This is a genomic window from Cupriavidus yeoncheonensis (assembly GCF_905397275.1).
In the GTDB taxonomy this organism is placed as follows: domain Bacteria; phylum Pseudomonadota; class Gammaproteobacteria; order Burkholderiales; family Burkholderiaceae; genus Cupriavidus; species Cupriavidus yeoncheonensis.
Map to the genome: position 1 here is coordinate 1 of NZ_CAJPUY010000032.1, position 55,074 is coordinate 55,074.

A 55,074-nucleotide genomic window follows, 5' to 3' on the forward strand; every position below is an offset into this window, starting at 1 on the left:
ACCACCCATTCTTTGTATTCCGCCGGATAAGGTTTCATCTTCCAACCGTTACCGCCCCCATTGTCCTTCATCGAAAGGCGGCGAGGCGACAACTATCCTGACATGGAGGGCTTGGACAGAAGGTAACTCGCCGGCTACCCCGGCGAAACAGCAGCGCATGCCAAGCACAACCCCCTCGCTTTACCCATTGAACACCGGCAGCTTTCCAATCTCTTCCTTCAGGAACGCGATCAGCGCGCGCGTCGCCATGGTCGGGTGCCGGCTCGGCGTGGTGATGACATAGAGGCTGCTGCCGAGCCCTTCGGGCTTCCAGTCGGTCAGCACGGGCACCAGATGGCCCTGGCGCACTTCATCCCAGCTCATGTAGCGCGGCAGCAGGCCAATGCCATGGCCTGCGCGCACGGCCTGCAGCAGGAAGCGGAAATGCTCGGATTGCAGGTGGGGCGCGAGTTCGACTTCTTCGCGCTGGCCCTCGCGATTGAGGGCTAGCACGAAGCGCGTGCCGTACGGAGGGCAAAGGAAGTGGCAGCGCGTCAGGTCGGCCGGCACGCGCGGCGGCGCGACGCGTTCCAGGTATGCGGGCGACGCGCAGAGCTCCCAGTCGATCGGGCAGATCTCGCGCGCCACGTGGTCCAGCGGCGGCGACGAGGTCACGCGCAGTGCCACGTCGATTTCCGAAGCGATCAGGTCGACCACGCGGTTCGCAAAGAACACGCGCAGCGTGATGCCCGGGTAGCGCTGCGCAAACTGCAGCAGCAGCGGCGCGACGAACGCATCGCCCAGGCCCGTGGGCATGCTGACGCGCACATGGCCGCGCAGCGTCTTGCCCAGGCTGTCGATCTCGGCCTGCGCCGATGCCACCTCCTGCAGGATGCGCAGCCCGTGCTGATAGAGCGCCTGGCCCGGCTCGGTCATCTCCAGCCGGCGCGTGGTCCGGCGCAAAAGCTGGGCGCCCGCCTGCTGTTCCAGCTCGCGCAACTGGCGGCTCACTTGCGAGCGCGTCACGCCGCGCCGCCGGCCGGCTTCGGCGAGATTGCCGGCATCGACGATGTCGACAAAGGCCTCGATCAGGTTCAGGTCCATCGGGGATTGCCTGCAGGATTGTCACGTCTAGCGCAACATTGTGATTCCGGCGCGGCGAATTGTCGATGCCACGCTGCGCGGCTACAGTGGAACGCTGCCAAACAGGACAAAGCACAGGAGACAAGCGATGGCCACAGACCTCTGGTTCGAAGACCTGCACCGCGACGGCGCCGAACTGCTCGACCGTGGCGCCCGCCTTGCCGGCGGCCTGCGCGCCGCCGGCCTGCAGGAGGGCGACGTGGTGGCGGTGCTGCTGCGCAACGACCCGGTCTATGTCGATGTCGTCCAGGCCTGCCGCATCGGCGGCACCTATTACTGCCCGATCAACTGGCACTTCACCACCGAGGAAGTGCGCTTCCTGCTGGCCGATAGCGGTGCCCGCGCGCTCATCGTGCATGCTGGCCTGCTGGCCGCGGTGCGCGAGGCCGTGCCGGCGGGCATGACCGTGCTGGTGGTGGCCGACGACGCGCAGGCGCCGGATGGCACCGGCTACGAAGCCTGGCTCGCACGGCAGGCCCCGTACGACGGCCCGCGCGTGTCCCCGCGCGGCCATATGGCCTACACCTCGGGCACCACCGGCCGTCCCAAGGGCGTGCTGCGGGAGCCGGTGCCGCTGGAACAGCTCGAAGACCAGCTCGCGCGCGCGCGCTCGCTGGTGCGGCAGGTCTACGGCATCGTCCCCGGCTGCCGCGCGCTGATGTCGGCGCCGCTGTACCACAGCGCGCCCGGTTCGTTTATCCAGAATGCGCTGCAGATGGCCGAGCGCCTCGTGCTCACGCCGCGCTTCGATCCGGAGCAGGTGCTGGCGCTGGTGGAGAAGCACCGCATCGACGTGCTCTACCTCGTGCCGATCATGTACGTGCGCCTGCTCAAGCTGGCGCCCGAGGTGCGCGCGCGCTACGACCTGTCGTCGATCCGCTTCGTCGCCTCGACCGGCTCGCCGTGCGCGCCGGAGGTCAAGCGCGCGATGCTCGAATGGCTGGGCCCGGTGATCCACGAAACCTACGCGTCCAGCGAGGCCGGCATGATCACGGTCGCCACGCCGGCCGATGCCGCCGCCCGCCCGGGCACTGCCGGCAAGCCGGTGGACGACGCGCAGCTGCGCATCCTCGATGAGGACGGCAGGCCATGCGCGCCGGGGGAGGTCGGCATGGTGTATGTGCGCCAGCCAGCCTACCCCGACTTCACTTACCGCAACAACGATGCCGCGCGCCGCGCCATCGACCGCGACGGCCTGGTGACGCTCGGCGACATGGGCTACGTCGATGCCGACGGCTACCTGTTCATCTGCGACCGCGCCTCGGACATGGTGATCTCGGGCGGCGTGAACATCTATCCGGCCGAGATCGAGCACGAGCTGGTGCGTTACCCCGGCGTGGCCGATTGCGTGGTGTTCGGCGTCCCCGACGATGAATATGGCGAGCGGCTGCTGGCCATGGTGCAGCCGATGCCGCAAGCAACGATCCGCGAGGAAGAGGTGATCGACTGGCTGCGCGCGCGCCTTTCGGGCTTCAAGGTCCCGCGCAGCATCGTGATCGAGCCGCAGTTGCCGCGCGATGAAACCGGCAAGCTGGCCAAGCGCCGGCTGCGCGACCGGTACTGGGAAGGGCGCCAGCGGCGCGTCTGAGCGAAGCGCGGCAGGGCCGCATCCATCAAGACCAGAAGCATGGCGCCCACGATGGCGCCGCCAGACAGGAGACACTATGCAAGGCAGTAAATTCGGCCGCCGGGCCTGGCTCGCCGCCACGGCAGCCGCCGTCTGTGCGCTGGCAGGCGGCGCACAGACGGCGCTGGCCGCCTATCCGGACCATCCGATCAAGCTCGTGGTGCCGTACACGCCGGGCGGCTCGACCGACCAGTTCGGCCGCGCGCTTGCCGACGGCATGTCGCGCCAGCTTGGCCAGACCGTGGTGGTGGAAAACCGCCCGGGCGCGGCCACCATGGTCGGCACCGGCAGCGTGGCGCGCGCGCCGGCCGACGGCTACACCATGGTGCTGGCCACCAACGGCAGCATGGTGCTCAACCCCTTGCTGTACAGGAAGATCGCCTACGACCCGCCGCGCGACTTCAGGATCTTCAGCATCGGCACCGAGGTGCCGCTGGTGGTGGTGACCAACAACAAGGTGCCGGCCGGCAACGTCCGCGACTTCGCCAGCTATGCCAGGGCCAGCGGCGGCAAGCTCAACTATTCGTCGGTGGGGCTGGGCAACGCGCTGCAGCTTGCCACCGAGATGCTGAAGACCGAACTGGGCATCGAGGTCACGCACGTGCCCTACAACGGCAGCGCGCCGGCGCTGTCGGCGCTGCTCGCCAATGACACGCAGCTGATGGTGGACGTGGTCAGCACCTCGCTGCCGCACATCAAGGCGGGCAAGCTCAAGGCGCTGGCCGTCACCGGCCGCCAGCGGCTGGCCGTCCTGCCCAATGTGCCGACCGTCGCCGAAGGCGGCTACCCCGACTTCCAGGCCGCCACTTGGTTCGGCCTGGCTGTGCCGGCGCAGACCCCGCCCGAGGCCGTGGCAAAGCTGCGCGCCGCGGCCGACGGCGTGCTGAAGGACCCGAAGTTCCGCGCCACCTTCAGCGACCTGGGCCTGGTGGTGCAGCCGCCGCGCACGCAGGCCGAGATCGACCGCTATGTCGAAGCCGACCGCGAGCACTGGGGCAAGGTGATCCGCGCCAACAACATCACGCTGGATTGACGGCGGCACGCGCGGCGGGCCACGAACCGCGCATCGGCGGCATTCGGCCGATTACCTGGGACGCGCGGCGTGGCCCGCGCTGACGGGCGTATAGTGCGGGGACATCCAGGCACAGGCGCCCGCAACGGCCGGGCGCGCAAGATGCCGCCATGCCCCGCTTGTCATGACAGATCGCGCCCCGTCCGAACCACCCGGCCCGTCCGCTGCCGCTGACCAACCCGTCAGCGCCGCCGCATCGGACAAGCATCCTGATCGTCCGGCTGGCCCGGACGACCCGGCCAATAGTCGCCTGGCTGACACGATCAGCCGCCGCGCCCGCCTTGCCGCTTGGCGCAAGTCGCGCCAGGTCGGGCGCATCTCGCGCACCACGCTGCGCTATGCGGTCTTCATGTGTGGCGCCGGCTGCGTAGCGCTGTTCTCCATGGTGTTCGCATGGATCGCCGAACTGGCGCTGCGCTGGAACCACCAGCTGACACAGGCCACGCCGTGGATCGCCTTCGTGATGCTGCCGTTCGGGCTGGCCGCGCTGCGCTGGCTGACCATCCGGTTCGCGCCGCAGGCGCGCGGCAGCGGCATTCCGCAGGTGATCGCGGCAGTCACGCTGCCGCCGTCGGGGCCCGCGCAGACGTTGCTGGTGTCGTTCCGCCAGTCGATGTGGAAGGTCGTGCTGACCGCCGCCGGGCTGCTCGCGGGCGCTTCGGTCGGGCGGGAGGGGCCGTCGGTGCAGGTCGGCGCCGCGGCCATGCTGGCCTGGGGCCACTGGTGCCATGAAAGGCTGCGCTTTCGCATCGGCTTCCACCCGAACGCGCTGATCGCGGCGGGTGCCGCCGGCGGTCTGGCGGCGGCGTTCAACACGCCGCTGGCCGGCGTGGTGTTCGCCATCGAGGAACTCGGCCGCGGCACGGCCGTGCGCTGGGACCGGCTGGTGCTGTCCGGTGTGCTGACCGCCGGTTTCCTGTCGCTGGCGTTGCTGGGCAACAACCCGTACTTCGTCGTCAAGGTGCCCATGCTGGTGCTGCATGACGCCTGGGGGCCGGTGATCCTGTGCGCGGTGGTGTGCGGTGTGCTCGGCGGCGTGTTTGCCAAGGCGCTGATCGGCGGCGTGCCGGGACTGTTGCCGGCGCGCTGGCGCGACTGGCCGTCCGCGCATCCGGTGCAGGTGGCCTTCGGCTGCGGGCTGGTGGTGGCCGCGCTGGGCTGGGCGACGGGCGGGGCGACGTTCGGTACGGGCTATGAGCAGGCTTCGGCGCTGATCAATGGCGAATCGCACGCCACGTTGTGGTTCGGCCTGGCCAAGTTCGCGGCCACGGTGGTGTCGTATTTCGCGGGCATTCCCGGCGGCATCTTCACGCCGGCGCTGGCCATCGGCGCCGGCATCGGCGAGAACGTGGCGCATTTCATCCCCGGCATGCTCGAGCCGCGCCTGCTGGCGCTGGTGGCCATGGCCGCATTCCTGGCCGGCGCCACGCAGGCACCGATCACGGCCAGCGTGATCGTCATGGAGATGACGCGCACGCAGGACCTGACCCTTTTTCTGCTGGCGGCTTCGCTGCTGGCATCATTCATTTCGCGGCAGTTTTCGCCGCACCCGTTCTATCACCACGTGGGCCATGCCTTCCGGCGCGAGGCGCAGGCCCTGGTACGCAAGGCCCCCGCAGGCTGACTGCCGGGCCATGCTCACCGTGCTTGCCAGCGCAAGGCCGCGGATGACAGGATGAGCGCACTTTGCGGCGTATGAAGTGCCCAATGCGCCATGCTGGCGGTGCGAGATGCAGCCCGCCGGAACATCCCGCCCGCCGCAGGCTCCAACAGGGGCCTTTTCTGAGGAGTCTGGATTTTGAAATTTCCCGTTGCCGGGCTGGCTGCCGCCGGTCTGATCTGCGCCGCAACCAGCGCCTTTGCCGCCCCGGCCGCTTCTGCCGCCGCTCCTGCCGCCCCTTCCGCCGTCCCTCCGGCTGCAGCACCAAAGCCTGCCCAGAAGGCTGCGCCCGCCGGTGACAGCGCGCTGTCACCCATGCTGAAACTGCTGGAAATCGGCAATCCGCTGCCCGCGCTGCCTGACTGTGCCGACAAGCGCACGCCGGATGGCCGCGACGTCACCGCCTTCTGCGTCGAGGTGAAGGGCGACGGCATCATGCGCCAGGTCGGGATTCCGCGCGACAAGCGCCCGGCCTTTATGGACGGCGTGCATGTGGTGGCCTTTGTCGACCGCAACGCGCTGGTCGGCGTGATCGTGCCGACCGCCGGCGCCAATTCGCAGCAGGCCGCGCTGGACAGCCTGAATGCCCTGTACGGCAAGCCGTTCCGCCAGGAGCAGGAGGACATGCGCGACAAGGCCGGCAACCCGGTCAAGACCATCCACGCGGGCTGGATGGAGAAGCCGCTCACGGTCGAGTTGTACTCCATGCCGGAAGACCCGGGCACCGGCACCATCGAAATGCTGCTGCCCCGGGCCCGCGCGCTGATGGCGGACAAGGACGCGCAGGTCGCGCAGCAGCTTGCGCCCGCATCGGCGCCCGCCGCCGCGCCAAAGGAAAAGAAGCCGGCGCCCAAGCCCGTCAAGCCGGGCAGTTGGTAACGCCTGGCCTGATCCCGCCTGACGCCCCGACGCCGGACGGCGGGCCGCTCAGATGCCGTCCATCACCTTGTCCAGTCCGCGCACCACGCCGCGCACGGTGTGAACCTGGCGGATGGCCAGCAACGCGCCCGAGACATAGGGCTTGGAGCCGTCGCCGGCCTCATGCTTGAGGTGCAGGCGCTGGCCGTCGGCGCCGAAGATCACTTCCACGCCGAGCTGGTAGCCGGGCAGCCGCACGGCATGCACCTGCGTGCCGGACATGGTCGCGCCGCGCGTCTCGCGCGGGCCGTTGACCTGGTCCACGGGTACCGCCTGCTGCGCGGCCTTGACCTCGCCGAGACGGAACGCCAGCTCGCGCACCGTGCCGGACGGCACATCGACCTTGCCGGCCTTGGCGTAGTCGATGATCTCCCAGTGATCCAGGTGGCGCGCCGCCATTTCCGCGAACTTCTGCAGCAGCACGACGGTGATGGCGAAGTTGCCGCACGCCAGCACGCCGCGCTCGGCCTTGCGCGCGGCGGCGTCGATCTCGGCATAGTCGTCGTCGGTCAGGCCCGACGTGCCGACCACCACGTGCGCGCCGTGTGCCAGCGCCTGCAGGATGTTGTGCTTGGCAATGGCCGGCTTGGTGTATTCCACGTAGACGTCATAGGGCGTGCTGCCCAGCGCCTCGATGCTGGCCGCCGCCACGCCCGGGGTATCGGCGTGGCCCGTAAGCTGCGCCAGCGGCTGCCCGGCGGCGCCGCGCGACAGGCCGGCCACCAGCGTCATGTCGGCCGCGTGCGCCACGCCGCGTGCCAGTTCGCCGCCGGCCCAGCCGGTTACGCCGCCTACGGCGACACGGATCGGATTGCTCATCGTCTTTTCTCTCCCGTTGCGGTGATGTGGGTCGCAGGAGCATACCGCGCTAGCCGGTTGCGCGCCGGCGGTCGATTTTTCTTGCCAGCACGATCGACGTGGTGGTGTGGTTCACGCCGTCGAGCATGCCGATCTCGTCGAGCAGCTGGTCGAGCCGCGCGTGGGTGTCGCAGCGGATGACCGCCATGTAGTCCACCGGGCCGCTGACCGAACTCAGTTCCTCGATCTCCGGCAGGCGCTGCAGCGCCCGCACGATGGCCGGACCTGCCTTGGGCTGCACCGACAACCCGCAGAAGGCCTGGATGGCGTTGTCGCCCATCTCGCGCCCGAGCCGCACGCCGTAGCCGGCGATCACGCCGAGACGTTCCAGCCGCGCGATCCGCGCGACCACCGTCGTGCGCGCGATACCGAGATGGCGGGCCAGGTTGGCGGCACTTTCGCGCGCATTGGCCTGCAGCAGCGACAGCAGGTGCCGGTCGGTCTGGTCGAGCTTGTCGGAATCTGCCATATCGTCGAAATCTGTCGTCGTTTCGTTCGATTATGGAGGGCATTCGTCGAACTTGTGCCTTCTTTCTGTTGTGCGCGCTGACCATACTTCAGTCAGGAATGCACAAGACAGGCTTGGACAGAGGAGGACACCATGCAGCCATCCACCCTGGGCCGCGGCGCGCCGCGGGACCTGACGCGGGCCAAGGGCCCCTTGCAAGTCGTGGTGCTGGGCGCCGGCAAGATCGGCCGCACCATTGCCGCCATGCTCCATGACAGCGGCGACTACCGCGTGAGCCTGGTCGACAATGATGCGCGCCGGCTCGACGGAATGCCGCGCGCCATCACCGTACGCGCCGGCGACCCGACCGAACCCGGCACCTGCGCCGCGCTGCTGGCGGGTGCCGATGCCGTGCTCAACGCGCTGCCGTTCCACGCCGCGGTGAGTGTGGCCACGGTGGCGGCGCGACTTGGCGTGCACTACTTCGACCTGACCGAGGACGTGGCCGCGACGCAGGCGATCCGCCAGCTCGCGCAGAACGCGCGTTCGGTGCTGATGCCGCAGTGCGGCCTGGCGCCGGGCTTCATCGGCGTGGTCGGCAACGACCTCGCGCAGCGCTTCGTGCGCGGCGGCGGCGAACTGCTGGATCTGCAGATGCGCGTAGGCGCGCTGCCGCGCTACCCGAGCAATGCCCTCAAGTACAACCTGACCTGGAGCACCGAAGGGTTGATCAACGAGTACTGCAATCCGTGCGAAGCGATCGTCGACGGCCGCCGCGTCGAACTGCCGGCGCTCGAAGGGCTCGAGACCTTCGCGCTGGACGGCATCGAGTACGAGGCCTTTAATACATCAGGCGGTCTCGGTACGCTGCCGGAAACGCTGGCGGGCCGCGCACGCAATGTCGACTACAAGTCCATCCGCTACCCGGGCCACTGCGCGCTGATGAAGCTGCTGCTCAACGACCTGCGCCTGCGCGAACGGCGCGGCTGGCTGCGCGAAATCTTCGACCGCGCGATTCCGGTCACGGATCAGGACGTGGTCATCATCTTCGCCACCGCGACCGGCTATCCGGCCGGTGGCGAGCGCGGACGCGGGCCGCTGACGCAGGCCTCGTTCTCGGCGCGCATCGGCGGCGTGGATGGGCCGGCCGGGCACGTCAATGCCATCCAGCTCACGACGGCCGCGGCCATCTGCACGGCGCTGGACATGGTGGCGAGCGGCGGGCTGCCGCAGTCGGGCTTCGTGCGGCAGGAAGCCGTGCCGCTCGCGGCCTTCCTGGCCAACCGCTTTGGCTGCCACTACACGCAGCACCCACTGCAGGAGATGACGGTATGAAAGCGCAAGAGATCGCGGCGTGCTGGCAGTCAATGGGATTGCGCCGGCCATGGAGCGACGGCACTCCCGCGGGCACGGTCATCGTGCGTTCGCCGGTCGATGGCGAGGCCTTCGGCCACGTTCCGGCCTGCACGCCGGCCGGTGCCGACGCGCTGATCGCGCGCGCGCACGAGGCGCAGAGCGGCTGGGCGCTGGTGCCGGCCCCGGTGCGCGGCGAAATCGTGCGGCGCTTCGGCGAGGTGCTCCGTGAACACAAGATGTCGCTGGGCCGGCTGGTGTCGCTGGAGTCGGGCAAGATTCTGCAGGAAGGGCTGGGCGAAGTGCAGGAGATGATCGACATCTGCGACTTCGCGGTCGGGCTGTCGCGGCAGCTGCATGGGCTGACGATTGCGTCGGAGCGCCCGCAGCACGCGATGCGCGAGACCTGGCATCCGTATGGCCTGTGCGGCGTGATCTCGGCCTTCAATTTTCCCGTGGCGGTGTGGGCCTGGAATGCGGCGCTGGCGCTGGTGTGCGGCAACGCGGTGCTATGGAAGCCGTCGGAAAAGACCACGCTGTGCGCGCTGGCCGCGCATGGCCTGTTCGAACGCGTGCTGGCCGCCACGGCGCCGCAGTACGAGGGCATCTCGGCAGTGCTGCCGGGCGGGCGCATGATCGGTACGCACCTGGTCGGGCACCCGGCGGTACGCCTGGTCAGCGCGACCGGCTCCACGCGCATGGGCCGCGACGTAGGCCTGGCCTGTGCCCAGCACTTCAAGCGCAGCATCCTCGAACTGGGCGGCAACAACGCGGCCATCGTGACGCGCTCGGCCGATATTGAACTGGCCGTGCGGGCCATCACGTTCGCGGCGGCCGGCACGGCCGGGCAGCGCTGCACCACGCTGCGCCGCTGCTTTGTCCATGCCGACCTGATGGATACCATGGCCAGCCGGCTCGTCACGGTGTTCGACCGCCTGCCTGTGGGCGATCCGCTCGAAGACGGTACGCTGCTCGGCCCGCTGATCGATACCGCCGCGGCCGATGCCATGGCCAACGCGCTGGCCAGTTGCCGCGCGCAGGGCAATATCGTCACGGGCGGCGAACGCCTGCTGGCCGACCGCTTCCCGCATGCAAGCTACGTGCGCCCGGCCCTGGTGATGACCGACGAGCAGCACGACACCATGCTGACCGAGACCTTCGCGCCCATCCTGTACCTGATGCCATACACGTCGCTCGATGAAGCCATCGCGCTGAACAATGCGGCGGCACACGGGCTGTCGTCGTGCATCTTCACCGAGTCGCTGCGCGAGGCGGAGCGCTTCCTGTCATCGGCGGGCAGCGACTGCGGCATCGCCAACGTGAATATCGGCACCAGCGGGGCGGAGATCGGCGGCGCGTTCGGCGGCGAGAAGGCGACCGGCGGCGGCCGCGAGTCGGGCTCGGATGCGTGGAAGGGCTATATGCGGCGTGCCACCAATACCATCAACTACGGCGATACCTTGCCGCTGGCGCAGGGCATCCGGTTCGAGATATGAGCGGCATCCGGGCGCCGGCAATCGAGCGCCTTTACGTTCACCAAACCGTTGCGAATCGTAACAAGGGTTACAGCGCCTTGACGCTGTATTACGGAAGCGCCCCGTATAACGTTAAAGGGGAGGCACATGCCCGGAAGCGACCCCTAGGAACAATACGATGAGAACGGTAACGATTGGACTGGCCGCAGCGGCCGCCGCCACAGCCTTGCTGGGTGGTTGCGCGGTGTATCCGTATCCGGCCGGCCCCGGCCCCGCTGTCGCGGTGGCACCGGCGCCGGTCTATGTCGGCCCGCCGGCGGTGGTGGTGTCGCCGCGGCCGTACTACTACGGCGGCTATGGCGGCTATGGCTACTACGGCCGGCGCCATTACTGGTAAGCCGACGCAGGGGAGGGCGGCTTAGTTGCCGCTGTCTCCGGTCTTGCCGTAGATGCCGTTCAGGCCCGGCCAGCTCGGCGCCAGCGTCCGGCCAATGTCCGGCAAGTCGACCAGGTCGAGCACGCGGCCCACGGTGTGGTCGACCAGGTCGGCAATGCTCTGCGGCTTCTGGTAGAAGCCGGGCACGGGCGGGAAGACAATGCCGCCCATTTCCGTCACTGCCGTCATATTGCGCAGATGCGCGAGGTTCAGCGGCGTTTCGCGCACCATCAGCACCAGCCGGCGGCGCTCCTTGAGCGTGACGTCGGCCGCGCGCGTGATGAGGTTGTCGGACAGGCCATGGGCAATGGCGGCCAGTGTGCGCATCGAGCACGGGGCCACCACCATCGCATGCGCGCGGAACGAGCCGCTCGCGATGGTGGCGCCGATATCGCGTACGTTGTGCACGACATCGGCCATGGCTTCCACGTCGGCGCGGCCGATCTCCAGCTCGTGCTGGAGGTTCATCACGCCCGCCGGGGAAATCAGCAGGTGGGTTTCCACCGTCGGCACGTCGCGCAGCACCTGCAGCAGGCGCACGCCATAGATGGCGCCGGTGGCGCCCGTGATGGCGACGATCAGCCGTTGCGGCACGGCGCCGCCGGTCACGGGCATGGCGGTGCTCAGCCCTTGAGCAGGGTCTGGAGTTCGCCGTTCTGGTACATCTCCATCATGATGTCCGAACCGCCGACGAACTCGCCGTTCACGTAGAGCTGCGGGATGGTCGGCCAGTTGGCGTATTCCTTGATGCCCTGGCGGATACCTTCGTCTTCCAGCACATTGACCGTGGCCGGCGCATCCACGCCGCAGGCCTTCAGGATCTGGATGGCGCGGCCCGAGAAGCCGCACATCGGGAACTGCGCGGTGCCCTTCATGAACAGGACCACCGGGTTGCCCTTGACGATCTGGTCGATCTTTTGTTGCACGTCACTCATGGTTGCTTTGTCGGTTGAGGTGGCGCCCGCGCTGCGGGTGCCACCGGGTGTCGAAGGCCGCACGGCGGTTGCCGCGCGACGGTGATCTGGCTGCAAATTTTACCGGATTCGCCGCCAGGCTTCAGGCGGCCCCTCAGGCGACCCCTCAGGGGGCCCGCATCACGCGGCGCCGGGACGCCGTCCGCCGGTGCAGCGTTCCTGCCCCGCCAGGTCGCGCGCGGTGAAGACTTCGGTGAAGCCGGCGCGTTCCAGCAGCGCCTGCGTGGCCGCGGCCTGGTCGTAGCCATGCTCCATCAGGAGCCAGCCGCCCGGCAGCAGCCGCCCGTGCGCCCCGGCAACGATCGCGGCCAGGTCCGACATGCCGTCCTTGTGGTCGGTCAGCGCGTCGATGGGCTCGAAGCGCAGGTCGCCCTCGGCCAGATGCGGGTCACCTTCGGCGATGTACGGCGGGTTGCTGACGATCAGGTGGAAGCGCAGGTCGGCCGGCAGGGCGGCGTACCAGTCCGAAACGAGGAACTGGATGCGGTCCGCACCGAGTGCGCTGGCGTTGTCCTGCGCCACCATCAGGGCGCCCGGTGAAATGTCGGTCGCCCACACCTCCGCGTCGGTGCGTTCGCGCGCGATGGTCACGGCCAGGATGCCAGAGCCCGTGCCCAGGTCCAGCACGCGCGGGTGTTGCACGCCGGCCAGCCGCGCCAGCGACGATTCCGCGGCGATTTCCGTGTCAGGACGCGGGATCAGCACATCGGGGGTCACGCGGAACTTGCGGCCGAAGAATTCGCGCTCGCCGATCAGGTAGGCCACCGGCTCGCCTGCCAGGCGGCGCGCCAGCAGCGTGGCAAAGGCGTCGCGCTGGGGCAGGCTCAGGGTATCGCCGTCACGGGTAATCAGTTGCGTGCGGGTCAGCCCGGTGACGTGCGTCAGCAGCATCCGCGCTTCCAGCGTGGGCAGGCCAGCCATGGCGGCGAGCGTCTGCGCTTCGCGCACGGTGGGGGTAGCCGGCAAGGCGCCGGACATGGCAGGGGACATCGGCAATGCGGGAGCAGAAGCGCCGGCGGCGACACGCCGGCCGGAAACAAAAAACCCCGCCGGGCGTTGGCCTGGCGGGGCTTTCGGCGGGTCTACCAGCTAGGGAAGCAGTGTAGCGCTGAACCCTGGCGGCTGGTGGGAATCCCCCGTAGCGGTCATTACTTATTGACGGTGTCCTTGGCCTTGTCGGCGCCGGCGTTGACGGCATCCTTGGCGGCCTGCTTGGCATTTTCCATGGCGTTGCCGGCATCGGTCTTGGCCTTGTCGGCAGCGACCGAGACATCAGCGGCGGCGTTGCTGGCCGCGGCCTTGGCGGCATCGGCGGCGTTGCCGGCGGCTGCCGCGGCATCGCTGGCGGCGGCCTTGGCCGATTCCGCCGCTTTTTGCATGGCGGTGTCGGCGCTCGGCGTGGCCGGCGCTTCTTCCTTCTTGCTGCAGGCGGCCATGGCCGCGGTGATCATCAACAGCGCGAGCAGTTTCTTCATGATTTCGTCCTTATGTCCGTGCTTCAGGAGAGACAATTGCCGGCAGCTTCTTCTGTCGCCGGTCGAAAACGATTATAGACAGCGGACCTTCGCCCGCCAGTGCTGTTTCAAGCATTTACAACAGATACAAAGGTTTCGACGCCGTTGAGCGCTGATCGTGCTGAGTATCGTCTGGGGCACTTGGACAGCGGCTCTCAGGCGTCGTCGCCGAGCGCCGCCAGCTGGTCGGCCTGATGCTCCGCCGCGAGCGCGGACACCAGTTCGTCCAGGTCGCCGTCCATGATCATGTCGATCTTGTAGAGCGTGAGGTTGATGCGGTGGTCGGTCACGCGCCCCTGCGGGAAGTTGTAGGTGCGGATGCGGTCGCTGCGGTCGCCCGAGCCGATCAGGTTGCGGCGCGTGCTGGCTTCCTTGGCCTGCGCGGCGCGCATCTGCTGGTCCTTGATGCGCGCGGCCAGCACCTTCATGGCCTTGTCCTTGTTGCGGTGCTGGCTGCGGTCGTCCTGGCACTCCACCACGATGCCGGTCGGGATGTGCGTGAGGCGCACGGCCGAGTCGGTCTTGTTGACGTGCTGGCCGCCGGCGCCGGACGCGCGGAAGGTATCGATGCGCAGGTCGGACGGGTTGATTTCCACTTCGCCCACTTCGTCGGCTTCCGGCATCACCGCCACCGTGCAGGCCGAGGTATGGATGCGGCCCTGCGCCTCGGTGGCCGGTACGCGCTGCACGCGGTGGCCGCCGGATTCGAACTTCAGGCGCGAGAACGCGGCATCGCCGGCAATGCGCACGATCACTTCCTTGTAGCCGCCCAGGTCCGATTCGGACTCGCTCATGATCTCCACCTGCCAGCGCTGGCGTTCGGCGAAGCGCGTGTACATGCGCAGCAGGTCGCCCGCGAACAGCGCGCTTTCCTCGCCACCGGCGCCGGCGCGGATTTCCAGCAGCAGGTTGCGGTCGTCGTTGGGGTCCTTGGGCAGCAGCAGCTTTTGCAGGCTGGCTTCGAGCGTTTCCAGGCGCGCGCGCGCGCTGGCGATCTCGTCGGCCGCGAAGTCCTTCATCTCCGGATCGTCGAGCAGCGCCTGCGCGGTGGCCAGGTCGTCCTGCGCCTGGCGATACAGGCCATATTGCTCGGCCACCGGCGACAGTTCGGCATGCTCGCGGCTGAGCTTGCGGTACTGGTCGATCTTGGCGGTCGCGTCTTCGCGGGCAAGCAGGGCGTTGACTTCATCGAGTCGCTCGGCCAGTTGGTCGAGCTTGGCAAGCATGCTGGCTTTCATGGGAATCCGGGTGGGGAAGGCGGGAACCGGGCCGCGGTCAGCGCGGGCGGCGGGTTGCCGGCGCGCAGGGCGCGCGGGCGCAGCGCTCGGGCGGGGCTAGCGCTCGGAGTGGCTGCTGTGGCGGAACAGGCCGGGCACCAGGCGCACCAGCGCCTCGCGGTCCTCGCCCTGCATGTGGTTCAGCGCATGGGTCGGGCCATGCAGGAACTTGCGCGTCAGCGCGCCCGACAGGGCTTCGAGCACGGCTTCCGGGTCGTCGCCGCGCGCCAGCATGCGCCGGGCACGGTCCAGCTCGGCCTGACGGATCGACTCGCCGGCGGTCTGCAGTTCGCGGATGAGCGGCACCACGCTGCGCGTTTCCAGCCAGTGCATGAAGTTCTGCACGCGGCTTTCGATGATCGCCTCGGCCTGGGCCACGGCGGCCTGGCGCAGCGCATTGCCTTCGCGCACGACGGCGCCGAGGTCGTCCACGGTGTAAAGGAAGACGTCGTCCAGGCGCGCGACCTCGGCTTCCACGTCGCGCGGCACGGCCAGGTCGACCATCATGATCGGGCGGTGCTTGCGGCGCTTGACCGCGCGCTCCACGGCGCCCAGGCCGATGATCGGCAACGAGCTGGCGGTGCAGGACACCACGATGTCGAACTCATGCAGGCGCTCGCCGAGTTCCTGCAGGCGGATGGCCTGCGTGGTCAGGCCCTGTCCGGCGAGCTGCTCGGCGAGCTTTTCGCCGCGTTCGACGGTGCGGTTGGCCACGACGATCTGGCGCGGTTGCTGCGCGGCGAAGTGCGTGGCGCACAGTTCGATCATCTCGCCGGCGCCGATGAACAGCACGCGCTGCGTCGAGATGCTTTCAAAAATCCGTTGTGCCAGCCGCACGGCCGCGGCGGCCATCGACACCGAATGCGCGCCGATCTCGGTCTGGCCGCGGACTTCCTTGGCCACCGCAAAAGTGCGCTGGAACAGCTGGTTCAGGTAGGTGCCCAGCGAGCCGGCTTCACCGGCGGTGCGCACCGCGTCCTTGAGCTGGCCCAGGATCTGGGTTTCGCCCAGCACCATCGAATCGAGCCCGCTGGCGACGCGGAACGCGTGGCGCACGGCCTCGGACTGCGGCAGTGAATACAGGTGCGGCGCCAGGTCGGACGCCGGCACATTGTGGTGCTGCGACAGCCACCGCAACGTATGCTCGAAACCCTCCGCGCCCGGCTTGAGGATGTCGGTCGCGCAGTAGATTTCGGTGCGGTTGCAGGTGGAGAGAATGGCGGCTTCGGTACCATTGCGGCCCGCCAGGTGGGTACGCAATGTCCCGAGTGCCGGTTTGATCTGCTCAAGCGGAAACGCCACCCGTTCGCGCAGCGAGACTGGTGCCGTCGTATGGTTGATGCCGATCGCGAGCAGTTGCATTTGTAGGGACTGGTACCGGGTCCGCAGCAAGTGCGGCCCGACTGCCATTATAACGTCGGGATCGGAACTTGCAGGCAGGCGCGGCTGCAGAACGCCGCTGCTGTATCGTTACGCCGGAATCGCCGGACTGTGGTTCCGGAGACACACGGGAGTCAGGATGCTGGGCACGTTGATCGTCGGATTGCTGGTTGGCCTGGCCGCGCGCCAGATGCATCCCGCCGGCAAGGTCGTTTCCCTGCCGGCCGCGCTGGTGCTGGGTATGGCGGGGGCGGCGGCGGCTTTCTACGGCGGGCGCGCGCTGCATCTTTTCATTGACGGGCAGATGAGCGGCTGGCTGGCGGCGATCGTCGGCGCCTCGGTCCTGGTCGGGCTATGGGGCGCGTTGCGGCCCCGCCACGGGTAAGGTCAGAACTGACGATCCGGAGCGGAATCTGCGCCGCCCGGGATGCGAATCAGGCGCGCGCTGCCAGGAACCGGCGCAGGATGCCGTCCGAATAGTGGCTGGCCACGTCCTTCAGGAATGCCGGAAAATCCACATGGGCACTGTCGTCCGCGCGGTCCGAGATCGTCCGCATGACCGCGTACCGCACGCCGTATTCATGGCAGACCTGTGCCACGGCGGCGCCTTCCATCTCCACGGCCAGCAGGTCGGGCAGGCATTCGCGCAGCCCGGCGACAGCGGTGGCCGCGTTGATGAACTGGTCGCCGCTGGCAATCAATCCCAGCTTCAGGGCGGGCGTGCCGATGCCGAAGCGCTCGCGCACGGCGGGCGGCACCTCGGTGGGCAGGTCTTCGCGCAGGAAGCCGTCCGCTGCGGCGCGCAGGGCTTCGGTCAGGTCCGGATCGGCGGGAAAGCGCGAACGGTCCAGCAGCGGTACTTCATGGCGCGGGAACAGCGGGCGGGCATCCAGGTCGTGCTGCATGGTCTCGCTGGCGATGACGATGTCGCCGACCCGCACGCCGTCGCCCACGCCGCCGGCCAGGCCGGTGAAGACGATCTCCTCCACGCCGAACTCGCGGACCAGGGTCGCCGTGGTGGCCGCCGCCGCGACCTTGCCAACGCGTGCCAGTACCAGCACGCAGGCCTGCCCGTGCAGGTGGCCGACGTGGTAGTCACGCATGCCGATCCGGTGGATGGTCGCGCGCGCGTCTTCATGGCGCATGGCCGCGACCAGGCTGTCGACTTCATCATGCAGCGCGGCGAGGATGCCGAGGGTCATTGGGGGCGTGTCCGGAATGAAAGGCCAAAGGATACCGGCGCGCGCTGCCCGGGCATAGGCCGCCTTGACCCGTCCACGTGCGGCGCCCGCGGCGCTTTGCTAGAGTGGTTCCATTCCGACTCCGGGACACGCGCATGACCATCACATCGACGCCGGCGACCGGCGAGCGCCGCGCCATCCGCCAGGCCCTGGCCGACTGGGGCGCAGAAGGGCGGCTGGCGGCAGCCAGCGTGGCGCGGCCGTGGGCGCGCACGGAGCCCGTGGCGGCCGACTGGCGCCGCTGGCTGGACCACGGACTGCTTGCGCTGGGTACGGTGCTGCTGTGCGCCGGCGTGATCGTTTTCTTCGCCTTCAACTGGCAGGACCTGCACAAGTTCGCGAAATTCGCGGTGCTGGCCGCGGCCATCAGCCTGCTCGCCGGGTTTGCGCTGTTCCGGCCGCCCGCCGACATGGGTGGCCGCGCGGCGCTGGGCGGCGCGCAGGTCCTGGCCGGCGTACTGCTGGCCGTGATCGGGCAGACCTACCAGACCGGGGCCGATGCCTGGCAACTGTTCGCGCTGTGGACGATGCTGGCCGTGCCATGGGCGCTTGCCGCGCGCGCGGCGCCGCACTGGTGGCTGGTGATCGTGATCGGCAACGTCGCGCTGCTGCGCTATTTCAGCGTGCGCCTGGGCGTCGGCGGCATGTTCGAACTGCTGTTCGATGCCCGTCATGCGCGTACCACCACCTTGCTGTTGCTGGGCGCGGTGATGCTGCAGCTGGCGCTATGGGCGTGGCTCTGCGCGCGAGCAGCCGCGCTGGGCTTCCGCGGGCAGACCGGGGCGCGCATCCTGGCTGCGCTGGCCTGCTTTCATGCGGGTTTCGCGGGCCTTTCCGCATTGTTCGACAACCACCCCGACCTGTCGGTCTTCGGGCTGGCGGCCGTTGCGCTGTTGGCGCTGGGCTGGTGGTTCCGGCAGCGCGCCTTCGACATCGTGGTGCTCAGCCTGGCGAGCCTGACCGGCATTGTGCTGGTCGTTGCCGCGGTCGGCCGGCTGCTGCTCGAAGGCAAGGCCGATTTCGGGGCCTTCCTGCTGCTGGGCCTGATTACCGTTGGCATGGCCGCCGGCGCGGCCGCGTGGCTGATGCGCGCCTACCGCGCGCAAACCGTGGAACTGTCATGACCCAGGCCATCCAGACCGAACAGGCACTGTGGCGCGAGCTGGCCGCGCGTGGCGAGGTGCAGGGCGAACCCATCGCACGCGTGCGCACGCCCTGGGCGGTGCGTGCCCTGATGGGCGCGGCCGGATGGCTGGGCGCGCTGTTCTTCCAGATGTTCTTCCTTGGCGCGGTGTTCGTCGCCGTGCGCGAGAACGCCGGCGCGATTGCGGTGACGGGCCTTGCGATGATCGTCCTCGCGGCCGTGCTTTACCGGCGCGGCGGCGCGGGTATCGGCGCCGGTATTGCGCTCGGGCAGTTCGCGCTGGCCGTGAGCCTGAGTGGCCAGGGCATGGTGGTCTACGGCGTCGCGGAATGGCTCGGCGGCGGGCGGCCGATCGAGACGGCCGCCTTCTGGATCTGCCTGGCCGTGTTCGAGGCGGCGCTGTATGCGCTGGTGCAGAACCGGCTGCACCGCTTCCTTGCCGCGCTGGGCGTGTGGATCGGGCTGGCGGTCGCCGTGCACATCGCGCTGACGGCTTCGGAGCGCCACACGTGGCTGGTCGTTCCGTGGTCGCTGGGCTGGCTGGCGCCGGCCGCGTGCCCGCTCGCGGCGTGGTTCACGACCGCCGAGGAGCGTCTGTGCGCCGCTGGCCGGCATGGCGGGTTCGAGCCCGCGATGGACGCCACGCTGCTGTTCGCGCTGGGCGCGGCGCTGGTGGTGACGGGCGCCAGCCATCCGCTGGCCTGGCTCCAGCTCCAGGAATCGGTACCGCTGTTTGCCAGGGCGCGCTGGCTGCCGGGCTTGCTGGTCGGCGTGGTGCTGGTCGGCTTTGCGCTGCTGGAGTGCCGGCGCCTCGCGCTGTCCCTTCCGACCGTCGTCGCCGTGCTGGTCGGGACGGCGGCATTCAGTGTCCTGATGGCCGCCGCGCCCGCCGTGGGGGCCGGCGCGCTGGCGCTCGGACTGGCGCTGCGGCGCGCTTCGCTGCCGTGGCTCGGGCTTGGCATCGCCGCCATCGCCATCGGCTTCATCTGGTACTACAGCTCGCTGCACTGGACGCTGCTGGCCAAGTCCATCACGCTGGCTGCGGCCGGCGTCATCCTGATCGCGTTACGTCAGTGCCTGGTACATGCCGTGCCCGCAAAGGAGGTCGCATGAAGCGCTGGATCATGGTTGCCTGGGCACTGACGCTGGCCCTGGCCGCGGTGGGCATCGCGGGCAAGGAGAGACTGCTGGCGCGCGGCGACACCGTCTATCTCCGCCTGGCGCCGGTCGACCCGCGCTCGCTGATGCAGGGCGACTACATGGCCCTGAACTTCGCCATCGGCGCCGCCATTGGCGCCGCGCGGCAGCCCGAGCGGCAGCGGCGCGATGGCGTCGCCGTCATCCGGCTCGACGCGAACCGGGAGGCTTCATTCGTCCGCCTGCATGGTGATGAGCCGCTGGCGTCCGGCGAACGGCTGCTGCGCTTCCAGACGGTCGAAGCACGGTGGGGCGGCACGCAGGTGCAGGTTTCGACCGATGCGTATTTCTTCCAGGAAGGGCAGGGCGGGCGCTTTGAGAAGGCGCGCTATGGGGAGTTCCGGGTGGATGGGAGCGGGCAGGCGTTGCTGGTGGGGTTGAGGGGCGAGGGGATGGAGGCGTTGTAGGCCCTCAGGCGTACAACCTCCAGCATATGGTCACCCCAATCAGGAGCCGTGCGCACTTCTGATGGCGACAAGCACGACACTGCTGTACACCCCTGCCTGCGGAAGCGAGGCTATCCGGCGCCAGACGTTCGTGCATTGCTACGGGCAATCTCTCGCCGGCGCGCACGTACGCCGCGCACAGCAGGGTTACTGCCTGATCCAGGGTGGACCAGGCAAGGCAGATCAGGCTTAAATATTGAAGACGTTCTATCTTGGTCTTGGCAGTGGCTCGTCAAGGGTTGCCCGCTGAAATAGGAGCTGCTCGAGACAATTCATACGCGATGGTACGAATGATCCCTCCGCTGTCCGCAACTTCGCAGAGCACCTGCGTCGACAAGGTCTTCAGCCCGAACGGCGGCTCTGTCACCACAACGCCGCTAGGACTCGCGTCCCATAGTCGGAGGGCGGCGCCGATCGGCTTGTCGAGATTCGGGGGGAAGCCGGCCGTCAGAGGCAAGTACTCGGTCAGAATCAGGATCCTGTATGGCGTCAGGCGGGCCAGCACGTCGGCAATGCGTGCGTTGTCCAAATGACCCAGCACCTGCCGCAGGAAAACGACGTCGCCTTCCGGCAGGGGCTCACTTGTGATGTCCAGGCACCGGAAGTCCACATCAAGCGCGGAGAATCTGGTGCGGTTCAACTGAATGACTGCCTCCACCACGTCGCAGGCAACATAGCGAGCGCATGCCGGGCGGATACGGTTGCCGACATTGAAATCGCCGCAGCCGAGGTCAACCACGTCCGGCCGGCCAGGCAACGAGCCGAGGTAGGCCGTTACGGCTTCGACATAGGTGTCGACCATTGTCGGGTCGTGCGAAGTGCGCCCGCTGTAAGGTTTGGAGCAGTCTTCCGCCACGCCCCAGGCCCTGGTTTCGTAGACGTGGGAAAAGACCTCACCCGGCGTCTTTCCTTGATACAGCGCATCATCCCGGCGGATCGCGCGGCCGTGGTGGTATTTCAGCAGCCACGCCGGCACGTATGGCTTTAGCCAGGATTTCAACCGTGGCGTCAGCACGGTATGCAAAGGCTTGGTAGCGCTAGTCACGTGAACCTCCTGCCTGCGGGCGAGATGGGGGAAGTCAGGATCGGGCGGATTGTGGGCCTTTAATTTATCGGGCATGCAAGCCGTACAACGTCTGCTTGCCCACATTCGGAGGATTATTGTTCATGGCTTACGCGGAGCGGAGCGGGCTGGCGGAATGCGAAGGCCGGTTCGCGGAACGACGCACCCAACGGAACGCGACCTTCAGTCGCGTGGTGGGCTGGCGGAAGGTCGTTACGCTTTGCATTTTCGGTAGATAAGGGCTTCTCGTGCTCTGGCGGCCACACTCGCGGCGCCGTTTCCTATCCAGAATCCATCTCGTACGTACGCAAGCGAACGGAGAGGCGCGGGCGGGCGTGGCCAAGTGTTGGAATCCCCCAGACGGGTGAAACCGGAGGCCTTCACATGAAAACTACGATCCGCGAGATCCTGTCAGAAGTGGCTCGGCTAGACGTTTCAGTTGACTCACTGGATGACGACGCCGACCTCTACGAGGCAGGGCTGACTTCTGTCGCCACCGTTCACATGATGCTCGCCATCGAAAATGCGCTCGGGGTGGAAATGCCGGACAACATGATCCAACGCGAGTTGTTCCGCAGCATCAACTCGCTGGCCGCCGCAGCCGAGACGCTACGGCAGCCGAGGGAGGCAGCATGAGACACGGTCTTGCCAGCGTGGGCCTTGGCGCCGCGCCTCCGAACATTCCAGATGCCACTGCCATGATTGCAACAGCCCAGGCCACCGCAGAGGAGGCGGCTCGCCACGCCGACGAGGTCGACCGCGCGGCGGTATTTCCGCACCGGGCATTCGACCTGCTGCGCAGCCAGCGGCTGTTGGGCGCGATGATTCCTGTTGCGTATGGAGGAGACGGGGCCTCACTCGAGACCGTCGCTGCAATTTGCCGCACGCTGGGAGCAGGCTGTGCATCGACAGGCATGATCTACGCCATGCACCAGATGCAGGTGGCTTGCCTGGTAAACCATGCGACTGGCAGCGCGTGGCATGAAGCCATGCTGCGTCGGATCGCGGGAGAGCAACTGCTGCTGGCTTCGGCGACGTCCGAGGAAAGCATCGGTGGCGCGCTGCGAACCAGCGGGTGTGCCGTCAATCTGGAAGACGGCATCCTTCACCTGCTGAAGATGGCACCGACGATTTCCTACGGCGCGCATGCGGACGGCATCCTTGTCACGGCGCGGCGGCACCCCGACGCAGCACCTTCGGACCAGGTTCTTGTGAGCGTGCTCAAGCCGGACTATACGCTCGAATGCGTATCGGACTGGGACACACTGGGCATGCGCGGCACATGCAGCAATGGTTTCCGTCTGGAGGTACGCGGCCGGGCCGAGCAGGTGCTGCCGGCACCGTTCAGCGACATTGCAGAGGCGACCATGGCGCCCGTGTCGCACATCCTTTGGGCCTCGGTGTGGACCGGCGTTGCCGCCGACGCAGTGCAGCGCGCCAAGACCCTGTTCCGCGGCCAGGCCCGCGAGCGTCCGGGCAGCTTGCCCCCATCCGCAGTGCGCGTGGCCGAAGCAGTGTCGATCCTGCACATGATGGAAGGGCGGGTGGAACTGGCGCTTGCCCATTACAGGCGTCGCCAGACGGAGCAAGGCGCCGGCATGCCGGGGGCTTTTGCACTGGCAGCCGAAATGAACAGTCTCAAGACGGGCGTATCCACGCTCGCGCTCGAGGCCGTTCAGATCGCCATGCTGGTGTGCGGTATGGCGGGCTACAAGCACGGGACGCCTTACAGCCTGGGGCGCCACCTGCGCGACCTGTGGTCCGCGCCGCTGATGATCAACAACGACCGCATTCTGACTAACACCGCCAACCTGTTGCTGGCGGATCGTTCATCCTGAGGAGTCAATATGGACATCGCAAGCGATTCGCTTGATGTCGGCGGGGGTGGCGCATCACTTGGCCAAGGCAGTCCATCAGGGCACGCGGCACCCCCGGTCGCCCGGACTTTTCTGGATTCCCTGATAGATGCCGGCATCCTGATCCCCACTGGCGTGGATGGCATCTATGGCCGCAGCAGGGTGTATGAAGCCATTGCCGAAGGCATGGACGCACTGATTACTGAAATCGGTGCCGACCAGCAGGCGGAGATGATGCGCTTTCCACCGACCACGCCACGCAATGACTTTGAGGATAGTGAATATCTCAAGTCTTTCCCCCAGCTGGCCGGGATCGTACACAGCTTCTGCGGCAATGATCACGAACACTTCCGGCTGGTAGCCCGGCTCGAACGGGGCGAGGACTGGACCGATCAGTTGCGGCCCACTCGCGTGGTGCTCACGCCTGCGGCCTGCTATCCGGTCTATCCGGTGCTGGCACGGCGCGGGCCGCTGCCGCCGGAGGGGCGGGTGGTCGATGTGTTTTCATACTGTTTCCGCCATGAGCCTTCGATCGAGCCCACCCGCATGCAGATGTTCCGCATGCGCGAGTACGTGCGGCTGGGTACACCTGAACAAATCCTGGCTTTCCGGCAAATGTGGATCGAGCGTGGACAGAAGCTTGCTGATGACCTGGAAGTGCCGCATACCCTCGACCTTGCCAACGACCCGTTCTTCGGGCGCGGTGGCAAGCTGGTCGCGGACAATCAGCGCGATCTCAAGCTCAAGTTCGAGTTGCTGATCCCGGTGAACGACGGCGCGCCGCCAACGGCGTGCATGAGCTTCAATTACCACGTGGACCATTTTTCCACGGTCTGGCCCTTGCGCACGGCCGACGGCGAGAAGGCCCACACAGGTTGCGCGGCGTTCGGTATCGACCGGCTGACGCTGGCGCTCCTGCGCAACCATGGCCTGGATCTGTCGGGCTGGCCGCGTGGGGTGCGCGCATTGCTGGGCGGCATCTGAACAGCGTCCGGGCTTCCAAATGCGGGATGGGAGGTGCTCATCGCCTCCCGTTTTCCCGGTCTGATTTGTGCTATCGCCTCTCTTATGCGGGGATCCTGCGCGCCGTCACTTGTTGCAGGCCCGACGTGATGAACTTGTTGTCCGCGCTGCTGGCTGACACCCCTGTATGGGAATCCACGATACAGTTCGCGCCAATCTTCACCCCCGGATAGATGGTGGCCCGGGTGCCAAGGAAACACCTTGCGCCGACCGCCGCATCGCCGTTGAGGATCACACCAGGCGAAAGCACCGAATAGTCACCCACGGACGCGCCGTGGGCCACGTTGCTCTGGACATTTACCAGCACGCCGTCGCCAAGGGTGGTGTTGCGGTTCACGATGCTGAAGGGGCAGATCACTGCGCTGCGCCCGACACGCGCAGTGCTGGAAACGAGGACCGAGCCATGTATGTAGGTGGGTACCTGGATGCCCCTTTCCGCCAGGCGCATGATCACGTTTTGCCGTGCCTCGACGGAGCCCAGGGCAACCACTACCACCTGGTTGGCAAGTGGCCTGTAGTCCCAGGTGGTGCCCAGGTTGGGCAGATCGATCCCGGCCGGCTGCCGGCCCTTGGCATCGTCGATGAATCCCGCAATGTTCGGCCCGCCGCCCAAGGATTCCTCGTACAGGTACTCGAAGACTTCCAGGCCAAATCCTCCGGCGCCTGCAATCACCACTGACCGGGCCGAAGAAGCGTCAACTAAGGGCATGATGGTGCGTCCTCCTGCAAGCTTTCAGCACGGGCAGCAAGTGACGGCGAGCTGCTAGCCGGACGAGTCATCCCCGTAAGTTCACTGATACTGGAGCCGTTGCGGGCGCAGGGAATTGCGCTTGCGACATCCGGCCACTCCCGATTATTGCGCCACCCGCGTGTGCCTGGATGCGCAGACCGTGTGCGGCCGTACGCATCAGGTACCCGGCGGTTGCCGCTTGCCATGCCCCGCAAGATGGCCTTTGGTGGGAGCGTCAAAGACCGGCGTGGAAACGAAAAAAAGCCCAGCAAATGCTGGGCTTGCGGGGAGCCGTGCGGGATTTCTTGGGATGGCGCCTTAGACGTTGAACAGGAAGTTCATCACATCCCCATCCTTCACCACGTACTCCTTGCCTTCGGCCCGCATCTTGCCCGCTTCCTTGGCGCCGGTCTCGCCCTTGAGGGCGATGTAGTCCTCGTAGGCGATGGTCTGCGCGCGGATGAAGCCGCGTTCGAAGTCGGTGTGGATCACGCCGGCGGCCTGGGGGGCGGTGTCGCCCACGTGGATGGTCCAGGCGCGGACTTCCTTCACGCCAGCGGTGAAGTAGGTCTGCAGGCCCAGCAGCTTGAAGCCGGCGCGGATCACGCGGTCCAGCCCCGGCTCTTCCATGCCCAGGTCGGCCAGGAATTCGGCCTTGTCGGCGTCGTCCAGGTCGGCGATCTCGGCCTCGATGGCGGCGCAGACGGCCACGACCGGGGAATCGGTGGTCTTGGCATACTCGCGCACGGCGTCCAGGTGCGGATTGTTCTCAAAGCCGTCTTCACGCACGTTGGCCACGTACATGGTGGGCTTGGCGGTGATCAGGCAGAACGGGCGGATCGCCTCCCACTCTTCCGGTGCCAGGTCGAGCGTGCGCACGGCCTTGGCCTGGTCGAGCACGGCCTGTGCCTTTTCCAGCACGGCGACCAGGCGCAGGGCTTCCTTGTCGCCGGCGCGGGCCGGCTTCACATAGCGGGCCAGGGCCTTCTCGACGGTGGCCAGGTCGGCCAGCGCCAGTTCGGTGTTGATGACTTCGATGTCCGACAGCGGGTCGACCTTGCCGGCCACGTGGATCACATTGTCATCTTCGAAGCAGCGCACGACGTGCGTGATGGCGTCGGTTTCGCGGATGTTGGCCAGGAACTGGTTGCCCAGCCCTTCACCCTTGGACGCGCCAGCCACCAGGCCGGCGATGTCCACGAATTCCACCGTAGCAGGCAGGATGCGCTCGGGTTTGACGATCTCGGCCAGTTTGGCAAGCCTCGGATCCGGCACTTCCACCACGCCCACATTGGGCTCGATGGTGCAGAACGGATAGTTCTCGGCGGCGATGCCGGCCTTGGTCAGGGCGTTGAACAGCGTGGACTTGCCGACGTTGGGCAGGCCGACGATGCCGCATTTGAGGCTCATGGTGTCAGGCGGGAAATTGCAAAACCCATATTCTAGCGGATGGGGCCCCTGGCCTCGCCCTGCCTGGCCATGTGCGCCGGGGCCGGGGAGGTGACGTGGCTATAATCCAGCCATGACCCGATCCAATGCGTCCGTGCGCAATTCCTCAGCTTTCCAGATCGCCGTTGTCGGCGGCGGCATCGTGGGCAAGTCCTGCGCGCTGCTGCTGGCGCAGCAGGGCATGAGCGTGGCCCTGGTCGCGCCGCGTCCCGTGCGCGGGCGTCCGCCGGCCGGTCCCGACGACTGGGACAGCCGCATCTACGCGTTTTCCGCGAGTTCGCAGGCGCTGCTGGAGCGCATGCGGGTCTGGGAGGCGCTCGACCCGGCCCGTCTCCAGCCGGTGCGCGACATGCGCGTGTGCGGCGATGTGAGCGCCGCTGAAACGTCCCCGAGCCTCGATGGCGACCTGCATTTCTCGGCCTATGCCGCCGCGGTGCCGCAACTGGCGTGGATCGTCGAATCCGGACTGGTGGAACGGGCGCTCGATGCCGCGCTCGGTTTCCAGCACCAGGTCCACTGGCATGACGATACCGCCGCCGGCTTCGAGCGCGATGCCGACGGTGCCACGCTCACGCTGTCCGGCGGCGCGAAGATCCGCGCGTCCTGCGTGGTCGGCGCCGACGGCGCGCGCTCCTGGGTGCGCCAGCAGTGCCATATCGGCGTGAGCACGCGACGCTATCGCCAGCTTGGCGTGGTGGCGAACTTCGAGTGCGAGCGGCCGCACCACGACACGGCCTGGCAATGGTTCCTCGGCGCCCCGGAAAAGCTCATGGCCGATGAAGAGCCGGCCAACGGCGAGATCCTGGCCATGTTGCCGCTGCCGGGTTCGCGCATGTCGATGGTCTGGTCGGCCGATGAGGCCCACGCGCACGAGCTGCTCGCGCTGTCGCCGGAGGCGCTTGCCGCCACGGTGATGCAGGCGGCCGCGGGCGCGGTCGGCAGCCAGTTCGGCACCCTGCGCTGCGTGACGCCCGCGCAGGGTTTTCCGCTGGTGCTGCAGCGCGCGGAGCAGTTCGTGCAGCCGCACCTGGCGCTGGTGGGCGATGCCGCGCACGTGGTGCATCCGCTGGCGGGACAAGGCATGAACCTCGGGTTGCGCGATATTGCGGAACTCGGCAAGGTCATGGCCGCCAAAGAATCTTTCCGCGGCGAGGGCGACCTGCGCCTGCTGCGCCGCTACGAACGGGCCCGCGCCACCGACCTGTTGTCGCTGACCGCCGCGACCGACGGCCTGCACCGGCTGTTCTCGCTGCCCGGCAGCGTGGCGCGCGTGGTGCGCAATACCGGCATCCGTACGGTGGGCCGGCAGTCGCTGCTCAAGCGCTTCCTGATTGAACGGGCACTCGGCTGACGCCGGGTGCCCGGACCCTGACTGAATACTGGAGTCGATATGTTCCAACTCATGCGCCGCCACCCCGCCTGGACCACCGCCATTGCCGGCGGCCTGGCGGCGGCAGGCTTTGCCATGCACGCCATGGCGGCGGGCGAACCCGGCGCCGATCGCATCAAGGAGTCCCTGCAGCAGATGCTGGGCGGCCGTGCCGAAGTGAAGAGCGTGACCAAGACCCCGGTGCCCGGGCTGTTCGAGGTCAACGTCGGCGGGCAGGTGGTCTACACCGACGCTACCGGCCGCTACGTGATCAATGGCGAGCTGATCGATACCAAGACCGGCACCAACCTGACCGAAGAGCGCATGGCGGACATCAACCGCATCAAGTGGTCCGACCTGCCGCTGGCGCGCGCCATCAAGTGGACCAAGGGTGACGGCAGCCGCCAGGTCGCGGTGTTCTCGGACCCGAACTGCGGGTACTGCAAGCGCATCGAGCAGACCTTCCAGCAGATGGACAACATCACGGTCTACACCTTCCTGTACCCGGTGCTGTCGCCGGATTCCGCGACCAAGGCGAAGCAGGTCTGGTGCTCCGCCGACCGCACCAAGGCCTGGCGCGACTGGATGCTCAACAAGGTGGCCCTGACCGGCAACGGCAACTGCAAGACGCCGGTCGATGACAATCTCGCGCTCGGCCAGAGCATGAACATCACCGGCACGCCGGCCGTGTTCTTCATGGACGGCACGCGCATCCCGGGCGCGGCCGATGCCGGCACGCTCGAACGCAAGCTCGCCAGCATCAAGAAGTAAGGCGCGGCCGGTGTCCCGGCCCGGGCAGGCGGCCGGACCCAGTCCGGCCGTTTTGCATTCCTGACCATTGCTTCCAGACCGACCGCCCGGCAGGGCGGCACAGGAGACTTCCATGACGTTCCAGGCATTGCTGCTGACCCAGGCCGACGGTGCGACCCAGGCCAATATCGCCACGCTGGACGAGGCACAACTGCCCGCCGACGGCGACGTGCTGGTGGCGGTCGACTATTCCACGATCAACTTCAAGGACGGGCTGGCCATCACCGGGCGCTCGCCGGTGGTGCGCAAGTGGCCGATGGTGGCGGGTATTGACGGCGCGGGAACGGTGCTGGAGTCCTCCCATCCGCGCTGGAAGGCCGGCGACAAGGTCATCCTGAACGGCTATGGCGTCGGCGAGACGCACTGGGGCTGCCTGGCGCAGCGCGCGCTCCTGAAGGGCGACTGGCTGGTGCGCCTGCCCGATGCCTTCACCACGCGCCAGGCCATGGCGATCGGCACGGCGGGCTACACCGCGATGCTGTCGGTGCTCGGGCTGGAACGTGGCGGCGTCAATGGTCCGGTGCGCCCCGGCGATGGCGAGATACTGGTAACGGGCGCCTCAGGTGGCGTGGGCACGGTCGCGATCGCGATCCTCGGCAAGCTCGGCTATCGCGTGGTGGCTTCCACCGGCAAGCACAACGAAGCCGATTTCCTCAAGGCGCTCGGTGCGGCGGAGGTCATCGATCGCGCCGAACTGTCCGCGCCGGGCAAGCCATTGCAGAAGGAACGCTGGGCTGCCGTGGTGGATGCGGTCGGCTCGCACACGCTGGTCAACGCGTGTGCGCAGGTTCGCTACGGCGGTGTGGTCACGGCATGCGGGCTGGCACAGGGCATGGATTTCCCGGCGTCCGTGGCGCCGTTCATCCTGCGCAGCGTGACGCTGGCCGGCATCGACAGCGTGATGGCGGCGATGGCGCTGCGCGAGCGGGCCTGGGCGCGGCTGGCGACGGACCTGGAGCCGGACCGCCTCAACGCGATCACGCGCGAGATCGGACTGGGCGAGGCTGTCGAGGCCGGCCGCAGCATCGTGGAAGGCGGCCTGCGCGGACGCACGGTGGTCAACGTCAACCGCACCTGATCGCGAACTGATCGCACGCGCCTGCGTGCGACAGCCTCGGCGGATCGCGCCGAATGACGAACGCTACAATGATGCCCATGACGCCGATCCGCTATGCCATCGCCCCGCTTCAGCCCGAAGCGCATCTGTTCGCCGTCACCGTCACGGTGACCTCGCCCGATCCCGCCGGCCAGCGCTTTTTCCTGCCGGCCTGGATTCCGGGCAGCTACATGATCCGCGACTTCGCCCGCCATATCGTGCGCATCCGGGCCGACGCGGGCGGCAAGCCGGTGGCGCTGGACAAGCTCGACAAGCAGACCTGGCAGGCCGCGCCGGTCGACGCATTGGCCGGAGCGCTCACGCTGAGCTACGAAGTCTATGCCTGGGACCTGTCGGTGCGCGCCGCGCATCTCGACACCACCCACGGCTTCTTCAACGGCAGCTCGGTTTTCCTGTGCGTGGACGGGCAACAGGATCAGCCCTGCACCGTGGATATCCACGCGCCTGCCGGGGACGCCTACCGCAACTGGCGCGTGGCCACCGCGATGCGCGAGGCACCGGGCCGCGCAGGCGCCAGGCGCTATGGCTTCGGCCGCTACCAGGTTGCGGACTACGACGAGCTGGTCGACCACCCGGTCGAGATGGGCGACTTCCTGCTGGCCAGCTTCCGCGCATGCGGCGCCCAGCATGATGTCGTGTTCACAGGTCGCGTGCCGCAGCTCGACATCGAGCGCGTCTGCCGCGACCTCAAGCGCATCTGCGAGGCCCAGATCCGCCTGTTCGAGCCGCGCGGCGCACGCGCGCCGTTCCTCGACAGCAATCGTCGCTACGTCTTCATGACGATGGTGACCACGGACGGCTACGGCGGCCTGGAGCACCGCGCCAGCACCGCGCTGATGTGCGCGCGCTCGGACCTGCCGGCGCGCGGCGACAGCGAGACCAGCGAGGGCTACCGCACCTTCCTGGGCCTGTGCAGCCACGAGTATTTCCACACCTGGAACGTCAAGCGCATCAAGCCCGCCGCGTTCGTGCCGTACCGGCTGCAAGAGGAAACCTACACGCCGTTGCTGTGGCTGTTCGAGGGCTTCACGAGCTACTACGACGACCTCGTGCTCGTGCGCTCCGGCTGCGTGACCGACACGCAGTACGTCGAGATGCTGGCCAAGACCTGGAATGGCGTGCTGCGCGGCAACGGCCGCACCAAGCAGAGCGTGGCGGACAGCTCGTTCGACGCGTGGACCAAGTACTACCGCCAGGACGAGAACGCCCCCAACGCCATCGTCAGCTACTACACCAAGGGCTCGCTGGTGGCGCTCGCGCTGGACCTGACCATCCGCGACAAGACCGGCGGGCGGCGCTCGCTCGATGACGTGATGCGCGCGCTGTGGCAGCGCTACGGGCGCGACTTCTATGCACCGGATTCGGTGCAGCGCGGTGTCACCGAGGCGGAGGTCCGTGCGCTGTTCGACGAGGTCACGGGCCTGCGCCTGGGTGCGCTGCTGCGCTCGCTGACCGAAGGCACCGGCGAACTGCCGCTGGCGCCGCTGTTCAAGCGCTTCGGCGTCAAGGCCGAGGCGCAGAAGCCGGCCCGCACCGCGGCGCTGGGCATCAAGACCAAGACCGACGATGGCTGGGTGCGCGTGACGCAGGTGCTCGACGGCGGCGCGGCGCAGGCCGGCGGCGTGTCCGCGGGCGACCTGCTGGCGGCGGTCGACGGCCTGCGCGTGGCGCCGGGCCAGCTCGACAAGCTGCTGGCGCGCTACCGTGCCGCGGACCCGGTCACGCTGCATGTGTTCCGGCGCGACGAACTGCACGTGCTGCCGCTGACGCTCGCGCGCGAACCCGCGGCGCAGCACAAGCTGAGCCTGGAAAGCGGGCGCCATGCCGCGCGTACGCGCTGGCTGGGCCGCTGAAGTCCGCGTTCTCCACCGCCCCCCGGCCAGCCTGACCCAGCCACGCGTCCATGCAATACGCGCACGACCCCCGCACCTTCGTCTATTCGCACTATGTCTACCGTGGCCTGCGCTCGGCCACGGGCGTGATCGGTGCCACGCTGATCGCGCTGCAGTTCTCTGACCTGCCCACCGCGATGGTGGTGTCGATGGGCGCGCTGTGCACCAGCCTGATGGACCTGCCCAGCCCGGTGAACCACAAGTTCAACGAGATGCTGGCCAGCGTGCTGCTGTGCGGCGCCGTCACGCTGGTGGTGGCGCTGGCCACGCCGTTTCCGCGCGTGATGCCGTTCGTGCTGGTGCTGGTCACCTTCATGGCCGGCATGATGACGGTGTACGGCAACAAGACGCTGCCGCTGCAGTTCTCCACGCTGTTCGTGATGACGCTGACCATCAACGAGGACTTCGTGGTGCGCCGCGCGCTGGAGCATACGGCGCTGTTCATCATCGGGGCCGTGGCTTACCTGGCGTACGCCATGCTCGTGAGCTGGGTGACCGAGCGCCGCACCAAGCAGCAGATCCTGGCCGAGTCGCTGTACGAGATGGCCAGCTATCTCGAGGTCAAGGCGCGCTTCTACGACGCCGGCAACGACTACGAGGCCCAGTTCAACCAGCTGGTACGCCAGCAGATCGTCGTGGCGGAGCGCCAGCAGGCCGCGCGCGACCTGGTGCTGCGCGGCAACCGCACGCCGCATGACGGGCTGCTGGTGCAGGTGCACCTGCGCATGCTGGACCTGTACGAGTACATCCTGTCCACCAACACCGACTATCCGCTGCTGCGCCAGACCTTCGGCAGCACGCCGGTGCTGGACCACCTGCGCAAGCTCGTGATGCTGATGTGCAAGGACGTGGAGGAAATCGCCTACGAGGTCACGCGCGGGCGCCCGTCCTATGCCGCCGTGGATTACCGTGAGGGTCTGCGCGCGGTGGAGGCCGAGATCGCCCAGCTGCGCCACCACCACATCCCGCCCGTGGCCATGACGGCGCTGGCCGAGACACTGGACATGATCCGCGGCGCCATCACGCTGGTGGGTCAGCTGCACGAGGCGTCGCGCACACCCGTAGAGCCCGCCAAGGTGCTGCCCGGCGCCGACATGACGCCGTTCCTGACGCGCCAGAAGTACGAGCTCGGCGTGCTGCGCGACAACCTCAAGTGGCGCTCGCCCGCATTCCGCTTCGCGCTGCGGGTCTCGATGGCGGTGGCGATCGGGCTGTGGCTGGCGGACCATCTGCCGTACGCTTCGCACGGCTACTGGATCCTGCTGACCATCATCGTCATCCTGAAGCCCAACTTCAGCATGACCAAGCAGCGCTACAACGACCGCGTGATCGGCACGCTGATCGGCTGCATCATTGCCGTCGGCATCCTGAAGGTGTTCCACGAACCGCTGATCCTGCTCGGTTTCCTGTTCCTGTCGCTGGTGGCGAGCGCCGCGTTCGTCACCATCAAGTACCGTTATACGGCGATCGCGGCCTGCGTGCAGGTGCTTATCCAGATCAACCTGCTGATGCCGAACACCCAGAACGCCGCGGGCGAGCGGCTGGTCGATACGGTGATCGGCGGCATCATCGCCTCGCTGTTCAGCTTTGTGCTGCCAAGCTGGGAATACCGCGCCATCCCCAAGCTGGTGGAGAACGTGCTGCAGGCCAACCGCCGCTACATTGCAGCCACGCGCGACCTGCTGCTGCGCCGTGCCAAGGACGATTTTGCCTACCGCGTCCAGCGCAAGCAGTTCATGGATGCGCTGTCGGCACTGATCGGCTCGTTCCAGCGCATGCTCGACGAGCCCAAGAGCCGGCACCGCGCGGTGGACAACCTGAATCGCTTCATCGTGCAGAACTACCTGGTGGCGGCACACGTGGCGGCGGCGCGCATCCAGGTGCGCCAGCACTACGCGGAACTCGATATTCCCGCGGCGGAAGCCGCAATCGAGCAGGCGACGGATGCGGCCAGCCGCAGCCTCCAGCTGGCCGTCGAACGGCTGGCGGCGGACGACCGCACGGGCAGCCGCGGTACTGGCTTTATCCGCGCCGGGGAACAAGTCGCCAGTGCCGCCGGTCCGTCGCTGGAAGGCCCGTTGCCGGAAGGGCCGCCGCCCGAACATGCCGATGACCGGCGCGCGCGGCTCGCCGATTCGGCCGACCGGCGCCGCGCCGATGAACTTGCGCATGCCGCGGCGGCCAGGGAGTCCGTCCACGAAGCAGGCCCGACGGCCAGTTCCACGGGCCGTCCCGCCAATGCCGTGCTGGAACGCCGCCTGCGCGCGCTGCGCGAGGACGCCGCCAAGATCGCGCTGCGCACGGGCGCAATCGGACGGGCGATGAAGATGCGGGACTGAGCAGGAGCGCAGGAGCAGCGTCCCGCAGGAGCGACGTCCCGCGGGAGCAACGCCCGCGGAGCAATGGTCTATTCCCCCGCCTGTCCCGCTTCCTCCTGCTCCTCCCTCGGCAACGTCAGCATCCCGCTGTTATAGCTGTACTCATACACCTCGCCGTGGCGCCCCCAGTCGATCGCCACGGACAGCACGCGCTCCGCTTCCTCGGGCTTGAGGAAGGCTTCCAGTTCGCGCAGCACCTGCTCCTCGCCGACTTCACCGTCTTCCGACGCTTCCAGTTCGCGCCGGATATGCGTTGCCAGCGCGACGTGCCCCAGCAATTGCCGCCCGAACATGGCCTTGCGCTCGTTCGGCTCGGCCGCATAGTATTCGCGGCCCGTCTCGGTGGTGGTGATGTCGCCACGCTCGATATGCGCGAGCTGCAACAGCTGCAAGGCTTCGCAGGCGGGCAGCAGGTCGTCGTCGGTCAGCCCGGCCTCGTCGGCCAGGTGCGGCAGGTCGGCCCGGCCGTTGAATGGCGGTTCGGACAGCAGGTCGAGAATGGCGTCCATCTGGCTGATGTCCACGTCCGGCAGCCGGTAGCCGATCTGGCGCGAGGGCGCCAGTGCCGGCACGCGCGGCTCGGGCGCCGCCGGCGAGGTCATCAGCATGTAGACCTCGTCGATCAGTGCGCGCACCTGGGCGGCGTCGCGGTTGCGCGGGCGCGGGAACGGCACGCGCACTTCGGCGCGGATGCGCCCCGGATCGCTCGACAGGATGACGATGCGGTCGGCCATCATCACCGCTTCCTCGATATTGTGCGAAACGATCAGGATGCTCCGGATGTTGGCGCGGCCACTCTCCCACAGGTCCAGCATCTCGTCGCGCAGCGTCTCGCCGGTGAGCACGTCGAGCGCGGAAAACGCTTCGTCCATCAGCAGCAGGTCGGGCTGCGTCACGAGCGCGCGCGCAATGCCCACGCGCTGGCGCATGCCGCCGGACAGCTCGCGCGGCAGCGCGCCGTTGAAGCCCGACAGGCCGATCATGTCGATGGCCGCTTCCGCGCGGCGCGCGCGCTCGGCCTTGGGCACGCCCTGCGCTTCCAGCCCCAGCTCCACGTTCTGCTGCACCGTGAGCCACGGGAACAGCGCGAACGACTGGAACACCATGGCGATGCCTTCGGCGGTGCCGTTCAGGCGGCTGCCGCGGAACCGCACTTCGCCGCGGTCCGCGCCGACCAGTCCGGCCATGATGCGCAACAGGGTCGACTTGCCCGAGCCGGATTTGCCCAGCATGGCGACGATCTCGCCTTCGCGCAGCGTCAGGTCGACGCCTTCGAGCACCGCGCGGTCGCTCTGGCTGGCGGTGCGGAACATCTTGGAGACGCCGCGCAGTTCGATCACGGCGGGCGCCGTGACGGCGGGGTTCAGGTTTTCTGCCATCGTTGCCTTACAAGCGGGTGCGCTCCTGCGCGAGTTGATACAGGCGGTTCCACAATAGCCGGTTGAAGCCGACCACGAACAGCGCCATCACGGCGATGCCCAGCGCGATGCGCGGGAAATCGCCGCGCGCGGTGGTTTCGGCGATATAGCTGCCAAGCCCCGTGGCCACCAGCGTGCGGTCGCCCCAGGTGACGTATTCCGCGACGATGCTGGCATTCCACGAACCGCCGGCCGCCGTCACCAGCCCGGTCAGCAGGCTCGGGAACACCGCGGGTATCAGGAAGCGCTTCCACAGCAGCCAGCCGCGCAGGCCGAAATTGCGCGCGGCCAGCTTCAGCTCGGTCGGGATGCCCGAGGCGCCGGCCACCACATTGAACAGGATGTACCACTGCGTGCCGAAGATCAGCAGCGGGCTGAGCCAGATTTCGGGGTTCAGGCCGAAACGCACGATCAGCATGACCACCAGCGGGAACATCAGGTTGGCCGGGAAGGCCGCCAGGAACTGCGCCACCGGCTGGGCAATGCGCGCCACCGACGGGTTCAGGCCGATGCGGATGCCGACGGGCACCCAGATCACCGCCGCCAGCGCGATCAGCACGATTACGCGCACCATGGTCAGCGTGCCGAGCCACAGCACATGGCCGACCTCGGCCCAGCCGACCTCGCTGTGCACGAAGTACATCACGCGGCCCAGCGCGGCCAGCGCCACCAGCAGGATGACCGCGTTGCCGGCGCGCTCGCGCCATTGGACGCGACGCGGATCGGAGGGGGCGGCCGGCGCCTTGCCTTGCCGTCGCGCCCCCCACGCCAGCGTGCGCTCGGCCAGCGCCGCGGTGCGCACCAGCAAGGCACGCACCCATTCCGAGCGGCGCAGCAGGTCCAGCAGCCAGGACTCGGGCTCCTTCTCCTGGGCCAGCGTCTCGAAGCGGAAGCGGTCGGCCCATGCCACCAGCGGGCGGAACAGCAACTGGTCATACACCAGGATGCCGGCCAGCATGGCCACGATGGCCCAGCCGATGGCCGTCAGGTCCTGCTGCTGGATGGCCAGCGCGATATAGGAGCCGATGCCCGGCAGCCGGATGTCGTGGCCGGACACCGAGATGGCTTCCGACGCCACCACGAAGAACCATCCGCCGGACATCGACATCATCATGTTCCACAGCAGCCCCGGCATGGCAAACGGCACCTCCAGCCGCCAGAAGCGCTGCCACGGCGACAGGCGGAACATGGCCGCCGCCTCCAGCAGGTCGCCCGGAATGGTGCGGAACGACTGGTACAGGCTGAAGGCCATGTTCCAGGCCTGCGAGGTGAAGATCGCGAAGATCGCCGCGCATTCCACGCCGATCAGGTTGCCCGGGAACAGCGCGATGAAGCCGGTCACCGTGATCGACAGGAAGCCCAGCACCGGGATCGATTGCAGGATGTCCAGCGCCGGCACCAGCACCTTCTCGGCAGTGCGGTTCTTCGACGCCAGCGCCGCGAACGCGAGCGAGAACACCAGCGACGCCGCCAGTGCCGCCAGCATGCGGATGCTGGTGCGCATCAGGTAGTAGGGCAGGTAGGCGATGTCGAGGTGGACCGACATCGGCTCGCCGGGCACGAAGGGCGCGTTCATCTGCTGTGCCGCGAACGCCACCATGACGATGACCGCCAGGATGATCGGCAGCAGCGCGAAGTCGAAGCGGTTGGGCGGCGCGGTCAGCAGCTGGCTGTCATAGCCGGGTGCTGGCGTGGCCGGGTTGTCGTTGGCGGGTTGCTGCATCATGGCGCTTGGTGGGCTGGCGCGGCCGGCATGGCGGTGACCGGCGGCGGAAGGGGCGGCCCGTGGATCGGACCTTGGCTGACGGCTGGGGTGCCGACGACATCACGCCTTGTGGCGCGCATTCTCTGGTAACGCCTGGGACAGCCGTCTAGTTTACGTCTTGTGGATGACGTGCCGATGTAGCGGGTCGGCCGGCACGCGGGTCAAGGAGGAGCATGCCATGGAAACCTGGCACATGACGGCGCATGGGCGCGTGCAGGGCGTGGGCTACCGCGCGGGCTGCGCGCAGGCAGCCATTTCGCTCGGGCTCAAAGGCTGGGTGCGCAACCGGTCCGACGGCACGGTCGAGGTCATGGCCGCCGGCACCTTGCTGCAGCTGGAGGCCCTGCGCAACTGGATGCAGTCCGGCCCGCCGGCCTCGCGAGTCACGCACGTTGAAGTCGAGCCGGGGCAGGGCAAGTTCGAGGATTTCGATCTGCGGCCGACGGTCTAGCCGCTTGCCAGGAGAAACCGGCGTGATCGGCGGGCGCCGACGGCGGGAAAGCCCGCCTCAGGCCGCCAGCCAGTCGATCGGCGCACGTCCGTGCGCTTCCAGCCACCGGTTGGCTTCGCGGAAATGCCCGCAGCCCAGGAAGCCGCGATGCGCCGACAGCGGCGACGGGTGCGGGGCTTCGAGCACGCAATGGCTGGCCGTCAGCAACGGCTTCTTGGCCTGCGCGTGGCTGCCCCACAGCAGGAACACGAGGTTCGCGTGGCGCTCGGCCAGCGCGTGGATCAGGCAGTCGGTCACCGCCTCCCAGCCTCGCCGCGCATGGCTGGCGGCCTGGCCCTGTTCCACGGTCAGCACGGTGTTGAGCAGCAGCACGCCCTGGCGTGCCCAGCCTTCCAGGTTGCCGGACGGGCGCGGCGCCGGGCTGTCGCGGCTGTCACCATACTCGGCCGCGATCTCCTTGAAGATATTGCGCAGGCTGGGCGGCACCTTGATCCCGTCCGGTACCGAGAATGCCAGGCCATGCGCCTGCGGCAGCTCCACGCCGCCGACCACGCCGGTGCCGTGGTACGGGTCCTGCCCCAGGATGACGACCTTGACCGCATCGGGCGGCGTCAGGTGCAGCGCATGGAAGACCTCGTGCGGAAAGACCGGCTTGCCGGCCGAGCGCTCGCTGTCGACGAAGTCGGCCAGCTCCTGCCAGGCCGGTGCCGCCAGACAGGGCGCCAGCAGATCGCGCCAGGCGGCGGGCAGGGCGTCGGCCTGGGCCTGCAGCCCGGCGGCTGCGGCGCGTGGCGTTGCGGTGTCGGGCTCAGTCTCAGGGGCGAACAGATCAGCTTGCATGCGTACGGATGGAGGCGGAATCGCGGGGGAGTCGGGAAGGTATCAGGCGTTGGCGACACCGGCCAGCCGGTAGCCGCGCGCAGCCTTGCTGAGATCGGACGGCGTCAGCGCGGCAATGGCCTGCAGGCGCGCGCCAAGGGCGCGCAGCGCGTCGGCTGCCCGGCTTTCATCGCCTGACAGCCATTCCAGTTCCAGTTCCTGGATGCGCTCCTGCGCGTGGGTGGCCGGTGCGGTGATGGCGCCGCTGTCGAGCGCGGCCTCGATGCGCGCGCCGTCCTGCTCAAGGATCCAGGTGCGGCGGGCAAAGTCGGTGCGAAAGACCGGGGCAAGGCGCGCGGCCAGCGGCGCCAGCAGTGCCCGCGCTTCGTCCGGCAGCCGCTGCAGCTCGATGGCCTCGCACGCGACTTCGGTTTCCCACTCGTGCCGGCTGGCCAGGCCCGACTGGCTTTGCCCGGCGGTCTTCAGCGTCTGCAGCCACTGGGCGCCCTTGCGGCGCAGGCGCAGCGCGGCGCGTGCGCGGGCCAGGTCGCGTTCGGGCGTGTCGAGGTAGACGTTGAGCAGCGTGAGCTCGCCCTTCGCCTCGCCATTGGCGTCGAGCCAGGCGGCGACGGGGGCGAGGCTTGCGTCAGGTACGGCGAGCTTGAGTTCGATTTCCTGTGCCATCGGCGTGCGACCGGCTTAGGCGAACAGCCGGGCCAGTTCGACGCCCGGGTCCGGCGCGCGCATGAACGCTTCGCCGACCAGGAAGGCGTGGACATCGGCGTCGCGCATGCGCTTTACGTCGTCCGGGCCCAGGATGCCGGATTCCGTCACCACCAGGCGGTCGGTCGGCATGCGCGGCAGCAGCTCCAGCGTGTTGTCGAGCGAGACTTCGAAGGTGCGCAGGTTGCGGTTGTTCACGCCGAGCAGCGGCGTCTTCAGGCGCAGCGCGCGGTCGAGTTCGTCGCCGCCGTGGACTTCCACCAGCACGTCCATGCCGAGCTCGTGCGCGCAGGCTTCCAGGTCGGCCATCAGGCCCGGGTCCAGCGCCGAGACGATCAGCAGGATGCAGTCCGCGCCCCAGCTGCGCGCTTCATAGACCTGGTACAGGTCGAGCATGAAGTCCTTGCGCAGCGCGGGCAGCGGGCAGGCGCCGCGCGCGCGCTTCAGGTAGTCGGCGTGGCCCTGGAAGAAATTCACGTCGGTCAGCACCGACAGGCAGGCGGCGCCGTGGCTGGCGTAGCTCTCGGCAATCGCCTCGGGCACGAAGTTTTCGCGCAGCACGCCCTTGGACGGGGAGGCCTTCTTGACCTCGGCGATCACGCCGGCGTGGCCGGCGGCGATCTTCTCGCGCAGCGCCCGTTCAAAGCCGCGCGGGGCGAAGCCGGCCTCGTGGCGCAGGCTTTCGGCCTCGGCGCGCAGGCTGGGCAGGTCGCGCTTCTTGCGGGCAGCGGCGACTTCGTCGGCCTTGACGGCCATGATCTTTTGCAGGATGTCGGACATACGGCGGTTCCGGCGAATGGTTGGGGCGAGTGGTTGGGAGAGTAGTCGGATTCAGGCCTTGAACTGCTGGGTGGCGCGCACGAAGTGGTCGAGCTTCTCGCGCGCGGCACCGCTGGCGATGGCTTCGCGCGCGCGGCGGATGCCGTCTTCGATGGAGTCGGCCACGTTGGCGGCATACAGCGCGGTGCCGGCGTTGAGCGAGACGATCTCGCGCGGCGTGCCGGGCACGTTGCCGAGCGCTTCGAGCAGCATCTCCCTGGACTCGATCGCATCGGCCACCTTCAGGCCGCGATTCGAGATCATCGACAGGCCGAAGTCTTCCGGGTGGATCTCGTACTCGCGGACTTCGCCGTCCTTCAGTTCGCCCACCAGCGTGGCGGCGCCGAGCGACACCTCGTCCATGCCGTCCTTGCCGTAGACCACCAGCGCGTGCCTGGCGCCCAGGCGCTGCATCACGCGCACCTGGATGCCGACGAGATCGGGGTGGAACACGCCCATCAGGATGTTCGGCGCGTCGGCCGGGTTGGTCAGCGGCCCGAGGATATTGAAGATGGTGCGCACGCCCATTTCCTTTCGGATCGGCGCCACGTTCTTCATGGCCGGGTGGTGGGTCGGGGCGAACATGAAGCCGATGCCGGTCTGCGCGATGCACTGGCCGACCTGTTCGGGCGTCAGCATGATGTTCACGCCCAGCGCTTCCAGCACGTCGGCGCTGCCCGACTTGGAGCTCACGCCGCGGTTGCCGTGCTTGGCGATCTTCGCCCCGGCCGCGGCGGCCACGAACATCGAGGCCGTCGAGATATTGAAGGTATGCGAGCCGTCGCCGCCGGTGCCGACGATATCGACGAAGTTCTCGCGGTCCGCCACGTCGACCTTGTGGGCGAATTCGCGCATCACCTGCGCCGCGGCCGAGATCTCGCCGATGGTTTCCTTCTTCACGCGCAGGCCGGTCAGGATCGCGGCGGCCATCACCGGCGAGATCTGCGCCTGCATGATCTGGCGCATCAGGTGCAGCATCTCGTCGTGGAAGATCTCGCGGTGTTCGATGCAGCGGGTCAGCGCTTCCTGGGCGGTGATGGTCATGGCGGTCTCGGTCGTTTGTGTGGCAGGCGGCGCGATGGAAACGGACGGGGTGGGAGTGTCGAGCAGCCTCATCGCGTCGTCTTCACGAAGTTGGCCAGCAGCGCATGGCCATGTTCCGAGAGAATCGACTCGGGGTGGAACTGCACGCCCTCGATGGCCAGCGTCTTGTGGCGCACGCCCATGATTTCGCCGTCAGGCGTCCAGGCGGTCACTTCCAGGCAATCGGGCAGGGTTTCGCGCTCGATCGCCAGCGAATGATAGCGCGTCACGTCGAAGTGCCTGGGCAGGCCGGCGAACACACCTTCCTGCGTGGTCTCGATGGTGCTGACCTTGCCGTGCATGACCTGCTTGGCGCGGATCACCTTGCCGCCGAAGGCCTCGCCGATGGCCTGGTGGCCCAGGCATACGCCGAGCAGCGGCACCTTGCCGGCGAAGTGCTGCAGCACGGCCACCGAGATGCCGGCTTCCTTCGGGCTGCACGGGCCGGGCGACACGCAGATGTGGTCGGGCCTGAGCGCCTCGATCTCTTCCAGCGTGATTTCGTCGTTGCGATAGGTGCGCACGTCCTCGCCGAGTTCGCCGAAGTATTGCACCAGGTTGTAGGTGAAGGAATCGTAGTTGTCGATCATCAGCAGCATGGCCTTGTCTCCTGTTTCGTTCAGATGTCGGAGTCCAGGCCATCCTGGACCTGCTCGGCGGCGCGGATCACGGCGCGCGCCTTGGCTTCGGTTTCTCTCCATTCGGCTTCGGGGTCCGAATCGGCGACGATGCCGGCCGCGGCCTGCACATAGAGGTTGCCGTCCTTGACGATGCCGGTGCGGATGGCGATCGCCAGGTCCATCTCGCCGCCGAACGACAGGTAGCCCACGGCGCCGCCGTAGATGCCGCGCTTGCGCGGCTCCAGTTCGTCGATGATCTCCATCGCGCGCACCTTGGGCGCGCCCGACAGCGTGCCGGCCGGGAAGGTGGCGCGCAGCACGTCCAGGTTGCTCATGCCCGGGCGCAGCGTGCCTTCGACCGAGCTGACGATGTGCTGCACGTGCGAGTATTTCTCGATCACCATCTTGTCGGTGACCTTGACCGAGCCGGTCTCGGCGATGCGGCCGATATCGTTGCGCGCCAGGTCGATCAGCATCACGTGCTCGGCGATCTCCTTCGGGTCGTTGAGCAGTTCAGTGGCGAGCTGGGCGTCCTTCTCGGGCGTGTTGCCGCGCGGGCGGGTGCCAGCCAGCGGGCGGATAGTGATGATGTGCTCGTTGCGGGTGTCGCCGTTGGTGCCGACCTTGCGCGATTCCTGGCGCACCAGGATCTCCGGCGAGGCGCCCACGATCTGGAAATCGCCGAAGTTGTAGAAGTACATGTACGGCGACGGGTTCAGCGAACGCAGCGCGCGGTACAGCGACAGCGGCGCGTCGCGGTACGGCTTGGTCAGGCGCTGGCCGATCTGCACCTGCATCATGTCGCCGGCCATGATGTATTCCTTGGCCTTGTGCACGGCCGCGAGGTAGTCGGCCTTGTCGAATTCGCGGTAGACATCCGTCTGCACCGACGGGCTGGTCACGGGCACATCCACCGGCTGGCGCAGCTTCATGCGCAGTTCGCGCAGGCGCTGGCGGGCACGGGGGTAGGCCTCGGGCGTGGTGGGGTCGGCGTAGACGATCAGGTAGAGCTTGCCCGACAGGTTGTCGATGACGGCAAGTTCCTCGCACAGCAGCAGCTGGATGTCGGGCAGGCCCAGGTCATCCGCCTTCTGCGTGTCGGCGAGCTTCTTCTCGATATAGCGCACCGCGTCGTAACCGAAGTAGCCGGCCAGGCCGCCGCAGAAGCGCGGCAGGCCGGGGCGCAGCGCCACCTTGAAGCGGCTCTCGAATTCGGCGATGAAATCCAGCGGGTTGCCTTCGTGGGTCTCGACCACCTTGCCGTCGGTCACGACCTCGGCGCGGTTGCCGTAGGCGCGCAGCAGCGTGCGGGCATGCAGGCCGATGAACGAGTAGCGCCCGAAGCGTTCGCCGCCCACCACCGATTCCAGCAGGAAGGTGTTGACGCCGCGCGTCTGCGACTGGGCCAGCTTCAGGTACAGCGACAGCGGCGTTTCCAGGTCGGCAAAGGCCTCGGCGATCAGCGGGATGCGGTTGTAGCCCTGGTCGGCCAGCGATTTGAATTCCAGTTCGGTCATGTCGATCCTCGTTTGCGGCGCGCGGCGTTATCAGGGTGGCGCGGCGCCGCGGTGTCGGCAATTCGGGCGGGAGGCGGCACAAGGCCAGCTCCGGATTGGGAACCGTGGTGCGGGAAGACTGCGGACAAGACCGCACACGGCCGGGGGCGGCGTGTGGCGCGTTCTTGAGCTAAACGTAGCACATGGGGCTACGCTTGCTGGCGGGGAGTGAAGAGGGATCCTGGTAAGGATGCCGGCACCCTGGCCGGTTGCCGAGAGCCTTCCGTACGAAGGCCCTTCAGCGGACTCGCGAACGCACTTTACGCCTGTTGGGAGGCGCGCCAGCGACGCCAGGGCCAAGCCTGCCGATCACTGCCAGAAGAGATGCGTTTGCGGTTGAAGAACATTGAGGTGTTCAGGGGCTGTAGAGGTCTGATTGCCGGGGCTTTCGCCACGCTTTTCAGCGTATTTCGTGTGCAGCAAGAAGCTCTGCCACGCGGACAATGGAATCGACTATACCATCGGCGTCGACGCCTTGTACAGGGTTGCCATGGTTGTAGCCATAGGGCATCAGCAGCACGCCCATGCCCGCGGCGCGGGCCGCCTGCGCGTCGTTTTCGGAGTCGCCGATCGCCAGCATGGCCGACGGATCGAGGTGGAAAACCTCGGCCACCTTGAGCAGCGGGTACGGGTCCGGCTTGCGCAGCGGGAACGCGTCGCCGCCGTAGACCAGCTCGAAATACTGCGCGAGCCCGGTCTTGGCCAGCAGCGGCTCGGTGAAGCTGTAGGGCTTGTTGGTCACGCAGGCCATGCGCAGGCCGGCCGCCTTCAGCGCCGCCAGGCCTTCGCGCACGCCCGGGTAGACCTGCGAGAACTGGCCGTTGATGCGGATGTACTCGCGGTCGTAGAGCGCATAGGCCTCGGCGAACAGGCCGTTGGCGTGCAGCGGGGCAAAGCGCGCATCGAGCACGCGCCGGATCAGGTTTTCCGAACCCTTGCCGACGAAGCTGACGATGTCCTGTTCGGACATCGGCGCCACCGGCCCCAGGTTGGGATGCAGGCGTGCCAGCGCCAGCAGCATGGCGTTGATCGAGGCGTGGAAATCGCCAGCGGTGTCGACCATGGTGCCGTCCAGGTCGACGATCACGCCTTCGATGCCGCCCCAGTCGGTGCGGCGCAGCGTCATGCCGGCGCTCATTGGCCGGCCTTGGCCAGCTCGGCGCGCAGCGCGGAAATAATGCCGCGGTAGCCGCCGTCCGCATCGGGCTTGCCGAACACGGCCGATCCGGCCACGAAGGTGTCGGCGCCGGCCGCGGCGATCTCCGCGATATTGTCGACCTTCACGCCGCCATCCACTTCCAGCAGGATCTTGCGGCCGGTGCGCTCGGTGTAGGCGTCGATGCGCTGGCGCACCGCGCGCAGCTTGTTCAGCGTCTCGGGGATGAACGACTGGCCGCCGAAGCCCGGGTTGACCGACATCAGCAGGATCACGTCCAGGCGGTCCATCACGTGGTCCAGGTGGTGCAGCGGCGTGGCCGGGTTGAACACCAGGCCGGCCTGGCAGCCGTTGTCGCGGATCAGCGCGAGCGAGCGGTCCACATGTTCGCTGGCTTCCGGGTGGAAGGTGATGATATTGGCACCGGCCTTGGCAAAGTCCGGGATGATGCGGTCCACCGGGCGCACCATCAGGTGCACGTCGATCGGCGCGCTCACGTGCGGGCGGATGGCCTCGCACACCAGCGGGCCCACCGTCAGGTTCGGGACGTAGTGGTTGTCCATCACGTCGAAGTGGATCCAGTCGGCGCCGGCCTCGGTCACGCGGCGGACTTCCTCGCCCAGGCGGGCAAAGTCGGCGGACAGGATGGACGGGGCGATGCGGTAGGTGGGTGTGCTCATGGCGGCGGGCGGAAAAGTGGGGTCAGTAGGGTGCGGCGCGGCGGAATCGGGGCGGAATCAGGGCGGAATCGGGACGGGAATCCGGTTCCTGCGGGACGATCCGGGGACTGCCGGCCGACGAATGGCGCGTATTTTACGCCTGTCGGCGCCACGGGGCCGGGGCTGGTTCGCACTTGCCGCTACCGGAGCCTTGCCGCACAATGCGCCTACCCTTGAGCCGGATCCCGCAGACAAATGAGCGAGTACGCTTTTTCCGTGGCGGTACGTACCCAGTACCTGCCCGACCAGTCCGACCCCGAACGCGGGCGCCACGCCTTCGCCTACACCATCACGATCCACAATACGGGCGAAGTCGCCGCGCAGCTGATCTCGCGCCACTGGATCATCACCGACAGCGACAACAGCTCGCAGGAAGTCGCGGGACTGGGCGTGGTCGGCCACCAGCCGCTGCTCAAGCCAGGCGAGCATTTCGAATACACGAGCTGGGCCACGATCTCGACGCCGGTGGGCTCGATGAAGGGCGAATATTTCTGCGTGGCCGAGGACGGCCACCGCTTCGAGGTGCCGATTCCCGAATTCGCGCTGGTGCTGCCGCGCATGCTGCACTGAGCCGCATCGGCCCGATGTTCGCTGCGCCGGGAACCTACTGGCGTGGCTGGCTGTCCTGATCCTGCACCGGCTTCTGGTCCTGGGTCTGGCGCGACGGGTGGTCGGCCGGGGCTCGGGACGGACGCGGGTTCTTCTTCGCCGTGCCCATGGTCCAGGCCACGATGAAGATCAGCAGCAACAGTGCCACGCCGGCTTCGAGCGCGAACAGCAGCATCGGGTGGGCTTCAAGGAACTCGGACATGATCGGTACGGCGGCCGGCCTTCACGGGCGACCGCGACGGTGACGATTGACGCCGGGCATTGTAGGGCATCGGCCCCGATTGCATGCGCGGCGGCGCTGGACCATACCAACTGACAAGATGGCAATTCCGCATTTCTATTCCACGTATCCGCGTCGCAAGGCCAGCCGCCATGCCGGCGCGCCATGGCGGGGCTGGCTCGCGCTGGCCGCCGGCGCCGCGCTGCTGGCAGGCTGCATGAGCGGGCCGCCGCCGCGCATCGAGACCGGTGGCACGCCCGGCACGACGGCCCCGACCCCGGGCGCGCAGAAGGGCCGCCTGCAGGCCGCGAACTGGAGCGAGATCAACGGCTGGAGCCAGGACGACATGCGCGCCGCCTGGCCCGCCCTGCAGGCCAGCTGCCAGGCGCTGAAGAAGCGCGCCGAATGGAGCCGCGCGTGCGCCGCGGGCCTGATGGTCGATGCCGGCGACCTCGGCGCCATGCGCGCCTACTTCGAAACCAACTTCCAGCCGTTCCGCGTCATCAACGGCGACGGCACCGACAGCGGCCTGATCACGGGCTACTACGAACCCATCCTGCACGGCTCGCGCACGCGCCAGGGCCAGTTCCAGATTCCGCTGTACCGCAAGCCCGCGCAGATGGCCAACCGGGCGCTGCCCGCGCGCGCCGAGCTGCTGCAGAACCCGGCCATGCGCGGCAACGAGCTGGTGTGGGTGGACGACGCGGTGGAGGCCGCTTTCCTGCAGATCCAGGGTTCGGGCCGCATCCGGCTGCCCAACGGCACCATGATGCGCGTGGGCTTTGGCGGCACCAACGACCAGCCGTTCCGCTCCTTCGGCAAGTGGCTGCTCGACCGCGGCGAGATCACGCCGGCGCAGGCGACCATGCAAGGCATCAAGGCGTGGGCGCGGGCCAACCCGTCGCGCGTGGACGAGATGCTCAACGTGAATCCGCGTTTCGTGTTCTTCCGCGAACTGCCGCCGACCAATGACGGCCCGGTCGGTGCGCTGGGTGTGCCGCTGACGGCGGAGCGCTCGATCGCGGTCGATCCGGCCACCATTCCGCTGGGCGTGCCGGTGTTCCTGTCGACCACGCGTCCGCTGTCGACCGAACCGATCGAGCGGCTGATGTTCGCGCAGGACACCGGCAGCGCCATCAAGGGCGGCGTGCGCGCGGACTTCTTCTGGGGTGCCGGCGATGCGGCGGGCGAGACCGCCGGACGCATGAAGCAGGGCGGCCGGATGTGGGTGCTGATGCCGCGCAGCTGAGGCGCCGCGCGGCGCTTCCTGGTCAGGACACTAGCGCGGGCGCTGGTCGACGATGCGGCGCGCCTTGCCGACCGAGCGTTCGATGCCGCCGGCCGGCAGCACCTCGATGGCGGCGCTCACGCCGACATACGCCTTGATATCGTGGGCCAGCGCTTCGCGCGCGGCCTGCGCCGTCGCCGGTTCGTTGCCATGGGCGCACTCCACGCGCACCGTCAGCGTGTCCATCGGCCCCTCGCGCGCCAGCACGCACTGATAGTGCGGCGCCAGTTCCGCGCGCTTCAGGATCAGTTCTTCGATCTGCGACGGGAACACGTTCACGCCGCGCACGATCATCATGTCGTCGGTACGGCCGGTGACCTTTTCCATGCGCCGGAACGCTGCGCGCGCCGTGCCTGGCAACAGCCGGGTCAGGTCGCGGGTCCGGTAGCGCACCACCGGCATCGCCTCTTTGGTCAGCGAGGTGAACACCAGCTCGCCGAACTCGCCGTCGGGCAGCACCGCGCCGGTGTCGGGGTCGATGATTTCCGGGTAGAAATGGTCTTCCCAGATGGTCGGGCCGTCCTTGGTCTCGGCACATTCATTGGCCACGCCCGGGCCCATCACCTCGGACAGCCCGTAGATATCCACCGCCGAGATGTTCATGCGCTTCTCGATCGCCAGGCGCATTTCCGGCGTCCACGGCTCGGCGCCGAAGATGCCCACGCGCAGCGAGGTCGTGGCCGGGTCAATACCCTGGCGCTCGAATTCGTCGGCGATCGCCAGCATGTAGCTGGGCGTGACCATGATGATCTCGGGCTTGAAATCCATGATCAGCTGCACCTGCCGCTCGGTCTGCCCGCCGCCGAACGGGATCGCCGTAAGGCCGGCCTTCTCCACGCCGTAGTGCGCGCCCAGGCCGCCAGTGAACAGGCCGTAGCCGTAGCTGACGTGCACCTTGTCGCCGCGCCGCGCGCCGGACGCGCGGATCGAGCGCGCCATCACGGTGGCCCAGGTGTCGATGTCCTTGAGCGTGTAGCCGACCACCGTCGGTTTGCCCGTGGTGCCTGACGAGGCATGCACGCGCGCCACGCGGTCCTGCGGCACCGCGAACATGCCGAACGGGTAGTTGTCGCGCAGGTCCTGCTTGGTGGTGAACGGGAAGCGCGCCAGGTCCGCCAGCGTCCGGACCTGGTCCGGGTGCACGCCGGCTTCGTCGAACTTGCGACGGTAGACCGGAGAATGCTCGTAGGCATGATGGAGCGACCACTTCAGGCGTTCGAGCTGCAGTGCCTGCAGCTCGGCGCGGCTGGCGGTCTCGATGGGTTCGAGGGGCAGATCGGTCAGGCGCGTGCTCATATCGTCTCCTGCACGGGGGGCGTACTTGTCGATGGCATCGTCTTGCGCGGGGTCGGGCCGCGGGCCCGGCAAGCCTCGTGGATTCGAGGCGCTTCAGGCGCCGCTGTCCGGCGCTACCACGTGTCCCCTGATCTGCGCCGACTTGCCGCGGAACATCGCCACCACGTCGCCGGCGGCATTGGTCACGCGGATATCGTAGATGCCGTGCCGGCCGGACAGGGTCTGCTCTGCCGCCTCGGCCGTCAGCACGTCGTCGCCGTGCACGGGTTTCAGGAACTCGATGCTGCAGCCCGCCGCCACCGTATTGATATTGTGGCTATTGCACGCGAAAGCGAAGCTCGAGTCAGCCAGTGTAAACATCAGGCCGCCATGGCAGATGCCGTGTCCATTGAGGAATTCGGGGCGCACCGGCATGGTCAGGCGGGCGTAGCCAGGCCGCACTTCCTGCACCACGATGCCCAGCCAGCGGCTGCAGGTATCGGCTTCATACATGGCGGCGGCGGCCGCCTCGGCAAGTGCCTGCGGATCTTTGGTCAAGCGGGTCTCCTGTCTTGGTGGGGCGGCGCCCGATGGCGCCTGCCGGTCAGCGGCCGGTGAACTTCGGTGCGCGCTTTTCCAGGAAGGCATTGACACCTTCCGCATAGTCGGCGGATTGCCCCAGCTCGCGCTGCAGGTCGCGCTCCAGGTCGAGCTGCGTATCCAGCGTCGAGGTGCCGCTGGCATACATGGAGCGTTTGATCGCCGCGAGCGCACGCGTGGGCTGGGCCGCGAGATGGGTGGCGAGCGCCAGCGCCTGCTCTGGCAGCAGCGGATCGTCCATGGTCTCCCAGACCAGGCCCCATTTCTCGGCCTCTTCGGCCGTGAGCTTATCGCCGGTCATGGCCAGGCCCATGGCGCGTGCCATGCCGATGCGCTTGGGCAGCAGCCAGGTGCCGCCGGAATCGGGCACCAGCCCGATCTTGACGAACGCCTGGATGAAACTGGCCGAGCGTGCCGCCAGCACCATGTCGCAGGCCAGCGCCAGGTTGGCGCCAGCGCCCGCGGCGGTGCCGTTCACGGCGGCCACCACCGGCAGTGGCAGGGCCTGCAGGCGACGGACGAGCGGGTTGAAATTGTTGTCGATCAGTTCGCCCAGGTCCGTCATCTGTCCGGGCGTGAAGTCGAGGTCTGCGAGGTCCTGGCCGGCGCAGAAACCGCGGCCTGCGCCGGTCAGCAGCAGCGCGCGGGCGCCACCAGCCTCCACATGATCCAGCGCCTGCCGCAGGGCGGCGTGCATCTCGCGGGTGAAGCTGTTGAGCTTGTCGGGGCGGTTCAGGGTGATGACGGCCACATTGCCTTGCCATGTCAGCAAGACGGGGCCGGAGTCCAGGCTGACCGGCTGGCCAGCGGGCGCGGACATCGGGGGCATTGTTGTCTCCTGCCTTTATGTTTTTGTCGGACGGCTCTAATTAACCGACCGGGCGGTCGGTGAATGGTAGCACCAAAAAACTGACTCGGGTGTATCGCCTCAGGTGCATTCTCGGCCGCGGCGGGCACGGGTTTGCGCGATTGCCGGCGGTCTTCGCAATGCCGGGGGAGGGTGTCGCTCTATAATCGCGCTGCCAACAATAACCTGAAACCCGTCGGTCTCCCTGCCCGGACACCGGCGTGCCTGTCTATTTGCATTGGATACCTCCATGAAGAAGTTCGCTGCACTCCTACTGATTTCGACCGTCGCGCTGCTCGGGGCGTGCGGCAAGAAGGAATCGGCCCCCGCTGCCGGCACAGAGCCGGCGCCGGTCGCGGCCAGCAAGATCATCGTCGGCCTCGACGACAACTTCCCGCCGATGGGCTTTCGCGACAGTAACAACGAACTCGTCGGCTTCGATATCGACATGGCCAAGGAAGCGAGCCACCGCCTCGGCATGACGGTTGAATTCAAGCCGATCGACTGGAGCGCCAAGGAAGCCGAGCTCAACGGCAAGCGCGTGGACGTCCTGTGGAATGGCCTGACCATCACGGAAGAGCGCAAGCAGAACATCAGTTTCACCGCTCCCTATATGACGAACCACCAGATCGTCATCGTTGGCATCAAGTCCCCGGTGAAGACCAAGGCCGATCTGGCCGGCCGCATCGTCGGCGCGCAGGATGGCAGCAGTGCGGTGGATGCGATCAGGAAGGAGGCCCAGGTCGCCGCCAGCCTGAAGGAACTCAAGACCTTCGGCGATAACGTGACGGCCCTGATGGACCTGTCGACCGGTCGCCTCGACGCCATCGTGGTGGACGAAGTGGTGGGCCGCTACCTCATCAGCAAGCGCGCCGGCGAATACCGCGTGCTGGACGAGAACTTCGGTACGGAAGACTACGGCGTCGGCGTGCGCAAGGACGACGCCGAGCTGCTCGGCAAGCTCGACAAGACCCTGGGTTCGATGAAGGAAGACGGCACGGCCGCCCGCATCGCCACGAAGTGGTTCGGCGCTGACATCACCAAGTAATCCTGACCTTTCGCGACGTTCTGCGCTGCATTGGCGCGGCGTCGCGCCTTATCGCGGTCCGGGTGCCGGCTCGGCAGCAACGGCCCCGCGCCCCGGACCCGAACCCATTCCATCCGCGTAAGCATGGATTACGTCTTATCCCTTCTGTCGCCTTTGGCGCAGGGTGCGAAAGTCACCCTCACACTGTTCGCCATCACGCTCGCCCTGTCGGTACCGCTCGGGCTGGCGCTGGCGTTGGCGCGCATCTCGAAATGGCCGCTGCTGAGCGGCCTCGTCAATGGCTATATCTGGCTGATGCGCGGCACGCCGCTGATGCTGCAGATGCTGTTCATTTATTTCGCGCTGCCGTTCGTGCCGGTCATTGGCGTGCGCCTGCCGGACTTTCCCGCGGCAGTGGTGGCGTTCGCGCTGAACTACGCGGCCTATTTCGCGGAGATCTTCCGCGCGGGGATCAAGTCGGTCGACCGCGGCCAGTATGAAGCCAGCAAGGCGCTGGGCATGACCTACTTCCAGACCATGCGGCGCGTTGTGCTGCCGCAGATGGTCAGCCGCGTCCTGCCGCCGGTCAGCAACGAGACCATCACGCTGATCAAGGACACGTCGCTGATCTATGTCCTGGCGCTCAACGATATCCTTCGTACCGCGCGCGGCATCGTGCAGCGCGATTTCACCACCACGCCTTTCCTGGTCGCCGCGCTCTTCTATCTGGTGATGACGCTGATCCTGACCTGGTTCTTCCAGCACCTCGAGAAACGCTATGCCAAACATGATGACTGACCGGGCCGGAACCGATGCCAGCGGCGCACCCGGTGTCATGGTCGCGGCCCGGGACATCGTCAAGGCGTTCGGGCCGCTGCAGGTCCTGCATGGTGTCTCCCTGACCTTGCGCAAGGGTGACGTCACGGCAGTGATCGGTCCTTCCGGCTCGGGCAAGAGTACCCTGCTGCGCTGCCTCAACCATCTCGAGGTGATCGACAGCGGCACCATTGAAATCGAAGGCGAGGCGCTGGCGGCCACGGGATCCGAGGGCGCCGCCAAATACGTGCCGGATGCGGAAGTCCGCCGCATCTGCCGCAAGATGGGCATGGTGTTCCAGTCGTTCAACCTGTTCCCGCACATGACGGTGCTGCAGAACATCATCGAAGCGCCGATGACCGTCCAGGGTCTGTCGCGCGATGCCGCGGTCCCCAAGGCGGAAGAGTTGCTGCGCAAGGTTGGCCTGCTGGCCAAGCGCGACAACTATCCGGCGCGGCTATCCGGCGGGCAGAAGCAGCGCGTAGCCATCGCGCGGGCCCTGGCGATGGAACCCGACATCATGCTGTTCGATGAGCCGACTTCCGCGCTCGATCCGGAACTGACCGGGGAGGTCCTGCGGACCATGCGGCAACTCGCGGACGAGCATATGACCATGCTTGTCGTCACGCACGAGATGGGCTTCGCACGCGAGGTCGCCAATCATGTCGTGTTCATGGACGAGGGCAGGATCCTCGAGGAAGGGCCGCCCGAGCGGGTGTTCGGCGCACCGGCCCATGCACGCACCCGGGAATTCCTGGCGCACATGCTCTGAGCCACTGGTCGGCCACTGCATGAGATCGAACATCTTGCGGTGGTGCGTGGCAGGGGAAAGGGCTCCCCTGCAATACATCGTCAATAAGGGCGCCACTGGCGCCCTTATTGTTGCGCACCCGACCGGCCGCTCCGGCTCCGCACTCCCGCCACCGGCATGCGAACGCTTCCCTATCCCTTCTCGTCGTCTATGTTTGAAGGCGGGCGCCTGCCGCGGATATAGATGTGCCTTATGATCTCCATTTGCCCGGCTGAAAAGTGACCCGCAAGGCGATGTCAGAATAAGACATTTAAAGGCAACCAAAATATATTTTGCCTGTCTTTATATGCGAACAAAGCTCAGGCAGACTCGACGCCTCCTTTCGGGGCGACGGGCTGGCGGATATCTCGTCCAACAGGATCGCGGAAGCTGGAGAGTCAATGTTGCAGAAAACGAAATTGGCCAACGGGAAAAGAAGGCCGCGGGCACTGGTTATTTGCATTGGTGGCCTGGGCGATGTCGTGTGGGCCAGCGCATCCATCGATGCCTTGCGCGAAACCTATGGGAACGATCTTGAGATCGACCTGCTGCTGAAGTACCGGTCTGGCGATCTGTTCGAACATGACCCCCGCATCTCGCGCGTCCTCATCCTGCGCGGCGGCCCCAGGCTTCCGTTGCTGGTGAATCCGCACAAGTGGCTGATACTTTCCCGTGCGCTGCTTCGCTATCCATATCACCTGATACTGGACCTGACCATCAACCGGACGGACTTTTTCCCCAGCCTGGGCTGGTGCTTTCCGGTGGCCCACAAGGTCAAGGTCTATAAGGTGCGCCAAGAAGTGGACCCGCCGGATACCCACAGGACGAAAGTGGTTCAGCGCCTGCTGGCCTATTGCACGCCGGACCATATCGCCCGTCGCGCCATGCCTTCCTTGCGACGGCCGGATATTGATATCCGCGCGCGCTTCGGCCTGGGAACGCCTTTTATCTGCCTGCATGCCGGAAACAGTTCGTTCTATCACAACCGGGCGAATTCGCGGCTGTGGCCGGTGGAACGATGGATCGGCTTGCTGGAGGGCTGGTCGCGATTCTTTCCCGGCCATCGGCCCGTGCTGATCGGAACGCCGGCGGAAGCGGAGCATGTCGCGCAAATCGCGGCGAGGTTTCCCGATGTCGTCAATCTCTGCGGGAAAACGTCCTTGCCCGAAATGATGGCGCTTATCGCTGACTCGGCTCTGCTGATCGGCACGGATACCGGGCCTACACACGTCGCGGCGGCATTCCGCACGCCCGTCATTGCGATCTTCGGGCCGACGCTGTCGCACGTGACCGGCCCGGCAGGGGATAGCGAGCACATGCGTGTCGTCAAGCCATTGACAGGCACGCGGATCGAGGATGTGCAGGTGGAACAAGTCGTCAGCGCTGCGTACGAGCTGATTTCGTACCAGGAGGATCTCCGCCCCGCAGCGCAATCTGCTCCAACACAATCGGCTAACGTGGCAGACTTGCCGCCGGACCAGTATTTGGCCCTTTTGCAGACAAAGGAGAAGACATGTCGTACGAAAACATCCTGGTGGAAACGCGCGGCCGCGTCGGGCTGGTCAGGCTGAACCGCCCGAAAGCCCTGAACGCGCTCAATGACGCGCTGATGGACGAACTGGGCGCCGCGCTGACGGCGTTCGACAAGGATGAAGGCATCGGCGCCATCGTTATCACCGGCAGCGAAAAGGCTTTCGCCGCCGGCGCGGACATCGGCATGATGGCCAGCTATTCGTTCATGGACGTGTACAAGGGTGACTACATCACCCGTAACTGGGAAACCATCCGCACCATCCGCAAGCCGGTGATTGCCGCCGTGGCGGGCTACGCGCTCGGTGGCGGTTCCGAACTCGCCATGATGTGCGACATCATCATCGCCGCCGAAAATGCGCGATTTGGCCAACCGGAAGTCAAGCTCGGCACCATGCCGGGTGCCGGTGGCACGCAGCGCATGCCGCGCGCGGTGTCCAAGGCCAAGGCCATGGACCTGTGCCTGACCGCCCGCATGATGGATGCCGCGGAAGCCGAACGCGCCGGCCTGGTGTCCCGGGTAGTGCCGGCGGACAAACTCCTGGACGAAGCCCTGTCGGCGGCGGAAGCGATTGCCGGCTTCTCGTTGCCGGTGGTCATGATGATCAAGGAGTCGATCAACGCGGCCTACGAAACCACGCTCGCGGAAGGCGTGCATTTCGAACGCCGGCTGTTCCATTCGACTTTTGCCAGCGAAGACCAGAAAGAAGGGATGGCTGCCTTCGTCGAGAAGCGCAGCCCGGCTTTCAAGCATCGTTGATAACTTGATAGGGGAATACCCGAGGGTTTCTGTGGGGTATTCAATTTCCCGATGTCGGGGAAAACCCGGTATTCCCTTATCGATCAATGGCTTGGACCCGCAGGGTGAGGTGGGTCGCCATGCGGGTATGACAAAGATGTTGCAAGCTCTGAAAATCAGGCCTAATATTCGCCCCCTCGCAACACAACGCGGCGCTGCAAGGCAGGGCTGACAAGGGTTGCGGGGTTGACCGGGTGGTTCGGTGGCGCGAAGTTGGCGCGGCGGACCGAAGCAAAAAAGATTGCTGACCTGGTTGACGAAACGAAGAAAGTTCTGCATAATCTCGTTTCTCTGCTGCTGACGCAGCGACGCAAA

The 55,074-nt window shown here is 67.2% G+C and carries 54 protein-coding genes; 27 read left to right on the forward strand and 27 right to left on the reverse strand.

Going from position 1 to position 55,074, the window contains the following annotated elements; translation table 11 throughout:
* Positions 1 to 180: 180 nt before the first annotated feature.
* Complete coding sequence (locus KHO22_RS29265; protein ID WP_211950674.1) at positions 181 to 1,083, reverse strand: LysR family transcriptional regulator; 903 nt, start codon at positions 1,081 to 1,083, stop codon at positions 181 to 183.
* A 127-nt stretch (positions 1,084 to 1,210) separates the two neighbouring features.
* On the opposite strand from KHO22_RS29265, the gene KHO22_RS29270 reads away from it, so the two are divergent.
* From KHO22_RS29270 to KHO22_RS29285, 4 genes are all read left to right on the forward strand, one after another.
* Positions 1,211 to 2,710 carry an acyl-CoA synthetase gene (locus tag KHO22_RS29270; RefSeq protein WP_211950675.1) on the forward strand — a complete coding sequence of 500 codons (1,500 nt, stop codon included), beginning with the start codon at positions 1,211 to 1,213 and terminating at the stop codon, positions 2,708 to 2,710.
* A 76-nt stretch (positions 2,711 to 2,786) separates the two neighbouring features.
* Positions 2,787 to 3,782 carry a Bug family tripartite tricarboxylate transporter substrate binding protein gene (locus KHO22_RS29275; RefSeq protein ID WP_211950676.1) on the forward strand — a complete coding sequence of 332 codons (996 nt, stop codon included), beginning with the start codon at positions 2,787 to 2,789 and terminating at the stop codon, positions 3,780 to 3,782.
* 163 nt (positions 3,783 to 3,945) lie between these two features.
* Positions 3,946 to 5,445 (forward strand): chloride channel protein, encoded by a 1,500-nt coding sequence (locus KHO22_RS29280; protein WP_211950677.1) that lies wholly within the window; start codon positions 3,946 to 3,948, stop codon positions 5,443 to 5,445.
* Positions 5,446 to 5,619: 174 nt separating this feature from the next.
* Positions 5,620 to 6,360 carry a hypothetical protein gene (locus KHO22_RS29285; RefSeq protein ID WP_211950678.1) on the forward strand — a complete coding sequence of 247 codons (741 nt, stop codon included), beginning with the start codon at positions 5,620 to 5,622 and terminating at the stop codon, positions 6,358 to 6,360.
* Between the two features lie 48 nt (positions 6,361 to 6,408).
* Here KHO22_RS29285 and dapB read toward each other — a convergent pair whose 3' ends face one another.
* A complete protein-coding gene (gene dapB, locus KHO22_RS29290) occupies positions 6,409 to 7,218 on the reverse strand; it encodes a 4-hydroxy-tetrahydrodipicolinate reductase (RefSeq protein ID WP_211950679.1) in 810 nt (269 codons plus the stop codon).
* Between the two features lie 49 nt (positions 7,219 to 7,267).
* Positions 7,268 to 7,726 (reverse strand): Lrp/AsnC family transcriptional regulator, encoded by a 459-nt coding sequence (locus tag KHO22_RS29295; protein WP_211950680.1) that lies wholly within the window; start codon positions 7,724 to 7,726, stop codon positions 7,268 to 7,270.
* 132 nt (positions 7,727 to 7,858) lie between these two features.
* Between KHO22_RS29295 and KHO22_RS29300 the strand changes: the two genes are divergently transcribed.
* The 3 genes from KHO22_RS29300 to KHO22_RS29310 all read left to right on the forward strand — a co-directional run bounded on the left by KHO22_RS29300 (position 7,859) and on the right by KHO22_RS29310 (position 10,930).
* Positions 7,859 to 9,040: a saccharopine dehydrogenase family protein gene (locus tag KHO22_RS29300; RefSeq protein WP_211950681.1), complete on the forward strand. Its 1,182-nt coding sequence runs from the start codon at positions 7,859 to 7,861 to the stop codon at positions 9,038 to 9,040.
* Positions 9,037 to 10,554: an L-piperidine-6-carboxylate dehydrogenase gene (gene amaB, locus KHO22_RS29305; protein WP_211950682.1), complete on the forward strand. Its 1,518-nt coding sequence runs from the start codon at positions 9,037 to 9,039 to the stop codon at positions 10,552 to 10,554. The genes KHO22_RS29300 and amaB overlap by 4 nt, the downstream gene beginning before the upstream one ends.
* Positions 10,555 to 10,711: 157 nt before the next feature.
* On the forward strand, positions 10,712 to 10,930 hold the full coding sequence (locus KHO22_RS29310) for a hypothetical protein (RefSeq protein WP_211950683.1): 219 nt from the start codon (positions 10,712 to 10,714) through the stop codon (positions 10,928 to 10,930).
* 21 nt (positions 10,931 to 10,951) lie between these two features.
* On the opposite strand, the gene KHO22_RS29315 is transcribed toward KHO22_RS29310, so the two are convergent.
* The 6 genes from KHO22_RS29315 to hemA all read right to left on the reverse strand — a co-directional run bounded on the left by KHO22_RS29315 (position 10,952) and on the right by hemA (position 16,096).
* A complete protein-coding gene (locus KHO22_RS29315; protein ID WP_211950684.1) occupies positions 10,952 to 11,584 on the reverse strand; it encodes a UbiX family flavin prenyltransferase in 633 nt (210 codons plus the stop codon).
* Positions 11,585 to 11,592: 8 nt separating this feature from the next.
* On the reverse strand, positions 11,593 to 11,904 hold the full coding sequence (gene grxD, locus KHO22_RS29320; protein ID WP_211950685.1) for a Grx4 family monothiol glutaredoxin: 312 nt from the start codon (positions 11,902 to 11,904) through the stop codon (positions 11,593 to 11,595).
* A 159-nt stretch (positions 11,905 to 12,063) separates the two neighbouring features.
* Positions 12,064 to 12,933, reverse strand: coding sequence for a peptide chain release factor N(5)-glutamine methyltransferase (prmC, locus tag KHO22_RS29325; RefSeq protein WP_211950686.1), 870 nt, complete (start codon positions 12,931 to 12,933; stop codon positions 12,064 to 12,066).
* 158 nt (positions 12,934 to 13,091) lie between these two features.
* Positions 13,092 to 13,418 carry a hypothetical protein gene (locus KHO22_RS29330; protein ID WP_211950687.1) on the reverse strand — a complete coding sequence of 109 codons (327 nt, stop codon included), beginning with the start codon at positions 13,416 to 13,418 and terminating at the stop codon, positions 13,092 to 13,094.
* Positions 13,419 to 13,612: 194 nt separating this feature from the next.
* Positions 13,613 to 14,695, reverse strand: a complete 1,083-nt coding sequence (prfA, locus tag KHO22_RS29335) for a peptide chain release factor 1 (RefSeq protein WP_211950688.1) — start codon at positions 14,693 to 14,695, stop codon at positions 13,613 to 13,615.
* Positions 14,696 to 14,791: 96 nt separating this feature from the next.
* Positions 14,792 to 16,096 (reverse strand): glutamyl-tRNA reductase, encoded by a 1,305-nt coding sequence (gene hemA, locus KHO22_RS29340; protein ID WP_211950689.1) that lies wholly within the window; start codon positions 16,094 to 16,096, stop codon positions 14,792 to 14,794.
* A 157-nt stretch (positions 16,097 to 16,253) separates the two neighbouring features.
* Here hemA and KHO22_RS29345 point away from each other — a divergent pair, with 157 nt between their 5' ends.
* Complete coding sequence (locus KHO22_RS29345) at positions 16,254 to 16,499, forward strand: hypothetical protein (protein ID WP_211950690.1); 246 nt, start codon at positions 16,254 to 16,256, stop codon at positions 16,497 to 16,499.
* A 49-nt stretch (positions 16,500 to 16,548) separates the two neighbouring features.
* Here KHO22_RS29345 and KHO22_RS29350 read toward each other — a convergent pair whose 3' ends face one another.
* Positions 16,549 to 17,316 (reverse strand): 5'-methylthioadenosine/adenosylhomocysteine nucleosidase, encoded by a 768-nt coding sequence (locus KHO22_RS29350; RefSeq protein ID WP_211950691.1) that lies wholly within the window; start codon positions 17,314 to 17,316, stop codon positions 16,549 to 16,551.
* Positions 17,317 to 17,450: 134 nt separating this feature from the next.
* On the opposite strand from KHO22_RS29350, the gene KHO22_RS29355 reads away from it, so the two are divergent.
* From KHO22_RS29355 to KHO22_RS29365, 3 genes are read left to right on the forward strand one after another with little or no spacing between them, the layout of a single operon-like run.
* On the forward strand, positions 17,451 to 18,479 hold the full coding sequence (locus tag KHO22_RS29355) for a DUF2157 domain-containing protein (protein ID WP_211950692.1): 1,029 nt from the start codon (positions 17,451 to 17,453) through the stop codon (positions 18,477 to 18,479).
* Positions 18,476 to 19,612 carry a DUF4401 domain-containing protein gene (locus tag KHO22_RS29360; protein WP_211950693.1) on the forward strand — a complete coding sequence of 379 codons (1,137 nt, stop codon included), beginning with the start codon at positions 18,476 to 18,478 and terminating at the stop codon, positions 19,610 to 19,612. The genes KHO22_RS29355 and KHO22_RS29360 overlap by 4 nt, the downstream gene beginning before the upstream one ends.
* A complete protein-coding gene (locus tag KHO22_RS29365) occupies positions 19,609 to 20,103 on the forward strand; it encodes a GDYXXLXY domain-containing protein (RefSeq protein WP_211950694.1) in 495 nt (164 codons plus the stop codon). Before KHO22_RS29360 ends, KHO22_RS29365 begins: the two co-directional genes overlap by 4 nt.
* A 271-nt stretch (positions 20,104 to 20,374) precedes the next feature.
* Here the strand turns inward: KHO22_RS29365 and KHO22_RS29370 are convergent, their stop codons facing one another.
* Complete coding sequence (locus KHO22_RS29370; protein WP_230427080.1) at positions 20,375 to 21,187, reverse strand: class I SAM-dependent methyltransferase; 813 nt, start codon at positions 21,185 to 21,187, stop codon at positions 20,375 to 20,377.
* Between the two features lie 402 nt (positions 21,188 to 21,589).
* Between KHO22_RS29370 and KHO22_RS29375 the strand changes: the two genes are divergently transcribed.
* From KHO22_RS29375 to KHO22_RS29385, 3 genes are read left to right on the forward strand one after another with little or no spacing between them, the layout of a single operon-like run.
* Complete coding sequence (locus KHO22_RS29375; RefSeq protein WP_211950696.1) at positions 21,590 to 21,841, forward strand: acyl carrier protein; 252 nt, start codon at positions 21,590 to 21,592, stop codon at positions 21,839 to 21,841.
* Positions 21,838 to 23,043: an acyl-CoA dehydrogenase family protein gene (locus KHO22_RS29380; protein WP_211950697.1), complete on the forward strand. Its 1,206-nt coding sequence runs from the start codon at positions 21,838 to 21,840 to the stop codon at positions 23,041 to 23,043. Before KHO22_RS29375 ends, KHO22_RS29380 begins: the two co-directional genes overlap by 4 nt.
* A gap of 9 nt (positions 23,044 to 23,052) precedes the next feature.
* Entirely contained in the window at positions 23,053 to 24,045 is a 993-nt protein-coding gene (locus KHO22_RS29385) for an amino acid--[acyl-carrier-protein] ligase (RefSeq protein ID WP_211950698.1), read from the forward strand.
* Positions 24,046 to 24,127: 82 nt separating this feature from the next.
* On the opposite strand, the gene KHO22_RS29390 is transcribed toward KHO22_RS29385, so the two are convergent.
* Both KHO22_RS29390 and ychF read right to left on the reverse strand, forming a co-directional pair.
* Positions 24,128 to 24,793: an acetyltransferase gene (locus tag KHO22_RS29390; RefSeq protein ID WP_211950699.1), complete on the reverse strand. Its 666-nt coding sequence runs from the start codon at positions 24,791 to 24,793 to the stop codon at positions 24,128 to 24,130.
* 339 nt (positions 24,794 to 25,132) lie between these two features.
* On the reverse strand, positions 25,133 to 26,224 hold the full coding sequence (gene ychF, locus KHO22_RS29395; protein ID WP_211950700.1) for a redox-regulated ATPase YchF: 1,092 nt from the start codon (positions 26,222 to 26,224) through the stop codon (positions 25,133 to 25,135).
* Between the two features lie 112 nt (positions 26,225 to 26,336).
* Here ychF and KHO22_RS29400 point away from each other — a divergent pair, with 112 nt between their 5' ends.
* From KHO22_RS29400 to KHO22_RS29420, 5 genes are all read left to right on the forward strand, one after another.
* The gene (locus KHO22_RS29400) at positions 26,337 to 27,614 is read left to right on the forward strand and encodes a UbiH/UbiF family hydroxylase (RefSeq protein ID WP_211950701.1); all 1,278 of its coding nucleotides are present in this window, start codon (positions 26,337 to 26,339) and stop codon (positions 27,612 to 27,614) included.
* A 39-nt stretch (positions 27,615 to 27,653) separates the two neighbouring features.
* A complete protein-coding gene (locus KHO22_RS29405; protein WP_211950702.1) occupies positions 27,654 to 28,403 on the forward strand; it encodes a DsbC family protein in 750 nt (249 codons plus the stop codon).
* A gap of 112 nt (positions 28,404 to 28,515) precedes the next feature.
* The gene (gene acuI / locus KHO22_RS29410; RefSeq protein WP_211950703.1) at positions 28,516 to 29,520 is read left to right on the forward strand and encodes an acrylyl-CoA reductase (NADPH); all 1,005 of its coding nucleotides are present in this window, start codon (positions 28,516 to 28,518) and stop codon (positions 29,518 to 29,520) included.
* A 77-nt stretch (positions 29,521 to 29,597) separates the two neighbouring features.
* The gene (locus tag KHO22_RS29415) at positions 29,598 to 31,412 is read left to right on the forward strand and encodes a M61 family metallopeptidase (RefSeq protein WP_211950725.1); all 1,815 of its coding nucleotides are present in this window, start codon (positions 29,598 to 29,600) and stop codon (positions 31,410 to 31,412) included.
* 50 nt (positions 31,413 to 31,462) lie between these two features.
* A complete protein-coding gene (locus tag KHO22_RS29420; protein WP_211950704.1) occupies positions 31,463 to 33,790 on the forward strand; it encodes an FUSC family protein in 2,328 nt (775 codons plus the stop codon).
* Between the two features lie 68 nt (positions 33,791 to 33,858).
* Here KHO22_RS29420 and KHO22_RS29425 read toward each other — a convergent pair whose 3' ends face one another.
* Positions 33,859 to 35,208 carry an ABC transporter ATP-binding protein gene (locus tag KHO22_RS29425; protein WP_211950705.1) on the reverse strand — a complete coding sequence of 450 codons (1,350 nt, stop codon included), beginning with the start codon at positions 35,206 to 35,208 and terminating at the stop codon, positions 33,859 to 33,861.
* Positions 35,209 to 35,215: 7 nt separating this feature from the next.
* Positions 35,216 to 36,970: an ABC transporter permease gene (locus KHO22_RS29430; RefSeq protein ID WP_211950726.1), complete on the reverse strand. Its 1,755-nt coding sequence runs from the start codon at positions 36,968 to 36,970 to the stop codon at positions 35,216 to 35,218.
* Between the two features lie 220 nt (positions 36,971 to 37,190).
* Between KHO22_RS29430 and KHO22_RS29435 the strand changes: the two genes are divergently transcribed.
* Positions 37,191 to 37,463, forward strand: a complete 273-nt coding sequence (locus tag KHO22_RS29435) for an acylphosphatase (protein WP_211950706.1) — start codon at positions 37,191 to 37,193, stop codon at positions 37,461 to 37,463.
* Between the two features lie 57 nt (positions 37,464 to 37,520).
* Here the strand turns inward: KHO22_RS29435 and KHO22_RS29440 are convergent, their stop codons facing one another.
* From KHO22_RS29440 to rpe, 8 genes are all read right to left on the reverse strand, one after another.
* Positions 37,521 to 38,303 carry a uracil-DNA glycosylase gene (locus KHO22_RS29440; RefSeq protein ID WP_211950707.1) on the reverse strand — a complete coding sequence of 261 codons (783 nt, stop codon included), beginning with the start codon at positions 38,301 to 38,303 and terminating at the stop codon, positions 37,521 to 37,523.
* A gap of 42 nt (positions 38,304 to 38,345) precedes the next feature.
* The gene (locus KHO22_RS29445; RefSeq protein ID WP_211950708.1) at positions 38,346 to 38,966 is read right to left on the reverse strand and encodes a CYTH domain-containing protein; all 621 of its coding nucleotides are present in this window, start codon (positions 38,964 to 38,966) and stop codon (positions 38,346 to 38,348) included.
* Between the two features lie 15 nt (positions 38,967 to 38,981).
* Positions 38,982 to 39,785, reverse strand: coding sequence for an indole-3-glycerol phosphate synthase TrpC (trpC, locus tag KHO22_RS29450; protein WP_211950709.1), 804 nt, complete (start codon positions 39,783 to 39,785; stop codon positions 38,982 to 38,984).
* 51 nt (positions 39,786 to 39,836) lie between these two features.
* Entirely contained in the window at positions 39,837 to 40,868 is a 1,032-nt protein-coding gene (gene trpD, locus KHO22_RS29455; RefSeq protein WP_211950710.1) for an anthranilate phosphoribosyltransferase, read from the reverse strand.
* Positions 40,869 to 40,936: 68 nt separating this feature from the next.
* On the reverse strand, positions 40,937 to 41,506 hold the full coding sequence (locus KHO22_RS29460; protein WP_211950711.1) for an aminodeoxychorismate/anthranilate synthase component II: 570 nt from the start codon (positions 41,504 to 41,506) through the stop codon (positions 40,937 to 40,939).
* 20 nt (positions 41,507 to 41,526) lie between these two features.
* Positions 41,527 to 43,044, reverse strand: coding sequence for an anthranilate synthase component I (gene trpE / locus KHO22_RS29465; protein ID WP_211950712.1), 1,518 nt, complete (start codon positions 43,042 to 43,044; stop codon positions 41,527 to 41,529).
* 439 nt (positions 43,045 to 43,483) lie between these two features.
* Positions 43,484 to 44,221 (reverse strand): phosphoglycolate phosphatase, encoded by a 738-nt coding sequence (gph, locus tag KHO22_RS29470; protein WP_211950713.1) that lies wholly within the window; start codon positions 44,219 to 44,221, stop codon positions 43,484 to 43,486.
* Positions 44,218 to 44,919, reverse strand: a complete 702-nt coding sequence (rpe, locus tag KHO22_RS29475) for a ribulose-phosphate 3-epimerase (protein WP_211950714.1) — start codon at positions 44,917 to 44,919, stop codon at positions 44,218 to 44,220. Before rpe ends, gph begins: the two co-directional genes overlap by 4 nt.
* Before the next feature lie 234 nt (positions 44,920 to 45,153).
* On the opposite strand from rpe, the gene apaG reads away from it, so the two are divergent.
* Positions 45,154 to 45,528 carry a Co2+/Mg2+ efflux protein ApaG gene (apaG, locus tag KHO22_RS29480; RefSeq protein WP_211950715.1) on the forward strand — a complete coding sequence of 125 codons (375 nt, stop codon included), beginning with the start codon at positions 45,154 to 45,156 and terminating at the stop codon, positions 45,526 to 45,528.
* A gap of 34 nt (positions 45,529 to 45,562) precedes the next feature.
* On the opposite strand, the gene KHO22_RS29485 is transcribed toward apaG, so the two are convergent.
* Positions 45,563 to 45,769, reverse strand: coding sequence for a hypothetical protein (locus tag KHO22_RS29485; protein WP_211950716.1), 207 nt, complete (start codon positions 45,767 to 45,769; stop codon positions 45,563 to 45,565).
* A 118-nt stretch (positions 45,770 to 45,887) separates the two neighbouring features.
* On the opposite strand from KHO22_RS29485, the gene mltA reads away from it, so the two are divergent.
* Entirely contained in the window at positions 45,888 to 47,036 is a 1,149-nt protein-coding gene (gene mltA, locus KHO22_RS29490) for a murein transglycosylase A (protein WP_230427081.1), read from the forward strand.
* Between the two features lie 30 nt (positions 47,037 to 47,066).
* Here the strand turns inward: mltA and paaK are convergent, their stop codons facing one another.
* From paaK to paaG, 3 genes are all read right to left on the reverse strand, one after another.
* Positions 47,067 to 48,371: a phenylacetate--CoA ligase PaaK gene (gene paaK / locus KHO22_RS29495; RefSeq protein WP_211950718.1), complete on the reverse strand. Its 1,305-nt coding sequence runs from the start codon at positions 48,369 to 48,371 to the stop codon at positions 47,067 to 47,069.
* A gap of 93 nt (positions 48,372 to 48,464) precedes the next feature.
* On the reverse strand, positions 48,465 to 48,908 hold the full coding sequence (gene paaI / locus KHO22_RS29500) for a hydroxyphenylacetyl-CoA thioesterase PaaI (protein ID WP_211950719.1): 444 nt from the start codon (positions 48,906 to 48,908) through the stop codon (positions 48,465 to 48,467).
* A gap of 46 nt (positions 48,909 to 48,954) precedes the next feature.
* Positions 48,955 to 49,779 carry a 2-(1,2-epoxy-1,2-dihydrophenyl)acetyl-CoA isomerase PaaG gene (paaG, locus tag KHO22_RS29505; RefSeq protein WP_211950720.1) on the reverse strand — a complete coding sequence of 275 codons (825 nt, stop codon included), beginning with the start codon at positions 49,777 to 49,779 and terminating at the stop codon, positions 48,955 to 48,957.
* 268 nt (positions 49,780 to 50,047) lie between these two features.
* On the opposite strand from paaG, the gene KHO22_RS29510 reads away from it, so the two are divergent.
* From KHO22_RS29510 to KHO22_RS29530, 5 genes are all read left to right on the forward strand, one after another.
* On the forward strand, positions 50,048 to 50,845 hold the full coding sequence (locus KHO22_RS29510) for an amino acid ABC transporter substrate-binding protein (RefSeq protein WP_211950721.1): 798 nt from the start codon (positions 50,048 to 50,050) through the stop codon (positions 50,843 to 50,845).
* Positions 50,846 to 50,968: 123 nt separating this feature from the next.
* Positions 50,969 to 51,622 carry an amino acid ABC transporter permease gene (locus tag KHO22_RS29515; protein WP_211950722.1) on the forward strand — a complete coding sequence of 218 codons (654 nt, stop codon included), beginning with the start codon at positions 50,969 to 50,971 and terminating at the stop codon, positions 51,620 to 51,622.
* Between the two features lie 37 nt (positions 51,623 to 51,659).
* Positions 51,660 to 52,412 (forward strand): amino acid ABC transporter ATP-binding protein, encoded by a 753-nt coding sequence (locus tag KHO22_RS29520; protein ID WP_211950727.1) that lies wholly within the window; start codon positions 51,660 to 51,662, stop codon positions 52,410 to 52,412.
* A gap of 419 nt (positions 52,413 to 52,831) precedes the next feature.
* Positions 52,832 to 54,001 (forward strand): glycosyltransferase family 9 protein, encoded by a 1,170-nt coding sequence (locus KHO22_RS29525; RefSeq protein WP_211950723.1) that lies wholly within the window; start codon positions 52,832 to 52,834, stop codon positions 53,999 to 54,001.
* Positions 53,944 to 54,720, forward strand: a complete 777-nt coding sequence (locus KHO22_RS29530; RefSeq protein WP_211950724.1) for an enoyl-CoA hydratase — start codon at positions 53,944 to 53,946, stop codon at positions 54,718 to 54,720. The genes KHO22_RS29525 and KHO22_RS29530 overlap by 58 nt, the downstream gene beginning before the upstream one ends.
* The last annotated feature ends 354 nt before the right edge of the window (positions 54,721 to 55,074 follow it).

Bases quoted from the DNA above. Each gene is read 5' to 3' on its own strand.
- KHO22_RS29310 (WP_211950683.1), top strand. From the start codon at position 10,712: ATGAGAACGGTAACGATTGGACTGGCCGCAGCGGCCGCCGCCACAGCC.
- KHO22_RS29515 (WP_211950722.1), top strand. From the start codon at position 50,969: ATGGATTACGTCTTATCCCTTCTGTCGCCTTTGGCGCAGGGTGCGAAA.
- KHO22_RS29445 (WP_211950708.1), bottom strand. From the start codon at position 38,966: ATGGCACAGGAAATCGAACTCAAGCTCGCCGTACCTGACGCAAGCCTC.
- hemA (WP_211950689.1), bottom strand. From the start codon at position 16,096: ATGCAACTGCTCGCGATCGGCATCAACCATACGACGGCACCAGTCTCG.
- grxD (WP_211950685.1), bottom strand. From the start codon at position 11,904: ATGAGTGACGTGCAACAAAAGATCGACCAGATCGTCAAGGGCAACCCG.
- paaG (WP_211950720.1), bottom strand. From the start codon at position 49,779: ATGCCCCCGATGTCCGCGCCCGCTGGCCAGCCGGTCAGCCTGGACTCC.
- paaK (WP_211950718.1), bottom strand. From the start codon at position 48,371: ATGAGCACGCGCCTGACCGATCTGCCCCTCGAACCCATCGAGACCGCC.
- KHO22_RS29275 (WP_211950676.1), top strand. From the start codon at position 2,787: ATGCAAGGCAGTAAATTCGGCCGCCGGGCCTGGCTCGCCGCCACGGCA.
- KHO22_RS29520 (WP_211950727.1), top strand. From the start codon at position 51,660: ATGGTCGCGGCCCGGGACATCGTCAAGGCGTTCGGGCCGCTGCAGGTC.
- KHO22_RS29270 (WP_211950675.1), top strand. From the start codon at position 1,211: ATGGCCACAGACCTCTGGTTCGAAGACCTGCACCGCGACGGCGCCGAA.
- dapB (WP_211950679.1), bottom strand. From the start codon at position 7,218: ATGAGCAATCCGATCCGTGTCGCCGTAGGCGGCGTAACCGGCTGGGCC.
- KHO22_RS29295 (WP_211950680.1), bottom strand. From the start codon at position 7,726: ATGGCAGATTCCGACAAGCTCGACCAGACCGACCGGCACCTGCTGTCG.
- KHO22_RS29280 (WP_211950677.1), top strand. From the start codon at position 3,946: ATGACAGATCGCGCCCCGTCCGAACCACCCGGCCCGTCCGCTGCCGCT.
- KHO22_RS29265 (WP_211950674.1), bottom strand. From the start codon at position 1,083: ATGGACCTGAACCTGATCGAGGCCTTTGTCGACATCGTCGATGCCGGC.
- rpe (WP_211950714.1), bottom strand. From the start codon at position 44,919: ATGAGCACACCCACCTACCGCATCGCCCCGTCCATCCTGTCCGCCGAC.
- KHO22_RS29380 (WP_211950697.1), top strand. From the start codon at position 21,838: ATGAGACACGGTCTTGCCAGCGTGGGCCTTGGCGCCGCGCCTCCGAAC.
- KHO22_RS29345 (WP_211950690.1), top strand. From the start codon at position 16,254: ATGCTGGGCACGTTGATCGTCGGATTGCTGGTTGGCCTGGCCGCGCGC.
- KHO22_RS29425 (WP_211950705.1), bottom strand. From the start codon at position 35,208: ATGGCAGAAAACCTGAACCCCGCCGTCACGGCGCCCGCCGTGATCGAA.
- KHO22_RS29315 (WP_211950684.1), bottom strand. From the start codon at position 11,584: ATGCCCGTGACCGGCGGCGCCGTGCCGCAACGGCTGATCGTCGCCATC.
- KHO22_RS29330 (WP_211950687.1), bottom strand. From the start codon at position 13,418: ATGAAGAAACTGCTCGCGCTGTTGATGATCACCGCGGCCATGGCCGCC.
- KHO22_RS29385 (WP_211950698.1), top strand. From the start codon at position 23,053: ATGGACATCGCAAGCGATTCGCTTGATGTCGGCGGGGGTGGCGCATCA.
- KHO22_RS29360 (WP_211950693.1), top strand. From the start codon at position 18,476: ATGACCCAGGCCATCCAGACCGAACAGGCACTGTGGCGCGAGCTGGCC.
- KHO22_RS29405 (WP_211950702.1), top strand. From the start codon at position 27,654: ATGTTCCAACTCATGCGCCGCCACCCCGCCTGGACCACCGCCATTGCC.
- prfA (WP_211950688.1), bottom strand. From the start codon at position 14,695: ATGAAAGCCAGCATGCTTGCCAAGCTCGACCAACTGGCCGAGCGACTC.
- KHO22_RS29420 (WP_211950704.1), top strand. From the start codon at position 31,463: ATGCAATACGCGCACGACCCCCGCACCTTCGTCTATTCGCACTATGTC.
- KHO22_RS29400 (WP_211950701.1), top strand. From the start codon at position 26,337: ATGACCCGATCCAATGCGTCCGTGCGCAATTCCTCAGCTTTCCAGATC.
- mltA (WP_230427081.1), top strand. From the start codon at position 45,888: ATGGCAATTCCGCATTTCTATTCCACGTATCCGCGTCGCAAGGCCAGC.
- trpC (WP_211950709.1), bottom strand. From the start codon at position 39,785: ATGTCCGACATCCTGCAAAAGATCATGGCCGTCAAGGCCGACGAAGTC.
- KHO22_RS29485 (WP_211950716.1), bottom strand. From the start codon at position 45,769: ATGTCCGAGTTCCTTGAAGCCCACCCGATGCTGCTGTTCGCGCTCGAA.
- KHO22_RS29355 (WP_211950692.1), top strand. From the start codon at position 17,451: ATGACCATCACATCGACGCCGGCGACCGGCGAGCGCCGCGCCATCCGC.
- amaB (WP_211950682.1), top strand. From the start codon at position 9,037: ATGAAAGCGCAAGAGATCGCGGCGTGCTGGCAGTCAATGGGATTGCGC.
- trpD (WP_211950710.1), bottom strand. From the start codon at position 40,868: ATGACCATCACCGCCCAGGAAGCGCTGACCCGCTGCATCGAACACCGC.
- prmC (WP_211950686.1), bottom strand. From the start codon at position 12,933: ATGTCCCCTGCCATGTCCGGCGCCTTGCCGGCTACCCCCACCGTGCGC.
- trpE (WP_211950712.1), bottom strand. From the start codon at position 43,044: ATGACCGAACTGGAATTCAAATCGCTGGCCGACCAGGGCTACAACCGC.
- KHO22_RS29430 (WP_211950726.1), bottom strand. From the start codon at position 36,970: ATGCAGCAACCCGCCAACGACAACCCGGCCACGCCAGCACCCGGCTAT.
- ychF (WP_211950700.1), bottom strand. From the start codon at position 26,224: ATGAGCCTCAAATGCGGCATCGTCGGCCTGCCCAACGTCGGCAAGTCC.
- KHO22_RS29460 (WP_211950711.1), bottom strand. From the start codon at position 41,506: ATGCTGCTGATGATCGACAACTACGATTCCTTCACCTACAACCTGGTG.
- acuI (WP_211950703.1), top strand. From the start codon at position 28,516: ATGACGTTCCAGGCATTGCTGCTGACCCAGGCCGACGGTGCGACCCAG.
- KHO22_RS29375 (WP_211950696.1), top strand. From the start codon at position 21,590: ATGAAAACTACGATCCGCGAGATCCTGTCAGAAGTGGCTCGGCTAGAC.
- KHO22_RS29300 (WP_211950681.1), top strand. From the start codon at position 7,859: ATGCAGCCATCCACCCTGGGCCGCGGCGCGCCGCGGGACCTGACGCGG.
- KHO22_RS29415 (WP_211950725.1), top strand. From the start codon at position 29,598: ATGACGCCGATCCGCTATGCCATCGCCCCGCTTCAGCCCGAAGCGCAT.
- KHO22_RS29530 (WP_211950724.1), top strand. From the start codon at position 53,944: ATGTCGTACGAAAACATCCTGGTGGAAACGCGCGGCCGCGTCGGGCTG.
- KHO22_RS29435 (WP_211950706.1), top strand. From the start codon at position 37,191: ATGGAAACCTGGCACATGACGGCGCATGGGCGCGTGCAGGGCGTGGGC.
- apaG (WP_211950715.1), top strand. From the start codon at position 45,154: ATGAGCGAGTACGCTTTTTCCGTGGCGGTACGTACCCAGTACCTGCCC.
- gph (WP_211950713.1), bottom strand. From the start codon at position 44,221: ATGAGCGCCGGCATGACGCTGCGCCGCACCGACTGGGGCGGCATCGAA.
- KHO22_RS29440 (WP_211950707.1), bottom strand. From the start codon at position 38,303: ATGCAAGCTGATCTGTTCGCCCCTGAGACTGAGCCCGACACCGCAACG.
- KHO22_RS29525 (WP_211950723.1), top strand. From the start codon at position 52,832: ATGTTGCAGAAAACGAAATTGGCCAACGGGAAAAGAAGGCCGCGGGCA.
- KHO22_RS29365 (WP_211950694.1), top strand. From the start codon at position 19,609: ATGAAGCGCTGGATCATGGTTGCCTGGGCACTGACGCTGGCCCTGGCC.
- KHO22_RS29390 (WP_211950699.1), bottom strand. From the start codon at position 24,793: ATGCCCTTAGTTGACGCTTCTTCGGCCCGGTCAGTGGTGATTGCAGGC.
- KHO22_RS29510 (WP_211950721.1), top strand. From the start codon at position 50,048: ATGAAGAAGTTCGCTGCACTCCTACTGATTTCGACCGTCGCGCTGCTC.
- KHO22_RS29350 (WP_211950691.1), bottom strand. From the start codon at position 17,316: ATGACCCTCGGCATCCTCGCCGCGCTGCATGATGAAGTCGACAGCCTG.